Raw genomic sequence first — 57,671 nt, forward strand, 5'->3', positions numbered from 1 at the left:
GAGGCGTTGGCTTCTGCCGCACAAGACAACGAATTGGTCAAACTCGTGAACCGCATCATCGTAGATGCATACAACCAAAAAGCATCCGATATCCATATCGAACCCATGCCGGGCAAGTTGAAAACTGGCATCCGCTTTCGCATCGACGGTACTCTATTCCCGTACATTGAAGTTCCCTCTCATCTACGCCAAGCCATGGTTACACGGCTCAAAATCATGTGTGACTTGGATATTTCTGAGCGTCGTAAGCCCCAGGACGGCAAGATCAAGGTCAAGAAATATGGACCGTTGGACATCGAGTTGCGCGTAGCAACAATTCCCTCGGCAGGCGGATTGGAAGACGTGGTGATGCGGATTTTGGCTGCTGGTGAGCCCATTCCGTTGGAAAAGCTGGGCTTAACTCCTGTCAATAAGCAGCGCTTAGAGGCTACGGTGAGCAAGCCATATGGTTTGTTTTATGTGTGCGGCCCAACGGGTTCTGGTAAGACCACCACGCTGCACTCGATACTCAAATTTTTGAATACACCAGAAACCAAGATATGGACGGCAGAGGATCCGGTGGAAATTACCCAAAAGGGTTTGCGGCAGGTTCAAATTAATAAAAAAGCGGGCATCGATTTCGCTTTGGTCATGCGCGCTTTTTTGCGTGCTGACCCGGACATCATTATGGTGGGTGAATCCCGCGACAAAGAAACTGTGTCGATGGGCGTGGAGGCATCGCTGACTGGCCACTTGGTCTTTTCCACCTTGCACACCAACTCCGCACCAGAATCCATTACCCGCCTCATGGACATGGGGATGGATCCGTTTAACTTTGCCGATGCACTTCTAGGAATCTTGGCCCAGCGCTTGGCCAAGCGTTTGTGCGACTGCAAACAAGCCTACGTGCCCGATGCCGCAGAGCTACGTCTGTTTGCCATGGAATACAGCGAAGAATTGCGCCATTCGGCTGCTTGGCAGCGCGATGCAGGAGGTGAAATGCAAAAACTGCTCGAAACCTGGACGGATAGCTACGGCCAAGACGGGCATTTGCATTTCTACCGTGCAGTAGGATGCGACAAGTGCAACCACACCGGCTACAAAGGCCGCGTTGGCTTGCACGAATTATTGGTAGCAGACGATGCAGTCAAAAAACTCATTCAAGAGCGCGCCCGTGTAGCAGAACTTTTTGCCGCTTCTGTAGAGGGCGGAATGCGCACGCTCAAGATGGATGGCATGGAAAAAGTAATGATGGGGCTGACGGATTTGAAAATGGTTCGGCAGGTGTGTATTAAGTGACAAATTTGCGTGTTGAGACTGGCAGCAATGACAAAAATGGGCGCAGAAATAGGCGTTGCGTAGTTTTTTGCAACAGATCAAGGCCAAAACTGTAGCTGGCACAAAGTCTGCATAGAATGAAACCTTCCTTCACTACGTCTTTGGAGTATCAAATGAAACGTACCGTCCAACAGGGTTTCACCCTGATCGAATTGATGATCGTGGTTGCGATCATCGGCATCTTGGCTGCTGTGGCACTGCCTGCCTACCAAGACTACACCAACCGTGCAAAAGCTTCAGAAGTCATTTTGGCTGCTAGTGGCGCACGCACCTGCGTGACTGAAAGTGTATCTTCCAACGGTTTTGTATCACTTAATTCCTGCGCGAGCAGCTTCACATCTAATGCCCGCACCTTGGCAATGAATATTGTCAGTAATACGGGGGTTATTACGGTAACAGGTGCTATCGCCAATAGCACAAGTACTAGCGATTTCGTTGTGACACTAGCACCTGTATCTGCCGATACAAATAATATTAAGTCGTGGACGTGCACAACAAGTGTTACAAAATGGGCACCAGCATCTTGCCGCTAAGATAAATAACCCAACAAAAGGAGGCGAGGCCTCCTTTTTTTTTGTCTATGCCGTATATATTTTCTTTATTGTTAAGCATTACTTGGTTCATTCCAAATCATAGTCGGCCATGGACTTCATTCCATGCAGAATGGTGGAGTGCTGTGGTGTGTATTGTATGGGTGTTGTATAGGCTCACTAAAGGAATGTTCCTGCGGCGTGTGAACTTAATATTTATTTTTCCCGCTTTTTTGATAATATTGCATCAGCTATACCAGTATCTCTTTTCCCCAGAAAGATTTTCAACTCTCTTTTTTTTGTATGCACTAGGTTTCTTTTGCGCAATCTATGTGGGCGCATGCCAGACAGAAGATGGTTCCGATGATATTGACTTTTGGGGCAGATCTTTTTCATTTGCGAGTGCAGTTTCATGCATTATTCAGATTGTGCAAATGACAAGATTTAATGGTGCAATAGATTCGATGTGGATTAATTCGGTGCAGCCTGGAACAGTACGCTATGATGGAAATTTGGCACAAGCGAATAACTTGGCAACGTTGCATGCAATGGCAATTGTGTATTCCTTTGTTCATTTAAAAAAAACATTTTCATTTTCATTTCTGTTAATCGTTCTTTCATCACTTGGTCTTGGATTAACAGGTTCAAGGGCAGGGATGCTTTCAATTTTGGTTGCTGGCGCTCTTGTGAATTTAAATTCGGAATATAGAAAAAATAAATTAATAGCGCATCAGCTGTTGTTGGTAATATTAATTGTTGGATCAAGCTTTTTGCCTTCCCTGTTTTTGCAAGAGAACTCAATGCCCACGACACGAATCGTATCTGGTGCAGTAAGTGATCGAATTGAGATATGGAGCAGGGCGATAGAGGCAATAAGGTTAAAGTGGATAGTAGGTTATGGCTGGGATGGAGCGGTTGCAGCACTCTTTCATACAGCGCAGTCAAAACATTATTTGCAGTTATTTGGTTCGGCGCATAATATTTTTCTTGATATGTTTATTTATACTGGGGTTTTGTTTGGGGGGGGTGTTATATTTATTTTCTTGATGTCTTTTTTTGTTTGCTTGAGGAGTGGTCTGAAAAATGGAGGAGGTGTAGTATTTTTGTTAATTATTCCACTCTTTATACATTCTCAGTTTGAGTTCCCGTTGCATTATTTGTACTTTTTAATTCCATTTGGGTTTTTTCTGGGAAAGCTTTCGAGTGAGGTATCTATTGGAAAACTGTCTGCACAGAATTTTTACATTGGAACAATTCTGTGCATGTTGCTTGCTGCTGCATTGATAATTGGATATGATTATTTGAAGATTGAAAATTCATATTTTTATCTGCGATTGCGCAACGCTGAGCGCGCTATCGTTTTTGAACGCAGTGAGATGCACCCTGATTTGATTGTATTGAAAGGTTATGAGAGATTTTTTGATGCTAACGACATTGATGTCTCTCAGACGATTTTGATGGATTCTGATTATTTGGATGACAATCTGGTATTGAGGTATCCTAGTCAAAAGTTAATGTTTGCGCTAATAAAAAAACATGCCCTACTAGGCGATTTGATTTTGGCAAAAAAATGGATGATTTTTTATTGTAGTAGTTATGAGAGTAGTGTGAAGGATGCCAAATTTCTTTGGGATAGTGAGGCATTAGCGGCAAAGAGTGGTCTTTTGTGGAATTGTGACAATTAATTCTGAGTAATGTTATTTCATTTCACAATGCTTGCATTGTGGCGAATTGGTCTTGCTATTTCAATCCTTCTTTTTTAGAAAAATGTAATGCCTGTCAATTAGGATTGGGTCCCATTTTTCAACTTCAAATTTTTTTAGTTTTGCATTGGTGATGAAAACTTCTTTTTCCATAAGTATAAATTTAACATCATAGCGCTCCACAAATTCGTCTAACAGGGTGCTATTATTTAGTAGTGCTTGGTTAAACTCGGCGTAGTCAAAGCCATACGAGTCTACGCGACAATCAATGGAAGGCTTTAGTTTGGGGTAGGCTGTATAAACAAGCTCGCAGCCTGAAGAAATAGTGGTCAGGACGTTGCCTTTAACTTCTGGTGATAATAGTGTTTTTGTTAATTCATCGCTGTATTTTCCATAGGCGGGAGTCGTTGGGTTAGTGCCAAGCATATTTCCGTTAAAAATAAATAGAATAAATAGTAAAAATCCTAGCGCAGGATAAATGTATTTTTCAGTTATCCCTTTTATGAAAGGGGGCTGGGGTGTTGTTTTTGACAGAATTATTGGTATTATTGTTGATAGGTAGACGGGGAAGCGTATTGCCTTGATGGCTAAGAAGCTGAAGAATGCCAAAAGAAACCAGTATTCTGCGAGCATTTTTTTTCTATTAACTAATGCAAATATCCATGTGATGGTTAGTATCAGTAAGAGGTAGTACCAAAAAAAGCTATCTCGCCATCTCGTAGATAATGTTGGCATCCATTCTGTCACTCTATTTGCAAGGCGTGCGTCCGATGAGAATGACAGGGCAAATGTGTAAGCTTCAATGCCAAATGGATTTATCAGGCAACTTAAGAGTACAACAAAGAAGGCGAGCGTGGGAAATGTTATTTCTTTGAAGATGCTAGATGATCGATGTAGTTTCAATAATTCGGAAAATAGATAAATCCCTGCAATTATTGGTGCCAAAATAAAAGACCCGTGAATGTTTGTCCAGAGCGTTGAAAGTATGGCGATTGGAAAAAGAGATGAAATAGTTCTTTTTGAATATGCGTTTGCCATTCTTTCGATAAAAAAAGCCAGAAAAATTGTTGAAAATATTTCTGGTCTAATGGTGTGGCGATAATTTTCGAGTGTGATGCCGATAAGTGAAAGAATCAAAGCTGGAGATTTTTCAACTTGCATTCTGCGTAGCAGAGAATATATGGCGCAGAAAAGAACTATGCCAAATGCTGTTGCAATGAATGGGAGATTATTTTCTCCAAAAAATTTTATAAAAAAGTAGAATATTATAGAGGCGAGCCATTCATGAGCATTGAATTTTTCTGTTCTGATTTCTGTGAAGGGGAAACGTAAGTCAGGTGGAATTGATTTTTCGTTAATTATTATTTCACCGATCTTTGCCTGAAGCCAAAAGTCAACGCCGGCAATTTGAACTGTGGATATGTATATAACCGTCACTAAACATATCGTTAATAAAAAAAATTCAGCTTGTCGTGAATTGTGTTTGCTATTTAATTTTTTCATTTTGCTATTTTATAAAATTAGGAGTTTTTGCAATGGATAGGAGTATTATCTTATTCTTAATTTTATTCTGCCTTTCCGGATTAGATGCATATTCCATGCCCAGTGATTTCTCAGACGGCCTCGGTCTCTCTCCCGCCGCCGAACGCCGCATAGGCGATCAAATGGCGCGGTCTTTGTACCGCGATCTGGACTATCTGGATGATCCGATAGTGCAAGACTACGTCAACAGCATCATGGCGCCGCTGCTGGCTGCAGCGCGCGCGCGCGGTGAGATCCAACCCGAGATGGATGATGCCTATGCGTGGCATGTGCTGCTGGGAAAGAACAAAACCGTGAATGCGTTTGCCACGCCGGGCGGGTACTTTGGTTTGGAGTTGGGTTTACTGGCGGTGACAGTCAGTCGCGACGAACTGGCCGCTGTGCTGGCCCATGAACTCAGCCACGTCACCCAGCGCCACCTCGCACGCATGATGGCGCAGCAAGAGCAGCAAACTCCATGGCTGATAGGCGCCATGATTTTGGGCATTCTGGCTGCGGCCAAGGACGGTCAGAGCGGCAGTGCAGTGGTCGTGGGCGGCAGTGCCGCTGCAGCCCAAAGTCAGCTCAATTTCTCGCGTGATATGGAGCGTGAGGCTGACCGCATCGGTTTTGGCGTGGCCACCCAAGCGGGTTATGACCCAGAGGGCTTTGTGACCATGTTCGACAAGCTCTACAACGCCAATCGCCTCAACGACAGCGGCAACTTTCCTTACCTGCGCACCCACCCTTTGAGCACCGAGCGCATGGCCGACATGCAAGGGCGCTTGGGTGTGAAAGCCACGGCCACCAGCAAAACCAATGCGGCAGCAAGCGAAGACCCTATGTTGGAGCACACCTTGATGGCCGCGCGAGCCAAGGCCCTGTCCAGCAGCGGGGTGGATGCGCAGCAGCTTTTGGTGGCGCAAGCCAATATGAAAGCGACAACCAACAACACTAGTCAAGCAGCGGCAACGGCCTATGCCGCAGCGATGGGGGCTATGCAACTGCGCGATTGGCCCACAGCGCAGAAGCAATTGCTTCAGCTACAAAGCCTGGTGGCAGGTAAACCTCTGAGCCAGCGCCAATGGCGTTATCTGCAAGCGGAGTATTTGCTGGCAACGAACCAAGCGGCAGCAGCGTGGGACTTGCTTATGCTCGATGCCAACCACCGTGCCGGTATGTGGCTGCGCGGGCAAGCTGCCTTGGCCCTGCAGAACCAAGCACAGTTGCGCCAATGTCTGATCGAGCGCCGTAGCTGGTTGGTGGAGCATCCCAGTGACGCGCTGATGTGGCAGCAGCAAAGCAACATGGCAGTAGCCACTGGCTGGACTTTGGGGGCCATGCGGGCCGCAGCCGAGAGCAAGGCTGCAGAAATGGATATTGCGCAAGCCTTAGAACGCATGCGTGCAGCGCAAGCATGGGGAGCAAAGAATCCAGCCACTTCAGGCGATGATCAGATAGAGCTCAGCATCATCGACAGCCGGGTGCGGCAGTTGCAAAGCCAACTCAAAGACCTGCAAAGCAGCAAGATGTAAAAAGGGGAGCATATGCTCCCCACCAATGCCTATATGCAGGTGTTTAGGCTTGCTGCTGGTTGCGTTTTTTGTGCCACCAACCAGCTGCCAATACGCCAATGATGACAACACCTTCCACCGCCCAGCGTGCCATGATCTGGCCCTCAGTGGATTGCTTTGGGGTGCCAAAGAAATCTTTCAACCAAGGCTCCGCCACAATCATCTTGGCAGCAGTGAAGGCCAGCACCGCTGCGCCAACTTGGATGATGACGGGGTAGCGTTGCACCAGCTTGAGCACCACATTACTGCCAAACACCATAATGGGCACGCTCAGCAGCAAGCCCACAATCACCAGCGCAAAGTCGCCATGGGCGGCACCTGCAACCCCCAGCACATTGTCAATACCCATGAGTGCATCGGCCACTACGATGGTGCGCATAGCGCCCCAGAAGGTGGTTGCACCGGTTTCACCATGCTCCTCCTCGCCATTGTCGTGTAGCAGCTTGTAGGCTATCCATACCAAACCCATACCGCCCACCAGCATCAGACCGGGTATGTGCAGCAGCCACACCACACCCAAGGTCATGGCTGCACGCACGACAATAGCGCCCACAGTTCCCCATGCAATCGCTTTGGTACGCAGGTGGCTTGGGAGGTTGCGGGCGGCAAGGGCAATGACAATTGCGTTGTCGCCTGCCAGCACCAAGTCAATCAGCACAATAGCCAGCAGAGCCGACCACCATGCGGGTGTCAGAAATTCCATAATTCATCCTTTGATTGCAAAACCGTATTGCATGCAGTCTAGGTTTTGGTGCAACAAACCCAAGGGAATAAGGGGCATACGAGCGTGGCCGCCAGCTACCACATCACCGACATTGAATCTGCCATCAATTACTGGCGAGAGCAATGGCCGACTCCGTCGGGAGAGCCCTTGGCACCGCCACTGGCGGCTTTGGCCGAGGTGTATGCACGCATGGCAGTGCAGGGCCACCATGCCTGTGACACTTTGCCCCCTGCGGCACTGGATGCTTGGTTGGCGTGGTACGACACCACACCCGATACGCCCTGCATCGCCATTTGCTCCACCAGCCAGGGGGACGAGGTCTGCAAAGGCTGTGGCCGCACTTTCGAAGAGGTACAGCACTGGCCGGGCATGCAGCCGGTGGAAAAGCGCGACACGTGGCACCGCATCACCCTAGAGGGGGACGCGTGGCGCTTTACCAAATACGCTGAACGCGCACAGGAATAGGGCCCCGCACAGCCTGGTGCTTGTCTATTGCCAGCGCTGGGGTTCGATCTGCACTGTGTGCTGCCCATCGCTGAGCAAGAGTGCGCCTTCTTGGATGGTGGCTTGTAGCTGCATGCTGCGTTGTGCCAATGGCAGCAGCGCTTGGCTTTGCTCAGACGGAATGCGCCAGACTTGCAGCTTGTCCAAGCGGTTGAGCTTGCCTGCAATGCCCTTCCACCACACTTCGGCCGGGTGGCTGTAGGCGTAGAGCACCACCGCATCGGCCTTGTTGCAGGCTTTGCTGATGGGCTTGTCTTCCGGCTGCCCCACTTCAATCCACAGGCGCATGGCACCGGTGAAGTCGGTCAGGGATGCGTCGGGGTCTTCTGGATCAGACAGCCCGGCTCCAAACGCCAAGGTGCCATCGCCATTGCACAGGTCTTGTAACTGGTGGGCCTGCAGGGCTAGCGCGACCAAACGCACCATCATGCGCTCATCGGTTTCGCTGGGGTGGCGAGCCAGTGTGAGCGCATGGTCGGCGTAGTAGCCGTGGTCTATGTCAGCAATTTGCAGGTTGGCTTTGTAGATGGTTGCTTTGAGTGCCATGCCACTTACACCCGGCGCGCCAGCTCAGTGGCCTTGCCAATGTAGCTAGCGGGGGTCATGGCCAGCAGGCGGTCTTTGTCCGCTTGCGGAATTTCCAAGCTGTCGATCAGGGCGTGCAGCGCCTGGGCAGTCACGGTTTTGCCGCGGGTGACTTCCTTGAGTTTTTCGTAGGCACCTTGTACGCCATAGCGGCGCATCACGGTCTGGATGGGCTCGGCTAGCACTTCCCACGCAGCGTTCAGGTCGTCTGCCAAGGCTTCTTCGTTGATTTCCAGCTTGTTCAAACCGGTCATGAACGAGGTATAGGCCAAGAGCGAATAACCCAGTGCCACACCCATGTTGCGCAGCACGGTGCTGTCGGTCAGGTCGCGCTGCCAGCGGCTCACGGGCAGCTTCTCGCTCAGGTGGCGCAGCAAGGCGTTGGCCAAGCCAAGGTTGCCTTCGGCGTTTTCAAAGTCGATCGGGTTGACCTTGTGCGGCATGGTGGAGGAGCCAATCTCGCCTGCTTTGAGCCTTTGCTTGAAGTAGCCCAGCGACACATAGCCCCAAATATCGCGACTCAGGTCGATCAAGATGGTGTTGGTGCGGGCCACGGCGTCAAACAATTCGGCCATGTAGTCGTGCGGCTCGATTTGGATGCTGTAGGGCTGGAAGTTCAGACCCAAACCCAGTGGCTCAGGCGTCTCAATGACTTTCTTGCTAAAGGCTTCCCAGTCAAAGTCGGGCCAAGCGGACAGATGGGCGTTGTAGTTGCCCACGGCACCGTTCATCTTGGCCAGCAGCTTCACGCTGGCAATGCGGTCACAGGCCGCTTGCAGGCGCACCAACACGTTGGCGATTTCTTTGCCCACGGTGGTGGGGCTGGCGGTTTGGCCATGGGTGCGGCTGAGCATGGGCGTAGCCGCATAGGCGTGGGCCATGTCGCGCAGCTTGAGCATGATTTTGTCCAGCGCGGGCAGCAGCACCACATCGCGGGCCGAGCGCAGTTGCAGTGCGTGGCTGGTGTTGTTGATGTCTTCGCTGGTGCAGGCAAAGTGCACAAATTCGCTGGCGCGCTCCAGCTCAGGACGTGCTTCAAACTTGGACTTGATCCAGTACTCCACCGCTTTCACATCGTGGTTGGTGGTTTTCTCAATGGTTTTGATGGCCTGTGCATCGGCCTCGGAGAAATTCTTCACCAAACCCAGCAGGTAGGTGCGCGCACCGGGGCTCAGTGGTTTGAATTGCTCAAAACCCGCATCGGACAGGGCGATAAACCACGCCACTTCGACCTGCACGCGGCGGTGCATAAAGCCGAATTCGCTCATCAGCGGGCGCAGAGGGTCGAGTTTGGCGGCATAGCGGCCGTCCAGCGGAGAGAGGGCAGAGAGGGTGGAGAAAGTCATGTGGCAATTGTAGGCGGTGCGCATGACGGGCCATTAGGGCCTGTCGTGGGGCAGGCATGCGCGAAGCTCCAAGGGCATTGCGTGGCCTTATAGAATTAGGCGTCAACAAGAAAAAACAGCGATCCATGAAACTTATCGGCTCAACGGCCAGTCCTTTTGTGCGCAAAGTGCGCGTCGTGATGGCAGAAAAAAAACTGGACTACCAGTTTGTGTTGGAAGACGTTTGGTCGGACAAAACCCAGATCAATCAACATAACCCATTGGGCAAGGTGCCATGCCTAGTCATCGAGGGCGTGGAAGCCATGTACGACTCCCGCGTCATCGTCGACTACTTGGATACTTTGTCTCCTGTGGGCAAACTCATTCCCCCTGTGGGGCGCGAGCGTGCTGCGGTGAAAACACTGGAGGCTTTGGCCGATGGTTTGCTCGATGCCGCCATCTTGGCCCGTATGGAGGCCACTTGGGCTGGTCGCACCAAAGCCCAGCGCAGCCAAGCGTGGATAGAGCGCCAGATGGGCAAGGTCGATGAATCCCTCAAGGTGTTGGCCATGCACTTGGGTGAACAGCCCTACTTCACCGGCATCCACATGGGCTTGGCCGACATTGCAGTGGGCTGCGCGCTGGGGTGGTTGGAGTTTCGCTTCCCCGACCTGCAGTGGCGCGACCAACATCCCAATTTGGGTCGCTTGCTCGACAAGCTCATGCAGCGTCCCAGCTTCGCCGAGACCGTTCCGTTTGCCTGAGTCTGGGTTGGAACCTGCGCTTAGCGCAGGTTCATGGGCGCGCCCGTAGCGGTGAGCAGCAAGATGCGCTCCAGATTGATCTGCACCTTGATGTCACGGTGCGCAATACTGGCGGTGATACGAAAATCGTTGAACGCCGTGTCGCGCACGATGGGCTCGGCCGTGGGCATGCCAGCCTTGTTCACCAGTACCGCCACGCGTGGGGTGGTGGTGTTGGCACCGCGCTGAATCACCACGGCAATTTCACCTGTGGCCAAGCGCACCAAGGAACCGGGCTGGTAAATGCCGACTGCCTTGATGAGTGCGGCTCCCGCTTCGTCGACTTGCTTGTTCTCGTCGTAGTACGTGGCCTGCATGGCTTGTGCGGGCGGCAGCGGGTGGCGCGAAGCACGTGGGGCTAACCGGGCCCCAAACATGTCGGCGCGCTGGATCAGGCGTGCTACCCGGTTGGCGCGGCTGCGCTCGCTCAATTTACCCGGTGCTTGTTGGTGATGCAGGCGCACTGCTTCCAGCCAGTCGGCATCTGGCACGCCCATGCGCTCCAAGATGTCCGCACTCACCGTGGCGTGGGCGGCAATGGCGTTCTTTTGCACCGTGCTCAGTGGTTCAGTTTGCAGGGCCAAACGGTCTTGCAGGACTGTCATGCCCACGTTCATGGTCAAACCCACGCGCATGACCAGATTGCAGTCGTCCTCAGACCAGCCCAACACGTTGCGCGCAGCCAAGTGGCACATACACCCGACCAGCATGCCGTGGGTGGCGCTGTAGTACTCCAAGCCGGTAGAGCTCAGGTAAATGAGGGCAAACAGCGCGCCATCGGGGTTGCGGCGCAGGTGGCGCTGCAGAATTTGGTTCATCTGCTCAAGACGAGAGCGGAAAAATTCCGAATTGGACTCGCGCAGCGTGTTGTTGGCCATGACTTGCAGATCCAACCAACCCAGCTGTTCCAGTTTTTCCAGCGTGCGGTCATTGGCCTGCAGGCTTTCAATATGGGTTTGCGCAATTTCACCCAACGATTTGTCCTGCAGCAGCATCTTGTTGAGGTGCTCCAGGTAGGTGCGGTAGTGCGCAGCCGAATGAACGGTGTCGATGAACAAACCGCCGCCGCGTTCTGCTGTTTCTTCCAGCTCTTTGCGGCTTGGGATGACATAGCCTTTACGCGCCAGTAGCACGCCGGTCTTGTCCACCAGGGCGAACGGCAGCGGCTCCCCAACGGGGATGTGTTCAAACTGCACGGGTTCTATGTTCATGGTTGCGGGTGAATTGTAGGGGCAAGGCCGTACGGGCCTGCTAGCATCGGCCTATGCAGCATATCGACCAAGCCCCTGATTTTCTTGAAAAAATTGTCACCGATGATGCCTTGTTGGCGCGCTTGCAGCAGCTACCGCGCCCCTGGGTTTTCACCAACGGTGTGTTTGACGTGCTGCACCGCGGTCACGTGGTGTACCTGGCGCAAGCCCGTGCGCTGGGCGGCAGCCTGATTGTGGCGCTCAACACCGACGCTTCGGTCAAGCGTTTGGGCAAGGGGGATGACCGCCCGCTCAACGCCGAACTGGATCGCGCCATCCTCATGGCCAGCCAGCAGTCGGTAGATGCAGTCACGTGGTTCGATGAGGACACGCCGCAGCAAATCATCGCGCGCATCCGCCCGGATTTGATCGTCAAAGGTGGCGACTACGACATGGACAAGCTGCCCGAAACCGCCTTGGTGCGCAGTTGGGGGGGCGATGCCCGTGCGCTGCCTTTCGTGCCGGGTTATTCGACCACCGCCCTGCTGAAAAAAATCCGCGCCCATCAAGCGCAAAAATAAGCGCTAGAGCTTATGGGGTAAGCTGTGGCAGCTATAAAAAAGATAGCAAATTGCTGCTAACTCTGGGGCAACACATGGGCATACAAGGCCAAGCCCGGTGCTTGCAGGGCCTCGGCCTCGTTGCTGTCGAGCTGTCCCACCGATTCGTTGAGCCGCGCATGGTGCTGCTCTTGGCGCAGTAGACGGTAGGCTGCTGCAGCCGCGTCCCCCATGGGGGCGGGCAAGATGCCCAGCGTTTGCGCTTGCTGCAGCAGGGCAATATTGCCCGCGTTGGCGCACAGGGTGGGGTGCGCAGGGGCATGGGCCAGCACCAAAAACTGCACCACGAACTCGATATCGACCATGCCGCCGGGGCTGTATTTGATGTCAAACCGCCCCGCAGGCACACGCTGGCTCTGGCGCATGCGCTCGCGCATGGCCGTGATTTCTTGTCGCAAGCCATGGGTGTCACGTGCGGTGGTGAGCACCGCTTGGCGCACGCCATCAAAGCGCTGGCGCAGCGCTGGGGGGCCCAGCACGCAGCGCGCACGCGTCATGGCTTGGTGTTCCCATGTCCAGGCGGTGTTGGAGCCGCGTTGGGTTTGGTACTGCTCGTAGGCGGCCATGCTGGTCACCAGCAGGCCCGAGTTGCCGTTGGGGCGCAGCGCGGTGTCTATCTCGTACAAATCGCCTTCACCGGTTTTCACGGTCAGCCAGTTGATGAGCTTGCGTACCAGCGCGGCGTAGATTTCGCCAGCGTTCTCGTGGTCGTCGTCATAGACAAATACCAAGTCCAGATCGCTGCCGTAGCCCAGCTCTTTGCCGCCCAGCTTGCCGTAGCCAATGATGGCAAAGGCAGGTTCTTCGCGGTGGTGGTTTTTCAGCCGCTGCCAGCACCAGCGCGTGGCGATGCGCAGCACGCTGTCGGCCAGGGCGGACAAGTCATCGGCCACTTGCTCGACGCTGAGCAGACTCTCCAAGTCGCGTACCAAGATGCGGAACACCTCGGCGTGGTGGGCGCGGCGTAACAGGTTGAGCAGCGATTCCTCGTCGTCGTCGTTGGCGCGTTGCAGGGCGTCATGGCGGCGTTGCAGTTCGGTTTCAAACTGCTGCGGGTCAAAGCGCTCTTGCAAGATGTTGTTGCCCACCAGCTCGTCGATCACGCCGGGATGCTGCAGCAGGTAGCGCGCCGGCCAGCTTGCTGCGCCCAGTATGCGCAGCAAGCGTTGGTGCACGCTGGGGCGCTCCCACAGCAAGGCCAGATAGCTTTCGCGGCGCAGCAGGGGCTCTAGCCAGTCCAAGTGGCGCAGGCAAGCCGTGTCGCTCACTTCACCTTGGGCCAGCCACTGAAAGCTGCGTTCGAGCAGCTGCCCTAGGCGTTGCGCCGCTGAGTCTTTGAGCAAGGCCAAACGCGGCGCGCGCTGCCACTCTTGCAGGCGTGGGCGCAGGGAGTCGGGCAGTTGGGGAATGCGCTGTTCCAGCCAAGCCGCTAAGCTGGTCGGGGGCGCACTGCCTGCCGCGTTGCCATGGCATTTCTTGCAGCCGCTTTTGGGGCTGCTGGGGCTGGAGCCACCCAGCAGGGCGTCAAACTCTTGCGCCACCAGTTCGCGGTGGCTGTCTAGCGTGTGCATCAGGGCACAGACATCGGCCAGCCCTAGGCTGCGGGCAATCCAGTCCAAATCGGCCTCTTCGGTGGGCAGCACGTGCGTTTGCTGGTCGTCCAAGTACTGGATGCGGTGCTCTACCTGGCGCAAAAAGGTGTAGGCCTGTTGCAGTTGCTGGGCTGTAGAGGCGGGCATCAGGCCCGCTTGGGCCAGTCTGTCCAAAGCGCTGCAGGTGGGTCGTGTACGCAGTTCGGGGAACTGGCCGCCGCGCACCACTTGCAGCAGTTGCACGGTGAATTCGATCTCGCGGATACCGCCGCGCGAGAGTTTGACGTCGTTGAGCCGTTCGGGCCGCCCGGCGCTGCGGCGCTGGGCGTGTTCGCGGATTTGCTGGTGCAGGCCGCGCAGGGAATCGAACACGTTGTAGTCCAGATAGCGGCGAAACACAAAGGGCACCACGATGCTGCGCAACTGCTGCGCGCAGTCGCTGGCAATGGCGCTGCGCGGTGCAATCACGCGGCTTTTGAGCCAGGCAAAGCGCTCCCATTCGCGGCCTTGAACGTGGAAATACTCCTCCAGCGCCCCCAACGACACCGCCGATGGGCCTGAATTGCCATTGGGGCGTAGCGCCAAATCGACCCGGAAGACCTGCCCGTGCTCGGTGGTGTCGCCAATCAGGGTTTGCATGCCACGGATCAGGCGGGCGAAAAATTCTTGGTTGCTCAGCGCCCCCCGGCCTTCGCTGTTGCCGCTGGTTTGGCCGTCTTCGTCGTAGACATAAATGAGGTCAATGTCGCTGGAGACATTGAGTTCGCGCGCGCCCAGCTTGCCCATGCCGATGATGCACAGCGTCGCTTCACCACCATTGGCAGTGCGCGGGGTGCCATGCTGTTGGGCCAGTTGCTCCCAGCTGTGCTGGTAGGCCGCATCCAGCGTGATCTCGGCCAAATCGGTCATGGTGCGCGTCACTACATCCAGCGGCAGATGCTGCTGGCAGTCCAGTTGCTGCAGGCGGTAGAGGGTGAGTTGGCGTAGCAGGCGCAGGGCTACGCCCATGTCGTGAGCGCCGCCATGCGGGGTGAGCAGGTGCTGCAGTGTGGCTTGCAGTTCACGGCGTTCCAAGGTGCTGTGGGCCAGCAAAAACAACTGGTTTTCGTAGCGGCGCTCGATGCGCTGGGCCCACCGACTGGGGGGAAATGGGGTGCCGACTTCAGTCATGGGCTGCGTGCGGGTCATAATTCTTGTCCTGGTTGTCAACGTGCCATGAATTTTTTGTCCCTCTTTGCCTCTGCTGCGCGACTACGACTGTGGTGCTCCTTCACCACATGGTTGCTGCGCTTGCTGCTGCTGTTTTGGCTGCTGGTGGCAGCCGTGGGGGTGGCACTGCATTTCTGGATTGTGCCGCGTCTGCAAGATTGGCGTCCGTGGTTGGAGGAGAAAGCCACTACCAGTCTAGGGATTGGGGTGCACATTGGTCGTATCGAGGCTTTGAGCAACGGCATCATCCCCAGCGTGGGCTTTTTCGATGTACGCCTGCAGGATGCCCAAGGGCGTGACGCTTTGGTGCTGCCCAGCGTGCAGGTGGCGCTGTCGCCGCGCTCTTTGCTGCGTGGTGGCATTGAGCAGTTGCACATAGAAAACCCCCAAGCCGAACTGCGCCGTGCGCCCGATGGCAGCCTGTGGCTGGGTAGTTGGCATTTGGGGCAAAGCCAAAGTGACCCGCAAGCAGTGCTGGACTGGGTGTTCGCCCAGCCTGAGCTGGCTGTGCTGGGTGGCCGCTTGGTGTGGCACGACGAACAGCGCCAAGCGCCCCCGCTGGTGTTTAGCCAAGTACAGGTGGTGGTGCGCAATGGCCTGCGCAGTCACCAATTGCGCTTGGATGCCACGCCCGAGGTGCCATGGGCTTCTGCGCTGCAGCTAATGGGTAATTTCCGCCGTCCGCTGTGGGCTGTGCATGCCGGACGCTGGCAAGAATGGAACGGGCAGCTGTATGCTGCTTTGGATCGTCTGGATGCAGCGGCCTTGGAGCCGTATATCGATACTGGCGTCACGCGCACCCGCGGTGTGGGGGGCATGCGCGGCTGGCTGGACTGGCAAGACGGGCAGGTGCATGCCATCACGGCCGACGTCTCTTTGCACGACATCGATGTGCAGGCCGAGCAGGGTTTGCCGTCCTTGCAAGTGCGTACCGCGTCGGGGCGTTTGGGTGTCTTGCGCTTGGATGGTGGGCTGGAGTTGTTCAGCCAAGGCTTGCAGTTTGAAACCACCGATGGTTTGCACTGGCCTGGCGGCAATGTGCGGCTGCGCCACTGGCAAGCCCAGGCGGCCGCGCCGGGCCGCAGCCAGCAAGTGGCCCACGGCGAAGCACACGTGGAAGCCTTGGACTTGCGCACTTTGCGCGAACTGGCCGAGCGCCTGCCCTTGCCCGCCAAAGTCCATGAGGCCTTGCAGGCGTTGGCACCCAGTGGACGGGTCAACAACTTGCAAGCCCAGTGGCAGGGGGACGTGACGCAGGGCATAGCGCACCTGAGCCAATACCATGTGCAGGGCGATGTGCAGCAATTTGCCTTGATGGCCGGGCACGGCAACTCCGTTTGGCCGGGGGTGAAGGGCTTGAACGCCCATGTGCAACTTGATGAGCAAGGTGGCCAAGCCAGTCTGAGCATGGGCCGAGGTGGGGTGGTGGATATCCCATGGCTTGCGGAGCCGGCCATTGGGGTAGATGAACTCAAGGCCCAGCTGAGTTGGCACCGCAACAATGGCCGCTGGCAGGTCAAAGTGCAAGACATGACCGTAGCCAACGCCGATGCGCGTGGCACCTTGCAAGCCACGTGGGATGCGCCGCCTGCTGGGCAAAGCGGTTTGGGCAAGCTGGATTTGCGTGCCCATCTTAGCCAAGCCTTGGTGAGCAGCGTGTACCGCTATTTGCCCACGGCGTTGGACGCATCGGTGCGCGACTATTTGCGCGCCGCCTTGCTGGGTGGATCGTCCAATCAAGCGGATTTTGTGGTGGTGGGCGATTTGGATCGTTTCCCTTTCCGCAAGGCCGAAGATGGGGAATTCCACATCACCGCCAAGGGACAAGGTGTGGTGTTTGCCTTTGCCCCCGATCTGATACTGCCCAAAGGCAGCTTGCCATGGCCAGTGCTCAGCCAGTTGCAGGGGAGTTTTGAACTCAACCGGGACCAGATTCATGTGCAGGTCGAGCGGGGTCGGGTGCGCGACGTGGATGTCAGCATTGGTCGCTCGGAGGCACACCTGACCGACTTGTTCAACCATGCACAGCTCAGCGTGGCCGCTGATGCAGAGGGTGATTTGACCCAAACGATTGCGGCTTTGAACCATTCCCCCATCTTGGGATTGACCGACCATGCGCTGGAGCAAGCGCATGTGACTGGGCGCGGGTTTTACAAACTCAAGCTGGCATTCCCCTTGGACAAGGTGGAGCAGGCCACTGTCAATGGAACGGTGCTGTTGGCTGGCAACGACATCGCTTTGGGGATGGATATTCCGCCTTTGCAGCAGGTGCGTGGTGTGGTGCGCTATACCGAACAGGGTTTTGGTGTGAATGGCATTACAGCCCAAGCAGCGGGAGGGCCATTGCGGGTGGAGGGTGGTTTGCAGTTCAGCGGGCCAGCCACCAGTGGCGCGCAGCTACGCTTGCAAGGCATTGCCACGGCGGAGGGCTTGCGCCAACTCCCTGAGCTGGGGCCAGTGGCCTCGCTGGCACGCTTGGCCTCAGGGCAAACGAGCTACAACGCCACGGTGGCGTGGCGCGAAGGCCAGCCCGAGATCCGGGTGCAGACCGATTTGCAAGGCTTGGGTGTGGATGCGCCGGCCCCCTTGGGCAAGCGGCCCGAGCAAAGCCGCCAAGTTGCGGTGGAGCGCACCGTGCTGTTGCCTGCTGCGCGGCAGGATCGTTGGCAAGTGCGGCTGGGTTCATTGGGCACTGCACCAGCAGGCGCAGTGGCAGCAGGTGGGGTGAATGCGCCGGAGGTCTCGGCCGTGTATGTGCGTGACCTTGGCAGCAGTCCTGCCAAGGTTTTGCGTGGTGCGGTGAATGTTGGGGTGTCCGCTGCCGACGCCGTAGCCCTGCCCGATGCGGGCGTGGCTGCCGCTGTGCGCATGGAGGCGCTGGATGTGGGGGCTTGGCAAGCCGTGCTCGATCGCATGGACGGCACTGCGGCGACCAACAAAGCCGGTGCATCGGTGGCCGGCCCCGTGGCGGTGCCAGAGTCGATTGCTTACTGGCCCACGCAGATGAATGTGCGGGTGGACGATGTGGCGTTTTCTGGTCGGCATTGGAAACAAATGGCGGTGCGTGGCACGCGTGCAGGGCTGGAGTGGCGCGTGAATGTGGAGTCGTCCCAGTTCAATGGCTATGTGGAATACCGGTTGCCCGGAGGTGTGGGCCACCAAGAGGGGCGTTTGTATGCACGCTTGGCGCGCATGTCCGTGCCGCAGGGGGGGGATCAAGCGGTGGAGCAGGTGCTCGATCAGCAGCCTGCCAGCATCCCGTCTTTGGACATTGTGGTGCAAGACTTTGAGTTGGGTGGCAAACGTCTGGGCAAGCTGGAACTGGAGGCCTTGAACCAAGGCAGTGGTGCCAGCCGCGAATGGCGTTTGACCCGCTTTAATGTCCAAAACCCCGACGCCACCTTCACCGCCAGCGGTAGCTGGGCCGTGGTGCCGGGTGCCAGCAGCAATTTATCGGTGCAGCAGCGTCGGCGTACGCATTTGGACTTCAAGCTTGATGTGTTGGATGCAGGCGAGCTCTTGACCCGCTTTGGCATGCCTGGCGTGGTGCGCAGTGGTGAGGGGCGTTTAGAGGGACAAATCAGCTGGTTGGGTTCGGCGTTGGCACCGCACTACCCCAGCATGGCAGGCAATGTGCATGTGCAGGTTGAGAAAGGCCAATTCCTGAAGGCCGATCCCGGTGTTGCCAAGCTGTTGGGGGTGCTGAGTTTGCAGTCTTTGCCGCGCCGCTTGCTGCTTGATTTCCGTGATGTGTTTTCCCAAGGTTTTGCGTTTGATTTTGTGCGCGGCGATGTGGATGTGGATCAAGGCATTGCCAAGACCAATAACTTGCAGATGAAGGGCGTGGCGGCTGGTGTATTCATGGATGGGCAGGCCGACATTGCCAAGGAAACGCAAAACTTGCGGGTGGTGGTGGTGCCAGAAATCAATGCTGGTAGTGCTTCTTTGCTGTGGAGTACCGTGAACCCGATAGCGGGTTTGAGCACCTTCATTGCCCAACTGTTTTTGCGTGGTCCCATGGTCAATGCGGCGACGCAAGAGTTCACGATTGATGGCAGCTGGACGGAGCCGCGCATCACCCCCGTGGAGCACAAGTGATGCGGGTCGCTGCGGTGCAAATGGTCTCTGGTCCTGATGCTGCAACCAACTTGCAGCAAGCGGCCAACTTGGTCGCCCAAGCGGCGCAAGCAGGCGCTGAGTTGGTGGTGTTGCCCGAGTATTTTTGTCTCATAGGCCTGCGTGATACCGACAAGCTGCAGATACAGGAAGCACCCGGTGTCGGCCCTTTGCAAGAGGGGTTGGCGGCCTTGGCGCGGCAGTACCGTGTTTGGTTGGTGGGGGGCACACTGCCGGTGACGGCAGCGCAGGAGGGGGGGGCTTCAGCCCCTGAGCGGGTGTGCAATCGCAGTGTGGTCTTTAATCCCGATGGTCAGTCGGTCGCCCACTACGACAAGATGCACTTGTTCCGCTTTGACAATGGCCGCGAAGCCTACGACGAGTCGCGCTTGTTGCGCGCTGGGACGCAGCCTGTGCAGTTCATGCTGCCCTCCAGCGATGGGCATGTGTGGAATGTGGGCATGGCGGTGTGCTATGACCTGCGTTTTCCCGAGCTGTTTCGCCATTACACGGCGCATGGTGCGGACTTGCTCTTGGTGCCCAGTGCTTTTACCTACACCACGGGCCAAGCGCATTGGGAGCTGTTGTTGCGTGCGCGTGCCGTGGAAAACGTGAGTTATGTGGTGGCGGCTGCTCAAGGCGGGGTGCATGCCAGTGGACGCCAAACATGGGGACAGTCTATGGTGGTAGACCCGTGGGGCGATATGCTGGCCCAGCAAGCCCAAGGGCTGGGTGTGGTGCTGGCTGACATAGACGCCAGTCGTGTGCAACAGTGTCGCCAGCAGTTGCCTGCATTGCAGCACCGGGTATTGGACTAAAACCGAATGAATAAACCAACAAAACAAGCCAGGTCGTGGACTGGTGCTGGACTGGCGCTGGCACTGGTGTTGACGATGGCGGGCTGCGCAGTGCCTCTTTATCAAGACGCTTCGGCGCCTGCTGTGACCGCTACGGCACCGACGGCTACGCCGCGCAGCACAGTGCCAGGGGCTGTTACACAAGGTAAGAGCCGTTGGGTTCCTGTACCGTGGACGGAGTTGCCGGGCTGGGGGCAAGACGCTTTGCACGAGGCGTGGAATGCATGGCTCAAGAGTTGTGAACGTCCCCCTGCGGCATGGCAGCCGCTGTGCCCTCAGATTCGCCAGTTGAGCATTGCCAGCCCGCAAGAGCAGCGGGCTTGGATAGAGCAGCGCCTGCAGCCCTACCGCGTGGAAACCTTGCAGGGAGAGAGTCAAGGTTTGCTGACCAGCTACTTTGAGCCAACCTTGGATGGCAGTCGCCAGCAGACGGCTGCATTCACGGTGCCTTTGTATGCCCTGCCAGCCAGCTTGGGTCAACGCAAACCATGGTTCACGCGCCAAGAAATGGACACGCTGCCAGAGGCGCAAGCGCAATTGCAGGGGCGTGTGCTGGCTTATGTGGCGGATCCGGTGGATGCGCTGGTGCTGCAAATCCAAGGCTCGGGGCGTATTCGCATGGTGCAAGCGGACGGTTCGGTGCAATGGATGCGTGTGGCCTATGCAGGCACCAACGACCAGCCTTACCGCAGTGTGGGACGCTGGCTTATGGATCAAGGATTGAGCAAAGACGGCTCTTGGCCTGCCATCAAAGCATGGTTGGCACAAAACCCACAGCGCCAGCAAGAGTTGATGTGGGCCAATCCGCGCGTGACGTTTTTCAAGGAAGAAACGCTGTCTGAGCTGGAGGCGGCCTTTGGCCCCAAAGGCGGGCAAGGAGTGGCATTGACGCCAGGGCGTTCGATAGCCATCGATCCGCAAAGCATTCCTTATGGCACGCCAGTGTGGCTTGTCTCAAATGGCCCTCAAGCCCAATTGCAGAAATTGGTTCTGGCGCAAGATACGGGCACGGCGATCACTGGGGCGGTGCGGGCCGACTACTTCGCAGGTTGGGGTTCGCAGGCCGGTGATTTGGCTGGAAGAATGCGACAAACGTTACAAATGTGGATTTTCTGGCCTAAAGTTCCCGGATAAAGGTACGATGCACAGAGCTATTCATTAGGAGCACCCGTTATGGCTATCACCAAAGAAATGCGTGAAATTGAAGAGCGTACGAGTTTGGCTGCCAACAGCATGTTTGAGTTGCTGTTGTTCCGTTTGGGAGAGGCCCCCGATGGCAAACGCCGTGAACTCTTTGGCATCAACGTCTTCAAAGTGCGCGAAATTTTGGTGATGCCGGAAATCACCGCCATGGTCAATTCGCCACCAGCTGTTATGGGGGTGGCCAATATTCGTGGACAGATGATCACTGTGATCGATTTGCCCAAGGTGGTGGGATGTAATCCAACCAAAGGTTTGGGTATTTTGTTGGTGACCGAGTTCGCCCGCACTACGCAAGCGTTCGCGGTGGAAGAGGTCAATGAGATCGTGCGTTTGGAGTGGAAGCACGTGCTATCGGCTGAAAATTCAGGCGGCGGCTTGGTGACCAGCATCGCCCGTTTGGATGGTGCCGCAGAGAACACCCGCTTGGCCCAAGTGCTGGATGTGGAGCGCATATTGCGCGATGTGATGCCACCCACGGAAGACGATCAACCCAAAGAGCTCCCCGGTGGCAAGGTCAAGATCAAGCCCGGTCAGGTGATATTGGCTGCCGACGACTCCGCTGTGGCCCGCATGATGATAGAAAAAGGCTTCAAAGACATGGAGTTGCCTTTTGTCATGACCAAAACTGGCAAAGAGGCATGGGAGAGGCTGCAATCTATGCAGGCCCAAGCCCAGGCGGAAGGCAAGACCATTTATGACAAAGTGGCGGTGGTCTTGACGGATTTGGAGATGCCCGAGATGGATGGCTTTACGTTGACGCGTTACATCAAAGAAGACGCCAAATTGAGTCATTTGCCGGTAATCATCCACTCGTCCTTGACCGGTACGACCAATGAAGCCCATGTGCGCAGTGTGGGGGCTGATGCCTATATCGCCAAATTCGATGAGGCAGAATTGGCTGCCACCATCCGTGGCGTGCTGGGCGCGCACCACGGTTGATATAACCCCACTCCACTTGGGGCGGCGGGGGTAGTACTCCCGCCGTACAATGGACTGTTGCCCACGTTTTATGCAGTGGGCAAATGTTTCATCCTTGTCGTGGAGTTTTTTGTGTTTATTTCTACTGCTTACGCCCAAACCGCTGCCGCTACGGCAGACGCCCCTAGTACGTTGATGAGCATGTTGCCTTTGGTGCTCATGTTTGTGGTGCTGTATTTCGTCATGATCCGCCCCCAGATGAAGAAGCAAAAAGACCACAAGGCCATGATTGAAGCCTTGGCCAAAGGCGATGAAGTGGTGGTGGCTGGTGGCTTGTTGGGCAAGGTGAGTAAGTTGTCCGAAGGCATCGTCAGCGTGGAAATCGCTACCGGTGTCGAAGTGCAAGTCCAACGTGGCGCTGTGCTGCAAGTTCTGCCCAAGGGCACCATCAAGTAATCAGGCTGTAGCGCGATCATGAATCGTTATTCGTGGTGGAAGTACGCGATCATCGTGGTCGCGCTGGTGTTGGGCAGTTTGTATACATTGCCCAACGTGTTTGGTGAAGCACCTGCAGTGCAGGTGAGCAGTGCCAAAGCATCGCATCCTGTGGATGCAAGCACATTGGCGCAGGTGGAGTCTGTGTTGCAGCAGGCCCAAATACCTGTAGCAGGCATGGCGTTGGAAAACGGATCGGTACGCGTTCGTTTGGCCGATACGGATACGCAGTTGCATGCCAAGACGGCTTTGGAGAAAGCACTCAATCCAGATGCGGCAGAGCCTGGCTACATCGTGGCCTTGAATTTGCTGTCCCGCTCGCCCCAATGGCTTACTAGCTTGCATGCCAGCCCGATGTACTTGGGTTTGGATTTGCGCGGTGGCGTCCATTTCATGCTGCAAGTGGACATGCAAGCGGCGTTGAACAAGAAAGCAGAATCTTTTGCGGGTGATATCCGTACAGCTCTGCGTGACAAAACCATTCGCCACGGAGGTGTGAACCGCGTTGGGCAAAGTATTGAGATCAAAGCCAACGATGCCAACACGCTCGAAGCCGTGCGCCGTTTGCTCAAAGACCAATTTCCCGATCTGGAGTTGCAGCCCGATACCGAAGGGCGTGTGGTGGCGAGCATCAATGCCAAGGCCGCACGCTTGGTGCAAGACCAAGCGGTCAAGCAAAACATCACGACTTTGCACAACCGCATCAACGAGTTGGGCGTCGCAGAGCCTGTAATTCAGCAGCAAGGCCAAGATCGCATCGTGGTGCAGTTACCCGGTGTACAAGATACGGCCAAGGCCAAAGACATTCTGGGTCGTACTGCGACTTTGGAAGTGCGCATGGTTGATGAGTCCCAAGAGGCTCGCGCAGCAGAGTTGAGCAATGGTGTGGTGCCCTTTGGCTCGGAGCGCTATCTGGATCGTGGAGGCCGTCCTTTGGTGGTGAAAAAGCAGGTGGTGCTGACGGGTGATGAGCTCAACGATGCACAACCAGGTTTTGATAATCAGACCAACGAAGCCACTGTCAATCTGTCGTTGAACTCCAAGGGAGCACGGATTTTCAAAGACGTGACACGCGAAAACATCGGCAAACGCATGGCGATTTTGCTGTTTGAGAAGGGCAAGGGCGAAGTGGTGACAGCACCTGTAATTCGCTCTGAAATCGGTGGTGGTCGGGTGCAAATTTCTGGCGCAATGACCAGCGTGGAGGCCGCTGATACCGCATTGCTGTTGCGTGCGGGCTCTTTGGCAGCTCCGATGGACATCATTGAAGAGCGCACCATTGGCCCAAGCCTTGGGGCTGAAAACATCGCCAAAGGTTTCCATAGCGTGACATGGGGTTTTGTTGCGGTTGCCGCTTTCATGTGCGCTTACTACATGCTGTTTGGCATGATTTCTAGCATTGCGTTGGCGTTCAATTTGCTGTTGCTGGTGGCTATCTTGTCCATGTTGCAAGCGACTTTGACGTTGCCTGGTATGGCGGCGATGGCCTTGGTGCTGGGTATGGCGATTGATGCCAACGTGCTGATCAATGAGCGTGTGCGTGAAGAGTTGCGCAATGGTGTGGCACCGCAAGCCGCTATCCATGCCGGGTATGACCGTGCGTGGGCCACCATCATTGACTCGAACGTGACAACGCTGATTGCTGGCTTGGCTTTGTTGGCGTTTGGTTCGGGGCCAGTGCGTGGATTTGCGGTTGTGCATTGCTTGGGGATTCTCACCAGTATGTTCTCGGCCGTCTTTTTCTCGCGCGGTTTGGTCAACCTCTGGTATGGCCGTCGCAAGAAACTCAAATCGGTTTCTATTGGTACGGTATGGCGGCCTGAATCAGGCAGTGCAGTAGACAAGGCCTGATAAGGGAGAGTAATTCATGGAATTTTTCAAAATCCGTCGCGATATTCCCTTCATGCGGCATGCCTTGGTGTTCAACGTCATTTCGTTGCTGACCTTTGTGGCTGCGGTATTTTTCTTGTTCTCAAGAGGTCTGCACCTGTCGGTGGAATTCACTGGAGGTACCTTGCTGGAAGTGTCTTACACGCAAGCGGCAGATGTGAATCGCATCCGTAGCGTGATAGAGGGCTTGGGCGCCAAAGATGCACAAGTGCAAAATTTTGGATCTGCCCAAGATGTGCTGATACGCCTACCAGTGCAAAAAGGTGTCACATCGGCCCAGCAAAGCGAGCAAGTGCTGCAGGCGTTGAAAGCGGCCGATGCGTCAGCGACTTTGCGCCGCAATGAGTTTGTTGGCCCTCAGGTGGGCGATGAACTGGCAGCCGATGGTTTGAAAGCCTTGGCATTTGTCGTTGTCGGCATCATGATTTACTTGGCCATTCGCTTTGAGTGGAAGTTCGCTGTGGCTGCGATCGTGGCGAACTTGCATGATGTGATCATCATTTTGGGCTTTTTTGCTTTTTTTGGCTGGGAGTTTTCCTTACCAGTATTGGCTGCTGTGCTGGCTGTCTTGGGCTACTCGGTGAATGAATCGGTGGTGATCTTTGATCGTATTCGGGAAAATTTCCGTCGCTATCGAAAGATGACGACCGTGGAAATCATCAATAACGCGATTACCTCAACGATCAGTCGCACCATCATTACCCACGGCTCTACGCAGTTGATGGTGTTGTCGATGTTGCTATTTGGCGGCGCCACCTTGCACTACTTTGCATTGGCCCTCACCATTGGTATTCTGTTTGGTATCTACTCTTCTGTGTTTGTCGCAGCAGCCATCGCTATGTGGTTGGGCATCGAGCGCGAGGACTTGATCAAAGGCGGCGTTAAAAAATCTACCGATCCCAAAGATCCCAATGCGGGAGCCACTGTTTAAACTGGATTGACATGACTAGTGCAGGCCCCTCTCTTGGTACGCAACGCAGTACGCCCCAACAGTCCTTAGCGCGGGCTGTGCGTGAAGCGTTTCTCGTGGAGTTGGGGTTGATGGCGTCGGATATGTGCCAAAAGGTGGATGAATACTTCACGGGCTTGATCAGTGAAGCCGTGAACACCAAGGAGGCACAGGCAAGACGCGATGCTTGGGGACTGTTCAAGCAAAACCGCCAGAAATGGCTGGATTTAATGCGCTCTGCATGGCGTGAGTCTTTGCATCCACCCAAAGTAGCCGCCGTGGATGCGTTCAATATAGTCGGTCTGTCTTTGGTTTCCGAAGACGAGGTAGAAAACAAAATATTAGCGGCGCGCGTCGTTCAGGCCGTTAGCGATAAAGTGCAGTCGGAATATGATGATGTTCGTGTGCGAATCCGTGTATTGGAGTCACGCGAAGAACTCGCTGAGCACGATTTGTTTCGCCCAGAGGTTGTCATCAACAAACTGGTTGAGCAGTGGACAGAAGCGGGCATGTCTGCAGAGGGCTGGGCATATGCAGTTGCCATTGTCGAGCGGGTGTTAATTGTTGGCCTGTTCAAAGCCTACCAGCAAGCCAATCAGTCCTTGATAGACAAGGGCGTCATGGAGCGCATTGAATTGAAGGATCGGATGCGCAGTATCCGAATGACACCATCTGCGCGCAGTTCATCCATGGCTTCTCTTCAGTCTGACAGCACGTATGGGGCTGCAGGTGCTAGTTCGTCCATGGGGGCAATGGGCAGTGGTTTTGGACAAGTGGGGGCTACCAGTACAGGGGTGGGTCACCAAGATCCAAGTGCCCGCTACTTTGGGGCGCGTGCGCAAGCTATGGGTGCTGCGCCTGTAACCGCGCCTTCATCTCCTATGTCAATGGGGGATGATGTTGTAGCGACGGCACAGGCCACCATGTCACCCCTCGCCAAGGCTAGGGTAAGGGCGCAAGGCATAGTGGGACAAATAAGGCGTTTGCTGGTTTCCCATGTTGGTACGGAAGAAATTGTCTCAGCGGCTGCGCAAGCAGGCGGGCAGGCGGTGATTCCCTCCGTTGCATTGGCCGATGCCTTGACGCCGGGGCGACCTGGTAACTCGCGGTTTGCACCCGGCGGAACGCTCTACTTGGATTACAGCCCTGCCGGTGTACAGCGCGTCGCTGAAGATTTGCGCCAACGTTCGGAAGAACTCAAAGAAAAAGCAGAAACGAAAAGTGAGAAAGCGATTGTGGAAATCGTTGCGCTCATGTTCCAAGCCATTTTGGCAGAAGATCGCATCCCTCCAGGGGTTCGGGTGTGGTTTGCACGATTGCAAATGCCTGTATTGCGCACTGCTTTGACGGATGCTGACTTTTTGTCAACGACTGATCATCCCGCGCGTTTGCTCATTGATCGCATGGGCTCAGTGGTTATGGGATTCGATTCTGCCAGTGTTCAAGGCACTGCCCTTGAGGCAGAAATACGTCGCATTGTGCAAGTGGTCGAACAATATCCAGAAACGGGTAAAAAGGTTTACCAGATCGTATTTACCGAGTTTCAGAAGTTTTTGGAAAAATTTTTGACAGAAAAAGGCGAAGCCAAGAAAGTGATTGGCGTTGCACAACAGGTAGAGCAAAAAGAGACGCTGACGATTCAATACACCATTGAAATGCGCAATTTGCTCAAGGATCTGCCAGTGCGCGATGGATTGAGGGATTTCTTCTTCAAGGTGTGGGCGGAGGTTTTGGCTGTAGCGGCACTGCGCAAAGGCCCTCAACATGCAGACACAATCGTGCTCAAGAAGACAGCCGCCGATCTCGTTTGGGCAGCCAGTGCCAAACCCAGTCGCGCCGATCGGGCAAAAGTGATTCAAGAGTTGCCTAAATTGTTGCAGCGCTTGCGTTCGGGGATGACCTTGCTGGGCCTGCCTCCCTCTGAGCAAGAGCAGCAGATCAAATTAATCAATGAAACCTTGGCTGATGCATTCATGTCCAAGACCCAAACGATTGACCAAGCCCGCATTGATGCTATGGCGGCACGGTTGAGTAATTTGGAAGATTTCATTTCGGACGATGGCATGGGTGACTTGCCCTTGGATGCTGAGAGCATTGAAATGATGCTCGGTGTCGATGCAAGTGAAATTGAAGTGGTTACCGATGGTGGCACGAAGCCGACTGCAGCCATGCAGGCTTGGGCATTTGAATTGCAGTTAGGTACTTGGTTTACTTTGGATCACAACGGCCGAGTGACCCAAGTACAACTGGTATGGCGCAGTGCCAAAAAGCATTTGAATCTTTTTGCGGCGGTTAGTGGAAAGAGTTATCTGGTCCAAAACGGACGACTGGCGTCTTATTTGCAGGCAGGCTTGCTGTTGCCCCAGGAAGATGAAGCGCTCACCGTGCGTGCAACGCGTGATGCGCTCACCAAGTTGCAAGCTAACCCGGAACGTTTGCTGGCCTGAACCTGCTCCGGTGGTGCTACTGAAGAATGCGCACGCTTTGGCTGGGTGTGCACAACTCGTCCAACATCAAGGGGCTGGGTTGGGCAGAGCAACTCCAATATGCCAACAAAATGGTGAGTTTCAACTCGTCCAGATTGATGCGATGTTGGCTGTTTCCCATAATGCGATCCAGTGCCAACTCCCGAATGGCCATTGGCAAAGCGCCTGCGACATCCAGTGCGTGTAGCCACCCACTGCACAATGGCCCTAGTCGTGCCATTTCTTGCCGAGAAAAGACTCGAGTACTGGCTTTGCGCGGCAAGCGCAACCACATATTGGGCAGCATCGCTGCACTGTCGCAGCGAAAGTCTGAGGATGCTGCATTCAGATGTTGCAACCATTCCATTGCTTCCGAAATCTCATCGGCAGTGAAGCCAACCGCTCGCAGTTTGGGGGCAATCCGCGTGGGCTCGGGATACTCCTCAACAGGGCGGTAGTGGTTGTATACGTAGGCAAGAACGTCAAACATGGGAACAACTGTAGCCCATAAAAAAAGAGGGAAACAGACTGGGTCAAAACCCCCCCTTTTTCAATCGATTGATGGTTTTAGCGCTTCAATTTTTGCCTGATCGCAAATACATGCCACCCGGTAGGCGCTCCACCAAGCCGTCCAGCTCCATTTCTGTCAATGCGGCTTGCACATGGGATGCATTCATTCCACTGCGTGCAACCAATTCATCAATGGAGCTTGGCTCAAAACCCAAATGAACCAAAAAAGGAGGAGCGTCGTTGGATGGGGTGCATATTGTCGATCCCATACTGACAGACTGCTCAGCAAGTTCTTCCAAGACATCCTGTGCTGTCTCGACCAGTTTGGCCCCTTGTTTGATGAGCCAATGGCATCCTTTGGATTGTGGGGAATGGATGGATCCGGGGATGGCCAAAACGTCTTTGCCTTGCTCCAAAGCAAGCTGAGCAGTGATGAGCGAGCCCGACTGCACCGCAGCTTCCACGACCAAAGTGCTTTTTGTTAAGCCAGCAATGATGCGATTGCGCAGTGGGAAATTACTGCTGTGGGGAGGCGTGCCCAGTGGGAATTCACTGATCAATAAACCGTGCTCGGCTATCCGGTGTGCCAAGTTGTGGTGTGCTTTGGGGTAAACCCTGTCCAAGCCTGTACCAACCACAGCGATGGTAGCAATTGAGGGTGTATAGGCAAACAAGGCCCCCTCATGGGCTGCTCCATCAATACCCAATGCCAAGCCAGAAACAATACAGCATCCATGTTCAGCCAAAGACTGAGAGAAAGCCCGCGCAGTGGCACTGCCTTGGGGTGTAGGGTTGCGGCTACCAACAACGGCTATTCCGCGGGAGGAGCACAAATCCCACGCTGTGGGCAGTGCTTGAATCTGTCCCTGAACAAACAGCAACAAAGGCGGGTCTGCAATGCCCAACAAAGAGCTTGGATAAAGGGGATGGCCAAGAGGGATAGCGGCTCTTTGCAGTGGGTCTTCTTCTAGCCAATCCAGTGTTTTGGCATGCAGTGTCTCCAAGCCTTTTGGTATAGCAGACAAGGCCTGTGCTTGTGGGGCGCTGACAAACGATGACAACACGGCAGATGTCTGTGCAAAGACATCGGCAGGCATACCGAATTCCCGCAGCAAAAGCCGCGCTGTGACACGCCCGACAGTGGGCGTGGTTAGCAGGCGTAGCCAGTGCAGCAGCTCGGTGGAATCCACAGAGGTCAGCGTGGGCTGATCAAGCGGTCGCCGACACGCACAGTGTCAGAGATTTCTAGAATGAGGGCGTAGGAAACACGCTCGAATGTGCGGAATACCATGAGTAAACCATTGCGTTCATCAGGCAATTTCATGCGTGTTTTTTGCGCGTCTTCAGGATCTGCTTTGATCGCACCATCGCGCAAAACGGCCAAAACAGTACCGCGATCCAAGCCATCGGCTTTGCCCATGTTGATTGCCACGACCTGATTCTGACCCGCATTCACAATTGAACTACCATAAACCGACACAACGCGACCTTGTAACGGAGTGGTTGGAGCATGGGGCACATAGGTTGAGAACTCCCGATCCGGCTCGGGTAGTAACCTGTCTCCTACGTGAATTTCTTCTTTCGACAAAATCACGTCGATAGTAGCCGGTGTCACGATGGTGTTGCCGCTGGCATCGCGGGCATCGCCTTCGCTTTCACTGCGTACCAAAACCGCCTTGCCTGCAAATTGCGCCTCATAGCCCAATATCTCTCCGGTGCTGGGATCTTTGAGCGGGATGGCTTTGTGGAAAATGCGCAGCAGTTGCTCTTTGTTTTTGTCATCTACCAAAGGTGCGCCGCTAGGACCGCGGGCATAAACACGGTCACCGCGGGAAATCAGTACGCGATCCTCGCGTGGCGAGACAATGCGTGCTGCGTTTTGTAGTTCCGTGGCATTGACGATCAAAGGTTCAGCCAGAAACGCTTCAATGACCGATGGATTGATAGCAGGAATGGCCAAATCTGCTAGGCTTTCGCTGCGGGTACGCGGGCTGACGCGTACAACCCCATCTGGAGCGACTGTGGTTTGCCCATAAGCATCGGTGCCGGATACGCGCAGGGATGCTTTCCCATTGCTTTTAATGAGCACCAGATGCTGACCGGGGTAAATCCGATGTGGGTTGCGAATGTCGTCGAAATTCATACCCCACAACTCGGGCCAATGCCATGGTGAACGCAAGAAAACTTTGGATATGTCCCACAGGGTATCGCCGCGTTTGACGGTGTATTGATCTGGCGCCTCGGGTGCTAGTTCGCTCAGTGGAACCCCATTCTCTGCCACAGTTTGCGCGGTTTGGCGCTGCCCTTGGGTGATAGGGTATTGTTGTGCCCAAGCGCAAGCACCAACGCCGCACAAAGACACCGCAGCCAAGGCCACGCCGACCATGCGCAAAGAAACGAACGGATGTGGTTTCATACAGAGAGTAAGCCCAGAAAGCTGATAATTTACGCCCGATTTTGCGCTCAAGCCTTTGATTGGGCAATGTTTTTGACCGCTAGCTGAGAGTCAAAAAATAAAAATAGCGAAAATAACGACATTCCCTTCCTATTTCCCACTATGGCTTTACTCCCGATTTTGTGTTTCCCCGATCCTCGCCTGCATACCGTGGCAAAACCTGTGGCGCAGGTGGATGTACGCATCCAGCAGTTGGTGGCCGATATGTTGGAAACCATGTACCAAGCCCATGGCATTGGCTTGGCCGCTACCCAAGTCAATGTGCACGAGCGGGTGGTGGTCATGGATGTGTCTGAGGAGCGCAATCAGCCTTTGGTGTTGATCAACCCTGAATTGGTGTGGAAGAGTGAAGCAACCCATCTGAATGAAGAGGGGTGCTTATCGGTGCCGGGTATCTACGACGGTGTGGTGCGCCATGATGCGGTCAAAGTCCAAGCGTTGAACGAAAAAGGCGATGTCTACACGCTGGATGCCGAGGGTTTGCTGGCTATTTGCATCCAGCATGAAATGGATCATTTGCTCGGCAAAGTGTTTGTGGAGTATCTGTCGCCTTTGAAACGCAACCGCATCAAAACCAAGATGCTTAAAACCCAGCGCGAGGCGCGTCAGTGAGGCTTATTTTTGCGGGTACGCCCGAATTTGCCCGTGTGGCTTTGCAAGCCCTGCACGAGGCGGGGCACGAGATCGCATTGGTCCTGTGCCAGCCAGATCGCCCCGCTGGACGTGGCTTGAAGCTGCAAGCATGTCCGGTCAAGCAATATGCGCTTGACCACGGCATGCCGGTATGTCAACCGCACAGCTTGCGTTTGGATGGCAAATACCCTGATGAGGCGCGTAGCGCCCAAGAGACGATAGAGCATGCCCAAGCTGACGCTATGGTGGTGGCAGCGTATGGCCTGCTGTTACCGCAATGGGTACTGGATGCGATGGAGGCCCCCAAAACTGACGGTCACCGCCGCTGGGGTTGCCTCAATATCCATGGATCGCTGCTGCCACGCTGGCGCGGTGCTGCGCCCATACACCGTGCGATTGAGGCTGGTGATGCCCAGACCGGCATCACCATCATGCAAATGGATATAGGCTTGGATACCGGAGATATGCTGTTGGCTGAGTCTGTGCCCATTACGCCTGCAGACACCACGGCCAGCTTGCACGATACCTTGGCAACTTTGGGGGGGCGTATGGTGGTACAAGCATTGGCGCAACCACAAGCCCTACGCCGGATCGCCCAACCTGCAGATGGAGTGTGCTATGCCCACAAAATTGACAAGGCCGAGGCGCCTATTCGTTGGACAGATGGTGCCGATGCCATTGCCCGGCGTGTGCGCGCTTTCAATCCCTTTCCGGCTGCAACAGTGGTTTGCGCAGGCGAGACACTCAAAGTGTGGGCTGCATTCGCCAAAGCCGACACGGTGGATACGCCAGTCGGTACGGTGCTTTCTGTGAGCGATGCGGGGATAGAAGTGGCAGCTGGCAGTGGTCGGGTGGTCTTAACGGAGCTGCAGAGAGCAGGAGGCAAGCGTCTGTCGGTGGCCGACTTTTTGCGCGGTTTTGCCATCGAGGCAGGCGCTGTATTGCATTAGAAACTTGAAAGGACTGATATGAACGTATTGCGTTTTGCAGATTTGTGCGCCCAAGGCAAGGTGGCGGGCAAGCGGGTGTTTATCCGTGCGGATCTGAATGTGCCCCAAGACGATGCGGGCCGCATCACCGAAGACACGCGCATCCGCGCCAGCATCCCCGCCATCCGTATGGCCTTGGATGCGGGTGCTGCCGTCATGGTTACCTCGCATCTGGGGCGTCCTACCGAAGGCGAATTCAAACCCGAAGACTCGTTGGCCCCCGTGGCAACCCGCTTGGGTGAGTTGCTGGGTCGTGAAGTGCCTTTGCGTTCCGATTGGGTGGACGGTGTCGAAGTGGCTGCCGGCCAAGTGGTGTTGCTGGAAAATTGCCGCCTCAACAAAGGCGAAAAGAAAAACAACGAAGAACTGGCGCGCAAACTGGCTGCGCTGTGCGACATCTTTGTACATGACGCATTTGGTACTGCCCACCGTGCGGAGGCCACCACCTACGGCATTGCCCAGTTTGCTCCCATCGCTTGCGCTGGGCCTTTGTTGGCGGCAGAAATCGATGCCATCAGCAAGGCTTTGGCCAACCCCAAGCGCCCCTTGGCCGCTATCGTGGCGGGCTCCAAGGTGTCGACCAAACTGACTATCTTGCAAAGCTTGGCCAAGAACGTGGATCAGTTGATTGTGGGCGGCGGCATTGCCAACACATTCATGCTGGCTGCAGGGTTGAAGATCGGCAAAAGCTTGGCCGAGGCCGATTTGGTGGGGCAAGCCAAGGCGGTGATCGAGGCGATGAAGGCACGCGGGGCGGCCGTGCCTATTCCGGTGGACGTGGTGACTGCCAAGACGTTTGCTGCTGATGCCCCCGCCACTGTCAAAGCCGCAACGGATGTCGCCGACGATGATTTGATTCTGGATATTGGCCCACTAACCGCTGCGGCACTGGCCGCTCAGCTCAAAGCAGCGGGCACCATCGTGTGGAACGGGCCTGTGGGCGTGTTTGAGTTCGATGCTTTTGCCAATGGTACGCAAACCATTGCCCGCGCAATTGCTGACTCGAGTGCCTTTAGCATTGCTGGTGGTGGCGATACCTTGGCGGCTATTGCCAAATATGGCATTGAGGAACAAGTCGGTTACATCTCTACTGGAGGTGGTGCCTTCTTGGAAGTGCTGGAAGGCAAGACGCTGCCGGCCTTCGAGATCTTGTCCAAACGTGCTGCTGCTTAAGCATTTTGCTGTGCCTGGCGTGTAACCGCTGGTCTCCTGTGCGTGTGAGAATAGTTTGCACATACAAGGAGACTAGCCATGGCACGCCGTGCAACCAAAATTGTGGCCACACTGGGGCCAGCTTCCAGTGATCCAGTGATGCTGGAACAAATGATCCGAGCTGGGGTCAACGTGGTGCGTTTGAATTTCAGCCACGGAAAAGCCCAAGACCATATTGACCGCGCCCGCATGGTGCGCGAGGCAGCCCAGCGCGCCGGGCGCGAAGTGGCCATCATGGCCGACTTGCAAGGTCCCAAGATCCGTGTAGGAAAGTTCGCCGAGAACAAAATTTTTCTGGAGCCCGGTCAGCGTTTCGTTTTGGATGCAGCCCGTACCGAGTTGGGTGATATCCATGCTGTTGGATTGGATTACAAATCACTGCCGCAAGAAGTGAAGGCAGGCGATATTCTGTTGCTTAACGATGGTTTGATCGTTTTGACAGTGGATGAGGTAGCCGGCTCGCAAGTCATTACAACGGTCAAACTTGGCGGTGAGCTCTCCAATAACAAGGGCATCAACAAGCAAGGCGGTGGTTTGACGGCTCCTGCCTTGACGGCCAAGGACATGGAAGACATCCGTACGGCCATGAGTTTCCAAGCCGACTACGTGGCGGTGAGCTTCCCCAAAAATGCCACCGACATGGAAATGGCGCGACAGTTGTGCAATGTGGCTGCAGCGGAGTTCAACCACAAACCCGGCATGATTGCGAAGATCGAGCGTGCAGAAGCTATTCCCCGCTTGCAAGAAATCTTGTTGGCCAGTGACGGCATCATGGTGGCGCGCGGCGACTTGGCCGTGGAGGTGGGTAACGCCACTGTGCCGGCGCTGCAAAAACGCATGATTCGCATGGCGCGTGAGCACGACAAAGTGGTGATTACTGCTACGCAGATGATGGAATCCATGATCACTAACCCAGTGCCCACGCGGGCGGAGGTCAGCGACGTAGCCAACGCCGTGCTTGATGGAACCGATGCGGTGATGCTGTCTGCGGAAACGGCTTCGGGCAAATTCCCACTGGAAACGGTGATTGAAATGGCCAATATTTGCCGCGAAGCGGAGAGTAGCGAGCAGGTGCAACTGGATGCTGACTTCACGGGTAAAACCTTCGAGCGCATCGACCAATCTATCGCTATGGGTGCGCTGTTCACGGCCTTTCACATGGGGGCCAAGGCCATTGTGGCCTTGACCGACAGTGGATCGACCGCGCTGTGGATGAGTCGTCACCGTATCCATGTGCCGATTTACGCCCTCACGCCCAAGGTGGCAACGCAGCGCCGCATGGCTTTGTACCGCAATGTGCGCCCGCTGCTAATGAGCACCAGTTCGGATCGTGATACCGCGCTGGCTGATGCGGAAAACCATCTCAAAACCCGTGGCATTGTGCAGTCGGGGGACATCTATGCCATCACCTGCGGTGAACCCATGGGGGCACCGGGTGGCACCAATATGCTCAAGATCTGCAAAGTCAGCTAGGCCCTCTTCTTGCATACAGCCAGCAGGGCGGGGCGCTAGAATTGCGAGAGTTACAAGGCGGTTACATGCTCGCCTAGCTGGTTTTATCAACTTCAGGGGTTATTCATGGCATTAGTGTCGATGCGCGAGTTGCTGGATCACGCAGCACAAGAGGGATATGGCATCCCGGCATTCAACGTCAACAACTTAGAACAAGTGCAGGCCGTCATGTCGGCTGCGGCAGAGGTCAATGCTCCTGTCATCTTGCAGGCCTCTGCCGGTGCGCGCAAATACGCTGGTGAGAGCTTCATCAAGCATTTGGTGCAAGCAGCCGTAGAGGCTTACCCCCACATTCCCGTTGTGATGCACCAAGACCATGGCCAGTCTCCCGCTGTGTGCCAAGGCGCTATTGATTTGGGCTTCTCCTCCGTCATGATGGATGGCTCACTCAAGGAAGACGGCAAAACCCCTTCCAACTACGATTACAACGTGCAAGTCACCCGTACCGTGGTCGACATGGCCCACAAGCTGGGTATCACCGTCGAAGGGGAGTTGGGCTGCTTGGGTAATCTGGAAACGGGTGACGCGGGTGAGGAAGACGGCATTGGCGCCGAAGGCAAGCTGGACCATAGCCAGATGCTGACCGATCCCGAAGAGGCGGCCCAGTTTGTTAAAGCTACGCAGTTGGACGCACTGGCTATTGCCATTGGCACCAGCCACGGTGCTTATAAGTTCAGCCGCCCACCTACTGGCGATATTTTGGCTATCAGCCGCGTCAAGGAAATCCACGCGCGCATTCCCAACACCCATTTGGTGATGCACGGCTCCTCCTCGGTTCCGCAAGACCTGCTGGCGCTTATCAACCAGTACGGCGGCAAGATGAAGGAAACCTACGGTGTGCCCGTGGCGGAAATCCAAGAAGCCATCAAACACGGTGTGCGCAAAGTCAACATCGATACCGACATTCGCTTGGCCATGACGGCTGCTGTGCGCAAATTTTTGGTGGAGAACCCCGACAAGTTCGATGCCCGCGAATGGCTCAAGCCTGCCCGCGAAGCGGCCAAAGCAATTTGCAAGCAGCGTTATATTGAGTTTGGCTGTGAAGGCCAAGCAGGCAAGATAAAAGGCTACAGCTTGCAAGACATGGCTTTGCGTTACGCAGCAGGACAATTGCAGCAAGTCGTTAACTGACTGCTGAGATACGCGAGACAATGCGGGCATGAGTCCGCATTGGTTATATCTCGCCGCTGCCATAGCAGCCGAAGTGCTTGCAACATCCGCCCTGAAAGCAGCGCAGGGCTTCACCCAACTTTGGCCTTCCGTGATCGTCGTCGTCGGTTATGGCGTGGCCTTTTATTGCTTGTCGCATTCCTTGCAGGTAATTCCCATGGGCGTGGCCTATGCCATTTGGTCTGGCGTGGGGCTGGTGCTCATTGGCATCGTCGGTTGGTTGCTGTACGGCCAAATCCCTGACGCGGCCGCCTGCGCGGGCATGGCTTTGATTGCCGCAGGCGTTTTGGTCATCAACCTGTTTTCTGGCACAGGCCAGCATTGAGGGGCGGTCATGAATGCAGATTTGGTGGGCAAACTGCTGACCCACGAGCAAGAGCAGGCCACTTTGGGTACGTTGCAACTATTGGGTGCGGCCATCGCCAAACGCGATTGCAACACGGCAGCGCATAACTGCCGCGTAGCCTCCTACGCAGTGCGGTTGGCACGCCTAGCGGGCTTGACCACACCTACTATTCAAAGCTTGGTCAAGGGTGCGTTTTTGCACGACGTGGGCAAGATAGCGATTGCCGATGGCATTTTGTTCAAACCGGGAAAGTTGGATGCGGACGAGTACGCCGTCATGCAAACCCATGTGCAGCATGGGGTGGATATCTTGAGCAAAGTAGCCTGGTTGGACGACGCGGTAGAGGTGGTGCGTTGTCACCACGAGCGGTTTGATGGCAGTGGTTATCCGGCAGGTTTGCGGGGGGAGGCCATTTCGGCGAGTGCACGTGTATTGGCTATTGCCGACTCATTCGACGCCATAGTGTCACGCCGCCCTTACCAAGAGGGTTTGCCTTTGCAAGACAGTTTGCGCGTGTTGGCCGATGGGGATAGGCGCAGCAGTGCAGACGGGGTGCACCCCACGGGGGGACAGGGCAACTTTGACCCACATTTGTTGGCATTGTTTCTGCGCCACGCGCCTGCGTGGTATGCAGAGATCGCTGCGCAGTCCGATAGCGCGATCTTGGCAGGTATGCCCCAGCAGTTGGCGGATTTCTTGCCCGCAACCTAGTAGGCGTAACAGGCAACCCTCAACCCCTGTGGACTTAAGGGTTGAACGGTATTCAGGCCAGCACGCGCAGCGCACTCACCGGTAAATGCGCCCACAGTGTCTGCCCCACATCCAGCGCTAGCGTGTCGGCTTGGTTGAGCAAATCCACCACCAAAGCAGCCTCATCAGTGCTGTGGGGTGTGCTGTGTTGCCAATCCAGTTGCACGCGCAACAATGCGCCCAGCATTTGGGTGCTGCGCACGCGCACAGGCAGGTTGTTGCTCAAACCAGTGTCGCTGGGGTCTTGACTGTGCAGGCGCACGGCCTCAGGGCGAATGCCCAAGTCCACCGTGGTGGTGTTGGGGCTGCTGGCTGTGCTGGTGGCTTGTAGCACGTGGTCGCCAGAGCCGCTCACGGCAAAGTGTCCTTCTTGTCCAGCTACGCGTTGGGCACTGAGCAGGTTCATGCGGCCCAAGAAATTGGCCACAAAGCGCGTTTGCGGCTGGTTATAGAGCGTTGCGGGGCTGCCAATTTGCTCAATGCGACCGGCTTGCAGCACGGCAATGCGGTCAGACACCGCCATGGCCTCTTCTTGGTCGTGCGTCACGAACACGGTGGTCATGCCCAAGCGTTGTTGCAGGGCGCGAATTTCGTCACGCAGGCTCACACGGGTGTGGGCATCCAGCGCAGAGAGCGGCTCGTCCAGCAGCAGCACTTGCGGCTCCATGGCAATGGCCCGTGCCAAGGCGACGCGTTGCTGCTGGCCGCCCGAGAGTTGGGCGGGGTAGCGCTTGCCAAAGCGCTGCAGTTGCACCAGTTCCAGCATTTCTCCGACACGGCGTTGGATGAATTGGCTATCGCGCTTTTTCACGGTCAAGCCAAAGGCAATGTTTTGTTCCACCGTCATGTTGGGAAACAGTGCGTATTGCTGGAACACCATGCCCACATTGCGCAGGCGCGTGGGCAGGTGGGTGACTTCTTGTCCGTTGAAATGGATGCGCCCGCTGTCGGGTTGTTCAAAACCCGCCAGCATGCGCAGCACGGTGGTTTTTCCACAGCCCGATGGGCCCAGGAAAGTCATGAACTCGCCTTGGGCCACTTCCAGTGAAAAATCGGGCACAACGGTGTGCCCGGCAAACGATTTGGTGAGGTGATCGACGGTAATGCCAGCCATGGTGCTTAGTGGGTCTGTGAATCGGTATGACGGTTGCTTGCGCGGCGCTGCAGCGCGTGGGTAAGCCATTGGGCCAAGCCCATGCAGGCCCAAGTGATGGCAAAGGCCACGATGGTCAGGGCGGCCGGTTCGTAGGCTTTGTTGGCACCTACCAGCTGCAGGTAAGGGCCCAATGCCGGGCGATCCAGCAGGCTGGCAATGGTGAATTCGCCCATCACGATGGCAAAGGTCAGGAAGGAGCCCGACAGCAGCGCCGAGGCGATGTTGGGCAAAATCACCCGCCACAGGGTGAGCATGGGGCTGGCGCCTAGGGTTTGTGCAGCCTCGGTAAGCAAGCGCACATCCAGTGTGCGCATGCCGGTGTCCACTGCCCGGTACATGTAGGGCATGGACAGCGTGGCCATGCCCGCAGCCAGCAGCAAATTGGTACTCCAGTCGGCATCGGTCATGGGTAGCCACGAACTGCTGTTGTACAGGCGCAGGTAACCAAACACGATGACGATAGCGGGCACCACCAAAGGCAGTAAGGTGATGAATTCGACAATCGGTTTCATGGCTGGGGCTTTCACATGCACCCAGTACGCGGTGGTGGGAATGAGCAATAAGCCAATCAGCACGGCTGCCAAGGCCACCAGCGCCGAAAAGCCCATGGCCTGCGCAAACAAGGGGTCGCTGAGCACCGCCACATAAGCGTCAAAGCTGTATTCGCCCCGGCGCATACGCAGGCTAAATTCCACAGTGGCCACCAAAGGCACAACAAAAAACAGGGCCATCACGGCAAACACCAGCCACGCCATGGCACGTGCGGTGTTGAAGCGGCGAGTCGGGGAGTTCATCGTGTCCTCCTATCGGCGTGCATGCGCAGCAGCATGTAGCCTGCATTGGCAGCACCGGTAATGAACACCATACCCAGCGCCATGGCATAGCCCAGATGGGGGTTGTGCAGCACATCACCGCGAATCTGCGCATACAACAAGATAGGCATGATGTTGAGTGAACTACCAGTCAGGGCATAGGCTGTAGCAATGGCACCAAAGGCATTGGCAAACAACAGCAGGGTCGCGCCCAATATGCTGGGCCACAACACGGGGAGCGCGATGCGCCGCCAAAAATCCAACGCGGTGCCGCCCAGCGAGGTGCAGGCTTCGCGCCATTCGGTGCGCAAACCTTCTAGTGCCGGGCTGATGATGAGCACCATGAGCGAGATTTGAAAGTACGAATACGTCAACACCAAGCCCACAAAGCTGAGCAGATTGAAGCCCGAGCTGTAGAGATTGAAATCGAACCATGTGCGCAGCAGCACTGTGACCAAGCCCATGCGTCCCAAAGTCGACAAAAAGGCAAAAGCCAGTGGAACGCCTGCAAAGTTGGACGCTACCCCGCAGAAGGTCATGACAGCAGAGCGTAGACCAGTGGGCAAACCACCGTGTACCAGCGCCCATGCCAGCAGGGTGCCCAATATGGCCGAGGAAACGGCTGATGCAATGCTCACGCGCAAGCTGATGGCGTAGGCGTCCATCACGTTGCGCTCACCCAGCGCTGCGATATTGGCCAAAGTGAAATGACCCTGCTCATTGGTGAACGAACCTACCAACAGGTAGACCGTGGGCAGAAGCAGGAATAGCGCCGCAAATAGGAAAAAAGGGCCTCCGCGCCAGAGGCCCTCCCACACGGAGTGGGTTGGAATGCGTGGACGCATTTACTTGACAGATGCGCCTACAACTTGATCCCACTGCTTGGTGATCGTTTCTTTGGCCGCGCCTTGTTCATCCAATGTGGGGAACACGGCTTTGCTGTAAGCAGCTGCGGGGGGCAACTTGGCCAGAGACTCTTTGGTGAACTTGTTGCCCTTGACCATCTCGTCAAAGCGAATGGGGTGGCAGTAACCGTTGAGCAAGCCTTGCTGGCCTTCGTCTGAGTATAGGTATTCCAACCACAGTTTGGCGGCGTTGGGGTGGGGGGCGTAAGCACTGATGGCTTGGGCATACAGGCCTGCTACCACGCCGGATTTGGGTACTACCACTTCCACCTTGGGGTTGCCTTTGAGGGCATCGCGGTCAGCCAAGGCGTTGTAGTCCCAGCGGATGATGATGGGGGTGGTGCCTTGCGCCAAAGAGGCGGCCTTGCCAATCACGGGTACGAAGTTGCCCTTTTTATTCAGGTCGGAGAAGAACTTCAAACCAGCGGCAGCGGCTTTGCTGGCGTCGTTGGTGGTGGATAAGCCAGCGGCGTACACGCCTTGGATGGCTTGGTTGGCGCTGCGGGGGTCACCAGCCAATGCCACTGCATTGTTGTATTCGGGCTTGAGCAAGTCAGCCCAGTCTTGCGGCACTTTTTTCACCAAATCGGTATTCACTTCAAAAGCCAGCACGCCGTAGTAGTCACCAGTCCAGTAGCCTTCTGGGTCTTTGGCGCTAGCGGGGATGCTGTTCCAAGTAGCTACCTTGTACGGTTGGATCAGACCAGCCGCTTTGGCAGCCGGGCCGAAAGACAAGCCGACGTCGATGGTGTCAGGGGCTTGGGGGCCTTTGTTGTCTTTGTTGGCCTTGATAGCTTCCAGTTCATCGCCAGAACCAGCATCGGGGTTCAGTTCGTTGACCTTGATGCCGTACTTGGCCTTGAATGCGTCGATGATGGGGCCATAACCGCACCAGCTGCGGGCCAACGCGATGACGTTGAGTTGGCCTTCGGCTTTGGCAGCGTCAATCAGCTGCTTGGACTGTGCCCATGCATTCGAAGTCGTGGCCAAAACGGCGATGGCTACGGCGGAAAGTTGGGCAATTTGTCTCGGTGCGATAGTCATATTGGCTTCCTTTGCTAGAAAAAATGACAGTGTTCATGCCATCTGTGACATTGCAAAGTCTGTGCCATTACGCTTTCATGACACGCTAACGCTTACCCTGAGTGCGACGTGTCGCAATCAGGCAAGTGAGCCGAGAAACTTTGTTGTAGGAAACCTTGCCTTTAGGCTTGGGCACTGGCTATCACACCACCGCCCAAGCACACATCGCCGTCGTACAGCACGGCCGATTGGCCTGGCGTGACCGCCCATTGAGCTTGGGGAAACTGCAGTGCAAAGCCTGCAGTGCGCTGGCTATTTTCGACTGCTGCATTCTGGTGCGTATCGTGGACGGCCATGAGGCAGGGGGCATCGGCTTGGCGGTAGCGGGTCTTGGCCGCGATGCGCAACGGCGAGCCATCGGCTGCGGCAGGGGGGTCGCCTGCTATCCAGCTCGCGTCCAGCGCTTGTAGCTGGTGGCTTTGCAGCCAAGGGTGTTCGTGGCCTTGCACCACCCACAGGGTATTTTTTTCCACGTCTTTGCGCGCCACAAACCACGGCTGGTGCTCGCCGCCGCCACGCGCTGCGCCTTTGGGTTTGACGCCGCCTATGCCCAAGCCTTGGCGCTGGCCCAGCGTGTAAAAAGACAAGCCCACGTGCTGGCCAATCACGCGGCCGTGGGCTTTATCCCCTGCGGGGGGCGTCGCGTCACGGATGGGGCCAGGCTCCTTTTGGATGTAGCGATTGAGGAACTCGCGGAACGGGCGTTCGCCAATGAAGCAAATGCCAGTGCTGTCTTTCTTCTTGGCGTTGGGCAGGCCAATCTCGGCGGCAATGCGGCGTACCTCGGTCTTGTGCAGCTCGCCCACAGGGAACAGCGTTTTGCTTAGCTGCGCTTGGTTGAGGCGGTGCAAGAAGTAGCTCTGGTCTTTGCTTGGGTCTAGGCCTTTGAGCAATTCGTGTTTGCCGGTTGGCGCGTTGAATCGCACGCGGGCATAGTGGCCGGTGGCTATCTTCTCTGCGCCCAGTCGCATGGCGTGATCCAAGAAGGCTTTGAACTTGATCTCGGCGTTGCACAGGATGTCTGGGTTGGGCGTGCGCCCGGCTTGGTACTCGCGCAAAAACTCGGCAAACACGCGGTCTTTGTACTCGGCTGCGAAGTTGACGTGCTCAATCTCGATGCCCAGTACATCGGCCACGCTGGCCGCGTCCAGAAAATCCTGACGGCTGGAGCAAAACTCGCTGTTGTCATCGTCTTCCCAGTTTTTCATGAAAATGCCCACCACATCGTGGCCTTGTTGCTTGAGCAAATGGGCGGTCACGGCGGAATCCACCCCGCCACTGAGTCCGACGACGATACGCTGTTTGGTCATAAACTTATTTTACTGGGCAAAATGGCCTGCGCAGCCCATGCAGCAAGCTGTGGTAGCTATAAAATTGATAGCACTGAATCCAGCGGCAAGCGGCGTCCTGCCAGGTAGTCTTGGATGCCACGCAGCACCAAGGGTGAGCGCAGGCGGTGGGTGTTAGCGTGTATGTCGACCAAACTCAGCCAGTGGATCGCCACGATACCGATGTCCAGACCCAAGTGCGGATTGGGGGCGCCGACGCTGCCGCAGTAAGTCAGCCGCAGGTAGGTGATGTCTACCGACTTGCACCACAAATAAATACCCACTAAGGCTGTTGGCGTGAAGGGATGGGCGGTCTCTTCCATCACCTCGCGCTGACAGGCCGCAAGCGGCGTTTCGCCATACTCTAGATGGCCTGCTGGATTGTTTAAGCGCAAGCCCTCGCTGGTGTGCTCTTCCACCAGCAAAAAGCGGCCCTCCCGCTCAATGATGGCAGCTACGGTGACATGGGGTTTCCAGCGTTCGGTCATGGGGTTGATTATGAAAGGCCTTGCCTTGGGGTAAGCTGCGCCGATGCAAACAAACACTATTGGCATCGTCAGCGCCATGGCCGAGGAATTGGCCGCCTTGCAAGCGCAGTTGGAGCATTCGCACACCGTCACCCTGGCCGGGCGGCAGTTCCACTGGGGCCAACTGGGGGGGCAGTCGGTCTGCTTGGTGCTGTGCGGTATCGGCAAGGTGGCAGCAGCCAGTACCGCCACGCTGCTGCTGGGCCACTTTGGTGTCGCGGGCATCGTCTTTACCGGTGTGGCAGGTGGTTTGGCCGAGCAGGTCAACATTGGCGATGTGGTGGTGGCCAACGCACTGCTGCAACACGACATGAACGCCGAGCCGCTGTTCCCGCGCTGGGAGATTCCACTCACTGGCATCGGCCGTTTTGTGGCCGATGCCCATTGGCACCAAGCCCTGTGGGCGGCCACCACGCATGTGCTGGCCGAGCAGCCCGTGCGCACCTTGGCAGGCCGCAGCCTGTCGGCTCGCGCCTATGCGGGTTTGGTTATCAGTGGGGATCAGTTTGTGGCGTCCGCCCACGCGTCAAGCGCCTTGCGATGCGATTTGCCCGATGCTTTGGCGGTGGAAATGGAAGGGGCTGCCTTGGCCCAGGTTTGCCATGACTGGGGCAAGCCCTGCGCGGTGCTGCGCACCATTTCGGATCGGGCCGATGACGATGCGGCCGTGGATTTTCCGCTGTTCCTGCGTGAAGTGGCAGCGGTGTATGCCCGCGACATCGTGCTGCGCTTCCTCTGGAGAGAGGCCCCTAAATTGGTAGGCAATCAGGGTTAACGCACATGGGGCCGTCAGTTGGGTACAAGACAATGGGCAGCGAGTTACTGCGAATAACTGGAGACAAGCAATGACAGAGAAGGCATGGTTGAAGAGCTACCCACCGGGGGTGCCCACTACCATCGATATGGGCCGCTACAAGTCTGTGGTGGATGCGCTGGAGCAAGGGTTTGCGCAGTTTGGTGGACGCGCGGCCTACAACTTCATGGGCAAGGAACTGACCTATGCCCAAGTGGACAGCCAGAGCCAAGTGTTCGCTGCTTATTTGCAGGGACTTGGTTTGACCAAGGGTGACCGTATAGCGGTAATGATGCCCAACTGTCTGCAGTACCCAGTGGCCGTGTCGGCCATTTTGCGCGCCGGTTTTGTGGTGGTGAATGTCAACCCACTCTATACCGCACGCGAGTTGGAGCACCAACTCAAAGACGCGGGTGCCAAAGCCATTGTCATCATGGAAAACTTCGCCCAGACGCTGGAGAAGTGCATTGCCGCCACGCCTGTACAGCACGTGGTGTTGTGCGCCATGGGCGACCAACTGGGCTTGCTCAAAGGCGCCTTGGTCAACTACGTGGTTCGCCATGTCAAAAAGCTCGTGCCCGAGTTCAGCTTGCCCAAAGCGGTGCGTTTTAACCAAGCTTTGTCTGCGGGGGCTGGTAAGGCGTTCCAAAAGCCCACGCTCAAAATGGACGATGTGGCGGTGCTGCAGTACACCGGCGGCACCACGGGCGTGCCCAAAGGCGCTGTGCTGCTGCACAGCAACCTGATTGCCAATTTGCTGCAAATGGATGCGTGGATTCACCCCACGCTGGGTGAGCTGGAAACACGCCAGCAAACCACCATGGTGTGCGCACTGCCGCTCTACCATATCTTTGCTTTCACGGTGTGCTTCTTGCGCTCGGTGCAAGCCGGGAGCAAGGTGCTACTCATTCCCAATCCCCGCGATTTACCTGCCGTGCTCAAGGAATTGAGCAAGCACCCAGTGCATATCTTCCCAGCGGTCAACACGCTGTTCAATGCCTTGGCCAACCACCCAGACTTCCACACCGTGGATTGGTCCAAGTTGGTGCTGTCTTTTGGTGGCGGCACAGCGGTGCAAAGTGCCGTGGCCAAGCTCTGGCTGGAGAAAACGGGCTCGCACATTTTGGAAGGGTATGGCTTGAGCGAAACCTCGCCGGTGGCCAGCGCCAACCCCGTGACGGCAGAAATTCACATGGGTGGCATTGGTTTGCCTGTACCCGGCACCGACTTCAAGCTGTTGGACGATGAAGGCCACGAAGTGGCACCGGGCCAGAGTGGCGAGATCGCCATCAAAGGGCCACAGGTTATGGCGGGCTACTGGCAGCGTCCCGATGAAACAGCCAAGGTCATGACGCCCGATGGCTACTTCAAGAGTGGCGACATTGGGGTCATGGACGAGTTGGGTTTCTTCAAAATCGTTGACCGCAAAAAGGACATGATTTTGGTCAGCGGCTTCAACGTCTATCCCAACGAGTTGGAAGACGTGGTGGGGCGTATGCCGGGTGTGATGGAGTGCGCTTGCGTGGGCGTACCCGATGCCAAGTCCGGCGAAGCGGTGAAGTTGGTGATCGTGAAAAAAGACCCCAACCTCAGCGAAGAGCTGGTGCGCACCTACTGCAAGGAAAACCTCACGGGCTACAAACAACCCAAGGTGGTGGAGTTCCGCACCGAACTGCCCAAAACCCCTGTGGGCAAGGTGTTGCGCCGCGAGTTGCGCGAAAAGTAATCGCGCACCGTCCCATCAGCGTAGCCAGCCGCGCTTGTAGAAGTACCACATCGGTACCAGCGCGCTGGCCACCATCATGGCCACCGTGTAGGGGTAGCTCCAGCCGCCCAAAAATTCCAACTCGGGAAACTTCAGGTTCATGCCATACACGCTGGCCACCAGCGTCGGCGGCAGCAGGGCCACGCTGGCCACCGAGAAAATCTTGATGATCTTGTTCTGGTTGATATTGATGAAGCCCACGGTGGCATCCATCAAGAAATTGATCTTGTCGAACAAGAACGCGGTGTGCGAGTCCAGCGAGTCGATGTCACGCAGAATTTGGCGGGCTTCTTCAAACTGCTCAGTGCTGAGCATTTTGGAGCGCATCATGAAGCTCACTGCACGGCGTGTGTCCATCACGTTGCGGCGGATGCGGCCACTCATGTCTTCATGGCGGGCAATGGCCGCGAGCGCTTCGCCCGCAATCGCGTCGGTCACGTTGCCCGAGAGCACTTTCTTGCTCACCTTGTCCAAATCATCGTAAATGCCTTCCAAGGTGTCGGCCGAATATTCGGCATCGGCATCGAACAGCTTGAGCAGCACGTCCTTGGCATCTTCCAGCAAGCCCGGTGCGCGGCGTGCGCGCATGCGCAGCAGGCGAAATACCGGCACATCCTCGTCGTGGATGGAGAACAGCACCCCCTTGCTGCGCAGGTTGGGGTTGGTCATGTTCAGAATAAAGGCCACGCGCACGGTGTGCGGCTCATCGTTGTCGGCAATCAAAAAGTCGCCACGGATGTGCACATCGCCGTTGTCCTCGGCGTAAAAGCGGGCCGATTCCTCAATGTCCTCGTCCATCACATCGTCGGGAATGGACAGGCCGTAATACTGCTTAACCCAGCGTTTTTCTTCGGGTGTGGGGGACTCCAAGTCCACCCAGATTGGGCTGAAACGGGACAAGTCTTCCAAGGATTCGATTTCCTCTTGGAAGAGACGGCCGTTGGCCAATGTAAAGATGTTGAGCATGGCTCACTCCTGAATCATGGTGTCTGCAAAGCGGCGAGTGGGGTTGGGGCTGCTTTCAACCCCAGGCAGACCAGGAGCTGAAAGCTACCGACTAGGGTAGGTTTCCAAGGAGCTTTCTCCAGTTACATCGAAGCCGCCATTATTGCACTTGGAGCGATGTGCAAAGGCGTTTCATCTGGTGGATTTGCACTCTCTCTGCGATTAACCAGAGATGTTGCAGTGCCATACAAAAAATCGTTGCCCGGCGGCCCAAAACGGGTGCATAGTGGGGCTGCAGGCAATGGCTTGCACCGTAGTTAAACGAGCGTTTTTGGAGGTATGTATGAACCTGACAATCAGCGGACACCACCTGGAAGTAACTCCTGCACTGCGCAGCTATGTCACTTCCAAACTGGACCGCATCATTCGCCATTTCGACCAAGTGGTGGATGTCAAGGTACTGCTTACAGTAGAGAAACAAAAGGAGAAGGAGAAACGCCAACGCGCTGAGTGCACTATTCACGTCAAAGGCAGTGACGTGTTTGCCGAGAGCGCACACGAGGACTTGTATGCCGCCATCGATGAGCTGGTGGATAAGCTGGACCGCCAAATCGTGCGCCACAAGGACAAGTTGCAAGACCATCACCATGCTGCGCCCAAGCGCATGATTGCTTGATCACAGCCGCTTATCGTGCTGCTACGACCGCCCTTAGCAGGGCGGTTTTTTTCTGTGCATAATCGCGCCCACACCATGAACCGCCTAGCTTCCATCCTTTCCGACACCCAGGTACTCGCACAGGTTGACGTGACGAGTAAAAAGCGCGCTTTTGAGGAAGTGGGCTTGCTGTTTGAAAACCTCCACGGCTTGAGCCGTGCGTTGGTGACGGACAGCTTGTTCTCCCGGGAGCGATTGGGCTCTACCGGCTTGGGCCACGGAGTGGCTATTCCCCACGGTCGAATCAAAGGGTTGAAGTCGCCCATGGCGGCTGTGTTCCAGTTGGCCAGCCCGATAGGCTTTGATGCGCCCGATGATGCCCCCGTGCGGTTGATGATTTTTTTGCTGGTGCCAGAGGCCGCTACGCAAAAGCACCTAGAAATTTTGTCGGAAATTGCCGAATTGCTCAGCGACGGTCAGTTGCGTGAGCAACTTATCAACAGCAACGATTCAGCAAACCTCTACGAACAAATTTGCGCTTGGCAACCCGCCCAAGCGCGTGTCTGACACAGAGCTACCGCCTCCATGAAAGCCGCCGTAGTCAGCGCAGATGCCCTGTTTGAAGAGTTTCGGGGCTATTTGCGCTGGGAATGGATTGCGGGTTTGGGGGCCTCAGAGCGCCGGTTTGATGAAGTAGCCATCAAGGCTGCTCGCTCCAGTGCGGATTTGGTGGGGTATCTCAATTACATCCACCCCTACCGTGTGCAAGTGCTGGGCGAACGTGAAATTGCTTACCTAGGCAATGCCACAGCAGAAGACGCCGCACGGCGCATCTCCCGCATTGTCACCTTGGAACCGCCAGCTATTGTTTTGGCAGATGGCCAGCCAGCGCCAGAAGCCTTGGTGTCCATGTGCGAACGGGCGCAAATCCCCATGTTCGCAACCAAAGAGTCCTCGGCTTTTGTCATCGACATCTTGCGTGCCTATTTGTCCAAGCACTTTGCCGATCGCATTTCCATGCACGGCGTGTTCATGGATATTTTGGGCTTGGGTGTACTCATCACCGGTGAATCGGGCTTGGGCAAGAGCGAGCTAGGCTTGGAGTTGATTTCACGCGGTAACGGCTTGGTGGCTGACGACGCAGTGGACTTGTTTCGCATCAATCAAACCACTATTGAGGGCCGCTGCCCAGAGCTCTTGCAGAATCTGCTGGAAGTGCGTGGCATTGGTTTGCTCGATATTCGAGCCATTTTTGGCGAAACCGCGGTACGCCGCAAAATGCGCCTCAAACTCATCGTCCATTTGGTGCGCAAAGAGACCTTGGAGCGTGAATACGAGCGCTTGCCCTACGAGCCGCTGACCCAAGACATTTTGGGTGTTCCTGTGCGCAAGGTGGTGATCCAAGTGGTTGCAGGCCGCAACATTGCGGTGCTGGTAGAGGCGGCGGTGCGCAACACCATTTTGCAGTTGCGCGGCATCGATACCTACCAAGAATTTGTCGAGCGCCACCGCCGCGCTATGGAAAAAGGCCTCTGACGAGGCCTTTTTTGTGGGGGCGTTTATTCGTTGCTTTTGTTGCGGTGCTCGCACTTGCCGCCGCGCGTACAGTGGGCGTACAGGCTCAATGCGTGATCGGCAATGGCAAAACCACGCGTTTTGGCGACGGCTTGCTGGCGTTTTTCAATCTCGGCGTCGTAGAACTCTTCCACTCGGCCACAGTCTAAGCAGACCAAGTGGTCGTGGTGCTGGCCTTCGTTGAGCTCGTACACCGCCTTACCACTCTCGAAGTGGTTGCGACTCAGAATACCTGCTTGTTCAAATTGCATCAGCACCCGGTACACCGTGGCCAAGCCAATATCCGAGCGCTCGTCGAGCAAGACGCGAAAAACATCTTCGGCCGTCATGTGGCGTTGTGAACCACGCTGAAAAACCTCCAGTATTTTCAGGCGGGGGACGGTGGCTTTGAGGCCGGTGCTTTTGAGTTCTTGAATGCTCATGGTAATTCTTTGCTGGCTAAGGGCTTGGGGGCTGCTCGGTACAATGGAACAATCATATCCTCTGGATTTCAGACATGCAGCTTCTTCGCAATGCTTCACTCGTGGCCTGTGCCGTGGCACTGGTGGCCTGCGCCTCGGTAAAAGACCAAGCCCTAGACCTGAGCAAACGCGTGGAGCCCTACCGCATCGACGTGGTGCAGGGCAATGTGGTCACGCGTGAACAACTCGCCGCTGTGCAAGTGGGCATGACCCGCAACAACGTGCAAGACATTCTGGGCAGTCCTTTGCTCACCAGCGTATTCCACGGTAATCGCTGGGACTATGTGTTTACCTTTCGCCGCCAAGGTGCACCTGAGCAATCGCGCCGTGTAACGGTGTGGTTCAAGGGGGACAAAGTAGACAGCATCGATGCCGACGCCTTGCCCAGCGAAAACGACTTTGTAGCCACTCTCAAGTCGCTGCAGGTCAAAGGGCCACTGCCTGAGCTCACAGCGCCATCGGACAAGCTGCCAGCTCGCAATACCGAGCCAAGCAACACCACTAGCACCAGCAGTACCGACACTGTTGCCGCCCCCAGCAAGGCCTATCCGCCGCTGGAACCTGTTTCCCAATAAAGGAGTTTTTTCATGACCCACCGCATCGCTATTGCCGGTGCGTCCGGCCGCATGGGCCGTATGCTGATTGAGGCTGTCATGGCCACCGATGATTGCAGTTTGGCTGGCGCTTTGGGCTTGCCTGGTTCGTCTGAAATTGGCCAAGACGCTTCCGCCTTTACGGGCCAAGCCAGTGGTGTGTTGGTTCAGTCAGATGTGCGTGCAGGTCTGCAAGGCGCGCAAGCCTTGATCGACTTCACCCGTCCTGAAGGCACGCTGGCGCACTTGGAGGTGTGCCGTGCGCTGGGTGTAGCCGTGGTCATTGGCACCACTGGCTTCACCCCCGAGCAAAAGGCGCAGATCGAAGAATACGCCAAGCACATCCCCATCATGATGGCTCCCAACATGAGCGTGGGCGTGAACGTCACGCTCAAGCTGTTGCAAATGGCTGCCAAGGCGCTGTCCACAGGCTACGACATCGAAATCATTGAAGCGCACCACCGCCACAAGGTGGATGCGCCATCGGGCACTGCGCTCAAAATGGGTGAAGTGATAGCCGAGGCCATTGGCCGCGACCTGAAAGAGTGCGCCGTCTACGCCCGCGAAGGCGTGACGGGTGAGCGCGATCCATCGTCCATCGGTTTTGCCACCATCCGTGGTGGTGACATCGTGGGCGACCACACCGTGCTCTTTGCCGGTACCGGTGAGCGCATCGAGATCAGCCACAAATCAAGCAGCCGCGCCACCTACGCCCAAGGCAGCTTGCGCGCCGTGCGTTTCTTGGCCGACAAGAAAAGCGGGCTGTACGACATGTTCGACGTACTGGGCTTGCCCAAAAACTAAAGGCCCGCACCATGCCCACCTCCTTGCTGCACGGCGACGCCCTGAGCTGGGTGGTGGCTTTGCTGCTGTTGCTGGCCTCCATTTCCAGCTGGTTCCTGATTGTCTGGAAGGCATGGACGCTGTGGCAGGTAGAGCGCGGTCTGCGCCGCAGTACAGCCGCGTTTTGGCTGGCCGCCGATTGGGCCAGCGCTGAGCGCGCCGCTCAGTTGTGGGATGGCGAGCTGGTATTCACACCATTGCTACAGGCCCTGCAGTTGGGCCATGTCCAGCAGCTCGGTGGACAAGCCGATGCCACTGTGCAGCGCACGCGCCAGTTGCGCAATGCCTTGACAGCGGTGCAGCAGCGCCTGCGCTGGGGGCAAACGTGGTTGGCCACTGTGGCCACCACCGCGCCCTTTGTTGGCTTGCTGGGCACCGTCTGGGGCATCTACCACGCGCTGCTGGGCTTGTCCGGCGGGCAGGTGCAGGGCATTGGCCAAGTGGCAGGCCCGGTGGGCGAGGCACTCATCATGACGGCGTTTGGCTTGCTGGTGGCCATTCCTGCTGCACTGGGCTACAACTTGCTGGGCCGTTGGGTGGCGCAGCTAGAGAGCACCCTTGATGGCTTGGCCCATGACCTGTTGGCTTGGGCACCATCTGCCAACATGGCACAAACAACGCAAACACCACAAACGGCAACAGATACTGCCGTGGACAAGGCATAAGCCATGGCTTTGGGGCGTTTTAGTAGCCAAGCCAAAGAGGGGGCTGCTCCCCCTGCGCTGAGCGACATCAACATGACGCCCTTGATTGACGTGATGTTGGTGTTATTGGTGATATTTTTGGTCACAGCGCCCCTCATGCTCAGCAGCTTGCGGCTGCAGTTGCCCCGCACCGATGCGGTGGCATCGACGGCCAGCAACCCGGTGCTGCGCGTGGAGTTGGACGCGCAAGGTCGCCTGTGGCTGAACCAGCGCGCCACTACTTTGGCCGATTTGCAGCAGGCCATGCAAGCCGCTGCGGGCAGCGATGCCAACACCGAAGTGCAATTGCACGCCGATGCCAGCGTGGCCTATGGCCGCGTGGCCGAAGTGATGGGCTTGGCCAATAAGTCGGGTTTGAGCCGCATCGGATTCGTCGCGGTACGCAAGCCCTGAGCCAATAGCGCAAAACGCGCTTGCAAATACTGGCTCAACTGCGGATGCTGGCTAAACGCCACATTGAAGCGGATGTGCCGATCAAACGCATGGCTGCTGGAAAAAGCCGATCCTTTGGCCAGCACGATGTGGTTGCTGTAAGCGTCTTGCAGCAGCACATCCATGTCCACCCCGTCGGGCACCCGTCCCCACAAAAAAATGCCCCCAGCGCCCGGGTGGTCTAGGGCAATGCCTGCCTCTTGCAGCAGCCGGGTGCTGTGCACACGGGCTTTGTGTATGCGTGTCTGCAAGCGTGCCAAGTGTTTGCGCCAGCGTCCGGCGGCCAGCACTTCCAGCATCACGTATTCGTTCAGCGCCCCGCATGTCATGACCGAGCAGATTTTTTCCCGCAGCAGGGCTTTGAGTAGCGCAGGCTCTGCGGCCAGATAGCCCAAACGCACGCTGGGGCTGAGCGCCTTGCAAAAGCTCGAGTAGTAGATCACCCCTTCCAAACCCGCCAAACTGGCTAGGCGCGGCGTGTGCCCGGCATAAAAATGCCCATGCACGTCGTCCTCTGCCAGCAGCAGTTGGTGTTGGCGTGCCAGTACCAGCAGTTGGTGCAAGTTGGCTGCGCTGCTGCTCCAGCCAGTTGGGTTGTGCAGTGCGGTTTGCACAAACAGCAGGCGCGGGCGGTGCTCTATACAGGCCGCTTGCAGTTGTTCCACATCCAGTCCGTCGGGCGTGCGGCGGATGGGGATGGGGCGCAGGCCTTGCTGGCGCAGCCGCTCCAGCATCAAAAAATAACCGGGGTCTTCCACCAGCACCGCATCACCCGCTTGGGCAAAGGTGCGGCAGATCAGGTCGATGGAGTGGGTAGCGCCATAGGTGGTCATGATGCGGCCAGCGTCCACGGGCACACCTGTGTCGCGCAGCAGGCTGGCAATGTGCTCTCGCAGCTCCAGCAGGCCCTGCGGTGGGCAGCGCGAGGCCATGCCGGCAGGGCTTCTGGCCAGTGCACGCTGCACGGTGGTGGCTGGTATGGCATCGGCCAACCACGCAGGCGGGAGCACCCCACTGCTGGCCAGCAGCATGCCCGGGCGCAGGTCATTGGCTTGTTGGGCCAGCCACACGCCGTCTTGCATGTCGCCGGCTTCCAGCACGCTGGCATCGCCATCGTGTGGGGGCTGCTGCGCACGCACAAAATACCCTGCCGTGCCACGCGATTCGATCAAACCCAGCGCCATCAGGCGGTCGTAGGCCAGCACCACGGTGTTGGGGCTCACGGCCAACTGCCCTGCCAATTGGCGAATGGAAGGCAAGCGGCTCGCTGCGGGCAACAGCCCGCCCTGCACCAACTGGCGCAAACGCTGCTCTATCTGGTCACTGAGCGGCGTGGTGGATTGGCGGTCTATGGCAATCATGGGGCCAGCTTAGCGCATTGCTTTCACCACCAAAAGCCTATGGCCAACCACACCAGCAAGGCGGCCATAAGCGCATTGAACCAGCGTTGCTTGCGCGGCTCTTGCAGTTGTTGGCGCAGCAAGGTACCAAACAAGGCCCAGACCGATGTACAAGGAAAGCCAACCGCAAAACCCAAGCTGCTTAGCAGCAAGGTGGCTGGTAGCAGCCCCATGTCACTGGGAGTGAATACGGTAGCAACTGTGACCGCGCGCACCCAGCTCTTGGGGTTGATGGCCTGAAAGCCCAAGCCCTGCCAAAACGACAAGGGTTGCACCGCCCGGCCTGCCTGCAGCGTAGCCCGGCTTAATTGGTAGGCCAAATAGAGCAAATACAGCGTGCCACCCACGCGCAGCCCCGTTTGCAGCCAGGGGTAGAGCACAAAAAGCTGCCCCAGCCCCAAGCAGCACAGCAGGGTGAGCAAGGCCACCCCTGTGCAGTTGCCCAGTATTTGGGGCACGGCACGGCGATAGCCAAATTGCGCCCCGGTGTTGGTCAGTAGCACATTGTTGGGGCCGGGCGTGATGGACATGACCATGCAGTACGTGAGAAAAGGCAGCAGGGCCGAGGCCGTGACAAGGGTGCTAGACAGGGGCGGGAGTGTGGGCATGATAGTGTTCCAAGCAGGGGAAAAGGACACGATCCCTACCTTAAAACCGCAGGCCGCCAGTACCAAGATGCACGCAAGCGCTGTCTGCACTGCACTGTATCAGCGTGCTTGCAGGTACAACGGCGGGCGGCACAGAGGCCGCACCCCCTAAAATCGCGGGATGCAAGACAAATACCAGCACACCGACGTCGAAAAAGCAGCCCACGCGCACTGGGCACAGCCTTTGTGGAATGGTCGCAGCGCCTACCGCGTGACCGAAGACCAGAGCAAGAACAAGTTCTACGCCTGCTCCATGCTGCCCTACCCCTCGGGCAAGCTGCACATGGGCCACGTGCGCAACTACACCATCAACGACATGCTCACGCGCTACCTGCGCATGAAGGGCTACAACGTTCTCATGCCCATGGGCTGGGACGCGTTTGGTCTGCCTGCTGAAAACGCCGCACTCAAGAACAAAGTACCGCCAGCGAAGTGGACGTACGAGAACATCGCCTACATGAAAGGCCAGATGCAGGCCATGGGCTTGGCCATCGACTGGAGCCGCGAAGTCGCGACCTGCCAGCCCGAGTACTACAAGTGGAACCAGTGGTTGTTCCTCAAGATGCTGGAAAAAGGCATTGCCTACCGCAAGACCCAGGTGGTGAACTGGGACCCGGTGGACCAAACCGTGCTGGCCAACGAGCAGGTGATCGATGGCCGCGGCTGGCGCACCGGCGCGCTGGTGGAAAAGCGCGAGATTCCCGGCTACTACCTCAAGATCACCGACTACGCGCAAGAACTGCTCGACCACGTGCAAGTGGGCAACGACAAAGCCACCCTCCACGGCTGGCCTGAGCGCGTGCGCCTGATGCAAGAAAACTGGATCGGCAAGAGCGAAGGCGTGCGCTTTGCGTTCAAGCACGACATCCAAGGTGCCGATGGCGAGTTGATTCAGGGCGGCAAGCTCTATGTGTTCACCACCCGTGCCGACACCATCATGGGCGTGACCTTCTGCGCCGTAGCGCCCGAGCACCCGCTGGCTGCCCACGCGGCTGCCAGCAACCCTGCGCTGGCAGCCTTCATCGACGAATGCAAGACCGGCGGCACCACCGAGGCCGAGCTGGCCACGCAAGAGAAGAAGGGCCAACCCACGGGCTTGTACGTCACCCATCCGCTGACAGGCGGCAAGGTGCAGGTGTGGGTGGGCAACTACGTGCTCATGGGCTATGGCGACGGCGCAGTGATGGGCGTGCCCGCGCATGACGAGCGCGACTTTGCGTTTGCGCTGAAGTACGGTATTGAGATCAAGCAGGTCGTCGCAGTGGAAGGCGAAACCTTCTCGTTGCAAGGCTGGGCTGATTGGTATGGCGACAAGCAGCGCGCGGTGACAGTGAACTCCGGCAAATACGATGGTTTGGCCTACAAGGATGCGGTCGATGCCGTAGCAGCCGACTTGGCCGCCCAAGGCCTAGGCGAGAAGAAAACCACCTGGCGCTTGCGCGACTGGGGCATTAGCCGCCAGCGCTACTGGGGCACGCCTATCCCCATCATCCACTGCGAGGAGCACGGCGCCGTGCCGGTGCCTGAGAAAGACCTGCCCGTGGTGCTGCCCGAGGACTGCGTGCCCGATGGCAGCGGCAACCCGCTGGTCAAGCACGAAGGCTTCCACGCCGGTGTGGTTTGCCCCGTGTGCGGCAAACCTGCGCGCCGCGAGACCGACACCATGGACACGTTTGTGGACTCTAGCTGGTACTACATGCGCTACTGCGACCCGACCAACGCGGACGCGATGGTGGCCGATGGTGCCCAGTACTGGATGCCCATGGACCAGTACATCGGCGGGATTGAGCACGCCATCCTGCACTTGCTGTACGCCCGTTTCTGGACCAAGGTGATGCGCGACTTGGGGCTGGTGAAGGTGGACGAGCCGTTCCAGAAGTTGCTCACCCAGGGCATGGTGCTCAACCACATCTACAGCCGCCGCACCGCCAAGGGCGGCAAGGAATACTTCTGGCCGCACGACGTGGAGCATGTGCTGGACGCTGGCGGCAAGATTGTCGGTGCCAAGCTCAAGAACGCGGTGGACAGTGCCGATGGTCTGCTGCCCGTGGGCACGGCCATCGACTACGAGGGCGTAGGCACCATGTCCAAGTCCAAGAACAACGGCGTCGATCCGCAGGTGCTGATCGAGCAGTACGGTGCCGACACCGCGCGCCTGTACACCATGTTCGCCGCACCGCCCGAGGCTACGCTGGAGTGGAACGATGCCGCCGTGGAAGGCAGCTACCGTTTCCTGCGCCGTGTATGGAACTTTGGCCACAAACTGTCTGCTATGGATTTTGTAGCGGCTCAAGCAAGCGTGGCGGGCGCTACAAGCCTGAATGATGTGCAGTTTGGCCAAGAGGCCAAGGCCTTGCGTTTCGAGGTGCACAGCATCTTGAAGCAGATCGACTTTGACTACCAGCGCATGCAATACAACACCGTGGTGTCCGGTGCCATGAAGCTGCTCAACGCGCTCGAAGGCTTCAAGGCCACCGACAGTGCGGGTGCTGAAGTAGTGCTGATCGAGGGCTTTGGCATCCTGTTGCGCTGCCTCTACCCCGCCACCCCGCACCTGAGCCACGCACTGTGGTCGGAGCTGGGCTACGCCGGTTCGTTGGGCGACATTCTGGATGCCGCTTGGCCACAAGTGGATGCGCAAGCCCTGGTGCAAGACGAGATCGAGTTGGTGCTGCAAATCAACGGCAAGCTGCGCGGCGCTGTGCGCGTGAGCGCCGATGCCGATAAGGCCACCATCGAAGCCGCTGCCTTGGCCCACGCCAGTGTGGTGGCGCAGGCCAACGGCGCTGCCCCCAAGAAGGTGGTGGTGGTGCCGGGTCGCTTGGTCAACGTGGTGCTGTGAGCATGAAGGCCGTGCAGCACCCCGCTCCCGATGCGACCCGCCAGCATCCCTCTGGTTCAGGCCGCGTGCGCCGTGCGTGGGTCACACGCCTGTGCATGCTGGTGGCAGTGCCCGTGGTGCTGCAACTGGCAGGCTGCGGTTTTGCACTGCGCAAAGAGCAGACCTATGCGTTTGACACAGTGGGTCTCAACCCTGCTAGCAGTGCTTTGGCGCAAGAACTGGCTGTGTACCTCAAGTCACGGGTGCGGCCCGTTGTGGCCGGGGCCGACAAGCCGCAGGCCACCATCGATATCCTGACCGAGGATCAAAACCAAACCGTGGTGGGAACCACTTCGACGGGGTTGGTGCGCGAGTATTTGCTGCAGCTCGATGTGCGTTTTCAGCTGCGCAACGACAAAGGGCAGGTGGTGCTTGGCCCACTCAAGCTCTGGCAGCAGCGCTACATGAGCTATTCGGAAACCACTGCCGGGGCCAAGGGGGAAGAGGCCAACTTGCTGTTCAAAGAAATGCGGCAAGACATAGCGCAACAAATTCTCTA

At 56.6% G+C, this 57,671-nt stretch carries 52 protein-coding genes (2 of these 52 running past the window's edge); 33 read left to right on the forward strand and 19 right to left on the reverse strand.

Annotation, left to right across the window (positions count from 1 at the left end):
• From KIK84_RS08750 to KIK84_RS08760, 3 genes are all read left to right on the forward strand, one after another.
• Positions 1–1,278 carry the 3' portion of a GspE/PulE family protein gene (locus KIK84_RS08750; protein WP_349815920.1) on the forward strand. It extends 1,140 nt beyond the left edge of the window, so only the last 1,278 of its 2,418 coding nucleotides appear in the window; its start codon lies beyond the left edge, outside the window; its stop codon occupies positions 1,276–1,278.
• A 152-nt stretch (positions 1,279–1,430) separates the two neighbouring features.
• On the forward strand, positions 1,431–1,850 hold the full coding sequence (locus tag KIK84_RS08755) for a pilin (protein WP_214122679.1): 420 nt from the start codon (positions 1,431–1,433) through the stop codon (positions 1,848–1,850).
• Between the two features lie 200 nt (positions 1,851–2,050).
• Entirely contained in the window at positions 2,051–3,532 is a 1,482-nt protein-coding gene (locus KIK84_RS08760) for a PglL family O-oligosaccharyltransferase (protein ID WP_214122680.1), read from the forward strand.
• 60 nt (positions 3,533–3,592) lie between these two features.
• Here the strand turns inward: KIK84_RS08760 and KIK84_RS08765 are convergent, their stop codons facing one another.
• Entirely contained in the window at positions 3,593–4,987 is a 1,395-nt protein-coding gene (locus KIK84_RS08765) for a hypothetical protein (protein WP_214122681.1), read from the reverse strand.
• Positions 4,988–5,148: 161 nt separating this feature from the next.
• Here KIK84_RS08765 and KIK84_RS08770 point away from each other — a divergent pair, with 161 nt between their 5' ends.
• Positions 5,149–6,606 carry a M48 family metalloprotease gene (locus tag KIK84_RS08770; protein ID WP_214122682.1) on the forward strand — a complete coding sequence of 486 codons (1,458 nt, stop codon included), beginning with the start codon at positions 5,149–5,151 and terminating at the stop codon, positions 6,604–6,606.
• Positions 6,607–6,649: 43 nt separating this feature from the next.
• Here the strand turns inward: KIK84_RS08770 and KIK84_RS08775 are convergent, their stop codons facing one another.
• Positions 6,650–7,348, reverse strand: a complete 699-nt coding sequence (locus tag KIK84_RS08775) for a TerC family protein (RefSeq protein WP_214122683.1) — start codon at positions 7,346–7,348, stop codon at positions 6,650–6,652.
• A gap of 48 nt (positions 7,349–7,396) precedes the next feature.
• Here KIK84_RS08775 and KIK84_RS08780 point away from each other — a divergent pair, with 48 nt between their 5' ends.
• Entirely contained in the window at positions 7,397–7,834 is a 438-nt protein-coding gene (locus KIK84_RS08780; RefSeq protein WP_349815921.1) for a DUF3717 domain-containing protein, read from the forward strand.
• A gap of 24 nt (positions 7,835–7,858) precedes the next feature.
• Here the strand turns inward: KIK84_RS08780 and KIK84_RS08785 are convergent, their stop codons facing one another.
• Both KIK84_RS08785 and purB read right to left on the reverse strand, forming a co-directional pair.
• Entirely contained in the window at positions 7,859–8,419 is a 561-nt protein-coding gene (locus tag KIK84_RS08785; RefSeq protein WP_214122684.1) for a YaeQ family protein, read from the reverse strand.
• A gap of 5 nt (positions 8,420–8,424) precedes the next feature.
• A complete protein-coding gene (gene purB, locus KIK84_RS08790; RefSeq protein ID WP_214122893.1) occupies positions 8,425–9,804 on the reverse strand; it encodes an adenylosuccinate lyase in 1,380 nt (459 codons plus the stop codon).
• Between the two features lie 125 nt (positions 9,805–9,929).
• Between purB and KIK84_RS08795 the strand changes: the two genes are divergently transcribed.
• Positions 9,930–10,547, forward strand: coding sequence for a glutathione S-transferase N-terminal domain-containing protein (locus KIK84_RS08795; protein ID WP_214122685.1), 618 nt, complete (start codon positions 9,930–9,932; stop codon positions 10,545–10,547).
• A 20-nt stretch (positions 10,548–10,567) separates the two neighbouring features.
• Here KIK84_RS08795 and KIK84_RS08800 read toward each other — a convergent pair whose 3' ends face one another.
• Positions 10,568–11,797, reverse strand: a complete 1,230-nt coding sequence (locus KIK84_RS08800; protein ID WP_214122686.1) for an HD-GYP domain-containing protein — start codon at positions 11,795–11,797, stop codon at positions 10,568–10,570.
• Between the two features lie 53 nt (positions 11,798–11,850).
• Between KIK84_RS08800 and KIK84_RS08805 the strand changes: the two genes are divergently transcribed.
• Positions 11,851–12,357, forward strand: coding sequence for an adenylyltransferase/cytidyltransferase family protein (locus KIK84_RS08805; protein WP_214122687.1), 507 nt, complete (start codon positions 11,851–11,853; stop codon positions 12,355–12,357).
• A 56-nt stretch (positions 12,358–12,413) separates the two neighbouring features.
• On the opposite strand, the gene glnE is transcribed toward KIK84_RS08805, so the two are convergent.
• On the reverse strand, positions 12,414–15,176 hold the full coding sequence (gene glnE, locus KIK84_RS08810; protein WP_214122688.1) for a bifunctional [glutamate--ammonia ligase]-adenylyl-L-tyrosine phosphorylase/[glutamate--ammonia-ligase] adenylyltransferase: 2,763 nt from the start codon (positions 15,174–15,176) through the stop codon (positions 12,414–12,416).
• A gap of 27 nt (positions 15,177–15,203) precedes the next feature.
• Here glnE and KIK84_RS08815 point away from each other — a divergent pair, with 27 nt between their 5' ends.
• From KIK84_RS08815 to KIK84_RS08850, 8 genes are all read left to right on the forward strand, one after another.
• Entirely contained in the window at positions 15,204–19,295 is a 4,092-nt protein-coding gene (locus tag KIK84_RS08815) for a YhdP family protein (protein WP_214122689.1), read from the forward strand.
• Positions 19,295–20,131: a carbon-nitrogen hydrolase family protein gene (locus KIK84_RS08820; protein WP_214122690.1), complete on the forward strand. Its 837-nt coding sequence runs from the start codon at positions 19,295–19,297 to the stop codon at positions 20,129–20,131. The genes KIK84_RS08815 and KIK84_RS08820 overlap by 1 nt, the downstream gene beginning before the upstream one ends.
• A 6-nt stretch (positions 20,132–20,137) precedes the next feature.
• Positions 20,138–21,304, forward strand: a complete 1,167-nt coding sequence (gene mltA, locus KIK84_RS08825; RefSeq protein WP_214122691.1) for a murein transglycosylase A — start codon at positions 20,138–20,140, stop codon at positions 21,302–21,304.
• A 39-nt stretch (positions 21,305–21,343) separates the two neighbouring features.
• Positions 21,344–22,312 (forward strand): chemotaxis protein, encoded by a 969-nt coding sequence (locus KIK84_RS08830; protein WP_214122692.1) that lies wholly within the window; start codon positions 21,344–21,346, stop codon positions 22,310–22,312.
• Between the two features lie 111 nt (positions 22,313–22,423).
• Complete coding sequence (yajC, locus tag KIK84_RS08835) at positions 22,424–22,747, forward strand: preprotein translocase subunit YajC (protein WP_214122693.1); 324 nt, start codon at positions 22,424–22,426, stop codon at positions 22,745–22,747.
• Between the two features lie 18 nt (positions 22,748–22,765).
• Entirely contained in the window at positions 22,766–24,637 is a 1,872-nt protein-coding gene (gene secD, locus KIK84_RS08840) for a protein translocase subunit SecD (protein ID WP_214122694.1), read from the forward strand.
• A gap of 16 nt (positions 24,638–24,653) precedes the next feature.
• The gene (gene secF / locus KIK84_RS08845; RefSeq protein ID WP_214122695.1) at positions 24,654–25,607 is read left to right on the forward strand and encodes a protein translocase subunit SecF; all 954 of its coding nucleotides are present in this window, start codon (positions 24,654–24,656) and stop codon (positions 25,605–25,607) included.
• An 11-nt stretch (positions 25,608–25,618) separates the two neighbouring features.
• Entirely contained in the window at positions 25,619–28,072 is a 2,454-nt protein-coding gene (locus KIK84_RS08850) for a DUF1631 family protein (RefSeq protein ID WP_214122696.1), read from the forward strand.
• A gap of 16 nt (positions 28,073–28,088) precedes the next feature.
• On the opposite strand, the gene KIK84_RS08855 is transcribed toward KIK84_RS08850, so the two are convergent.
• The 3 genes from KIK84_RS08855 to KIK84_RS08865 form a co-directional block, all read right to left on the reverse strand.
• On the reverse strand, positions 28,089–28,580 hold the full coding sequence (locus tag KIK84_RS08855) for a Smg family protein (RefSeq protein WP_214122697.1): 492 nt from the start codon (positions 28,578–28,580) through the stop codon (positions 28,089–28,091).
• Between the two features lie 85 nt (positions 28,581–28,665).
• A complete protein-coding gene (dprA, locus tag KIK84_RS08860) occupies positions 28,666–29,790 on the reverse strand; it encodes a DNA-processing protein DprA (protein WP_214122698.1) in 1,125 nt (374 codons plus the stop codon).
• Positions 29,791–29,795: 5 nt separating this feature from the next.
• Positions 29,796–31,016, reverse strand: a complete 1,221-nt coding sequence (locus KIK84_RS08865) for a LysM peptidoglycan-binding domain-containing protein (RefSeq protein ID WP_214122699.1) — start codon at positions 31,014–31,016, stop codon at positions 29,796–29,798.
• Between the two features lie 141 nt (positions 31,017–31,157).
• On the opposite strand from KIK84_RS08865, the gene def reads away from it, so the two are divergent.
• The 7 genes from def (at position 31,158) to KIK84_RS08900 (ending at position 37,628) form a co-directional block, all read left to right on the forward strand.
• A complete protein-coding gene (def, locus tag KIK84_RS08870; protein ID WP_214122700.1) occupies positions 31,158–31,667 on the forward strand; it encodes a peptide deformylase in 510 nt (169 codons plus the stop codon).
• Positions 31,664–32,638 carry a methionyl-tRNA formyltransferase gene (gene fmt / locus KIK84_RS08875; protein WP_214122701.1) on the forward strand — a complete coding sequence of 325 codons (975 nt, stop codon included), beginning with the start codon at positions 31,664–31,666 and terminating at the stop codon, positions 32,636–32,638. The genes def and fmt overlap by 4 nt, the downstream gene beginning before the upstream one ends.
• An 18-nt stretch (positions 32,639–32,656) precedes the next feature.
• Entirely contained in the window at positions 32,657–33,850 is a 1,194-nt protein-coding gene (locus KIK84_RS08880; protein ID WP_214122702.1) for a phosphoglycerate kinase, read from the forward strand.
• A gap of 78 nt (positions 33,851–33,928) precedes the next feature.
• A complete protein-coding gene (gene pyk, locus KIK84_RS08885) occupies positions 33,929–35,362 on the forward strand; it encodes a pyruvate kinase (protein ID WP_214122703.1) in 1,434 nt (477 codons plus the stop codon).
• A 105-nt stretch (positions 35,363–35,467) separates the two neighbouring features.
• Positions 35,468–36,532: a class II fructose-bisphosphate aldolase gene (gene fba, locus KIK84_RS08890; protein ID WP_214122704.1), complete on the forward strand. Its 1,065-nt coding sequence runs from the start codon at positions 35,468–35,470 to the stop codon at positions 36,530–36,532.
• Between the two features lie 28 nt (positions 36,533–36,560).
• Positions 36,561–36,896 (forward strand): DMT family transporter, encoded by a 336-nt coding sequence (locus KIK84_RS08895; RefSeq protein ID WP_214122705.1) that lies wholly within the window; start codon positions 36,561–36,563, stop codon positions 36,894–36,896.
• A 9-nt stretch (positions 36,897–36,905) separates the two neighbouring features.
• Positions 36,906–37,628, forward strand: a complete 723-nt coding sequence (locus tag KIK84_RS08900) for an HD-GYP domain-containing protein (RefSeq protein WP_214122706.1) — start codon at positions 36,906–36,908, stop codon at positions 37,626–37,628.
• Positions 37,629–37,680: 52 nt separating this feature from the next.
• Here the strand turns inward: KIK84_RS08900 and KIK84_RS08905 are convergent, their stop codons facing one another.
• From KIK84_RS08905 to KIK84_RS08930, 6 genes are all read right to left on the reverse strand, one after another.
• Positions 37,681–38,781, reverse strand: a complete 1,101-nt coding sequence (locus KIK84_RS08905) for an ABC transporter ATP-binding protein (RefSeq protein WP_214122707.1) — start codon at positions 38,779–38,781, stop codon at positions 37,681–37,683.
• 5 nt (positions 38,782–38,786) lie between these two features.
• Positions 38,787–39,617: an ABC transporter permease gene (locus KIK84_RS08910; RefSeq protein WP_250207865.1), complete on the reverse strand. Its 831-nt coding sequence runs from the start codon at positions 39,615–39,617 to the stop codon at positions 38,787–38,789.
• Positions 39,614–40,480, reverse strand: coding sequence for an ABC transporter permease (locus tag KIK84_RS08915; RefSeq protein ID WP_214122708.1), 867 nt, complete (start codon positions 40,478–40,480; stop codon positions 39,614–39,616). Before KIK84_RS08915 ends, KIK84_RS08910 begins: the two co-directional genes overlap by 4 nt.
• Positions 40,481–41,584, reverse strand: a complete 1,104-nt coding sequence (locus tag KIK84_RS08920) for an ABC transporter substrate-binding protein (protein WP_214122709.1) — start codon at positions 41,582–41,584, stop codon at positions 40,481–40,483. It abuts the gene before it with no gap.
• A gap of 161 nt (positions 41,585–41,745) precedes the next feature.
• Positions 41,746–42,933 (reverse strand): tRNA 2-thiouridine(34) synthase MnmA, encoded by a 1,188-nt coding sequence (gene mnmA, locus KIK84_RS08925; protein WP_214122710.1) that lies wholly within the window; start codon positions 42,931–42,933, stop codon positions 41,746–41,748.
• 56 nt (positions 42,934–42,989) lie between these two features.
• Complete coding sequence (locus KIK84_RS08930; RefSeq protein ID WP_214122711.1) at positions 42,990–43,439, reverse strand: NUDIX hydrolase; 450 nt, start codon at positions 43,437–43,439, stop codon at positions 42,990–42,992.
• A gap of 43 nt (positions 43,440–43,482) precedes the next feature.
• Between KIK84_RS08930 and KIK84_RS08935 the strand changes: the two genes are divergently transcribed.
• Both KIK84_RS08935 and KIK84_RS08940 read left to right on the forward strand, forming a co-directional pair.
• Positions 43,483–44,253: a 5'-methylthioadenosine/adenosylhomocysteine nucleosidase gene (locus KIK84_RS08935; RefSeq protein ID WP_214122712.1), complete on the forward strand. Its 771-nt coding sequence runs from the start codon at positions 43,483–43,485 to the stop codon at positions 44,251–44,253.
• Positions 44,254–44,323: 70 nt separating this feature from the next.
• Entirely contained in the window at positions 44,324–45,997 is a 1,674-nt protein-coding gene (locus KIK84_RS08940; RefSeq protein ID WP_214122713.1) for a long-chain-fatty-acid--CoA ligase, read from the forward strand.
• 15 nt (positions 45,998–46,012) lie between these two features.
• On the opposite strand, the gene KIK84_RS08945 is transcribed toward KIK84_RS08940, so the two are convergent.
• Positions 46,013–47,002, reverse strand: a complete 990-nt coding sequence (locus tag KIK84_RS08945) for a magnesium and cobalt transport protein CorA (protein ID WP_214122714.1) — start codon at positions 47,000–47,002, stop codon at positions 46,013–46,015.
• Between the two features lie 322 nt (positions 47,003–47,324).
• Here KIK84_RS08945 and hpf point away from each other — a divergent pair, with 322 nt between their 5' ends.
• From hpf to hprK, 3 genes are all read left to right on the forward strand, one after another.
• Complete coding sequence (gene hpf, locus KIK84_RS08950; protein ID WP_214122715.1) at positions 47,325–47,657, forward strand: ribosome hibernation-promoting factor, HPF/YfiA family; 333 nt, start codon at positions 47,325–47,327, stop codon at positions 47,655–47,657.
• Positions 47,658–47,732: 75 nt separating this feature from the next.
• Positions 47,733–48,203, forward strand: coding sequence for a PTS sugar transporter subunit IIA (locus KIK84_RS08955; RefSeq protein ID WP_214122716.1), 471 nt, complete (start codon positions 47,733–47,735; stop codon positions 48,201–48,203).
• Between the two features lie 18 nt (positions 48,204–48,221).
• Entirely contained in the window at positions 48,222–49,172 is a 951-nt protein-coding gene (gene hprK / locus KIK84_RS08960; protein ID WP_214122717.1) for an HPr(Ser) kinase/phosphatase, read from the forward strand.
• Positions 49,173–49,195: 23 nt separating this feature from the next.
• On the opposite strand, the gene fur is transcribed toward hprK, so the two are convergent.
• Positions 49,196–49,633, reverse strand: a complete 438-nt coding sequence (gene fur, locus KIK84_RS08965; RefSeq protein ID WP_214122718.1) for a ferric iron uptake transcriptional regulator — start codon at positions 49,631–49,633, stop codon at positions 49,196–49,198.
• Positions 49,634–49,707: 74 nt separating this feature from the next.
• Here fur and KIK84_RS08970 point away from each other — a divergent pair, with 74 nt between their 5' ends.
• The 4 genes from KIK84_RS08970 to KIK84_RS08985 are packed head-to-tail and all read left to right on the forward strand — an operon-like array spanning position 49,708 to position 52,205.
• Complete coding sequence (locus tag KIK84_RS08970; RefSeq protein WP_214122719.1) at positions 49,708–50,247, forward strand: outer membrane protein assembly factor BamE; 540 nt, start codon at positions 49,708–49,710, stop codon at positions 50,245–50,247.
• A 12-nt stretch (positions 50,248–50,259) separates the two neighbouring features.
• Positions 50,260–51,069, forward strand: coding sequence for a 4-hydroxy-tetrahydrodipicolinate reductase (gene dapB / locus KIK84_RS08975; protein ID WP_214122720.1), 810 nt, complete (start codon positions 50,260–50,262; stop codon positions 51,067–51,069).
• An 11-nt stretch (positions 51,070–51,080) separates the two neighbouring features.
• Positions 51,081–51,773 carry a MotA/TolQ/ExbB proton channel family protein gene (locus KIK84_RS08980; RefSeq protein ID WP_214122721.1) on the forward strand — a complete coding sequence of 231 codons (693 nt, stop codon included), beginning with the start codon at positions 51,081–51,083 and terminating at the stop codon, positions 51,771–51,773.
• A 3-nt stretch (positions 51,774–51,776) separates the two neighbouring features.
• Entirely contained in the window at positions 51,777–52,205 is a 429-nt protein-coding gene (locus KIK84_RS08985) for an ExbD/TolR family protein (protein ID WP_214122722.1), read from the forward strand.
• Here KIK84_RS08985 and KIK84_RS08990 read toward each other — a convergent pair.
• Together KIK84_RS08990 and KIK84_RS08995 are read right to left on the reverse strand one after the other, a co-directional pair.
• Positions 52,121–53,605 (reverse strand): aminotransferase-like domain-containing protein, encoded by a 1,485-nt coding sequence (locus KIK84_RS08990; RefSeq protein WP_214122723.1) that lies wholly within the window; start codon positions 53,603–53,605, stop codon positions 52,121–52,123. The two genes, KIK84_RS08985 and KIK84_RS08990, sit on opposite strands and share 85 nt — an antisense overlap.
• Before the next feature lie 23 nt (positions 53,606–53,628).
• Positions 53,629–54,252, reverse strand: a complete 624-nt coding sequence (locus KIK84_RS08995; protein WP_214122724.1) for a LysE family translocator — start codon at positions 54,250–54,252, stop codon at positions 53,629–53,631.
• Positions 54,253–54,412: 160 nt separating this feature from the next.
• Between KIK84_RS08995 and leuS the strand changes: the two genes are divergently transcribed.
• Entirely contained in the window at positions 54,413–57,133 is a 2,721-nt protein-coding gene (gene leuS, locus KIK84_RS09000) for a leucine--tRNA ligase (protein ID WP_214122725.1), read from the forward strand.
• A 2-nt stretch (positions 57,134–57,135) separates the two neighbouring features.
• A protein-coding gene (locus tag KIK84_RS09005; protein WP_214122726.1) for an LPS-assembly lipoprotein LptE crosses the window boundary here: on the forward strand, positions 57,136–57,671 show its 5' portion. 46 nt of this gene lie beyond the right edge of the window; 536 of the gene's 582 nt are visible here — the first part of the coding sequence; the start codon lies at positions 57,136–57,138; its stop codon lies off the right edge, out of view.

It is taken from the genome of Curvibacter sp. CHRR-16, assembly GCF_018474005.1.
Taxonomy (GTDB): domain Bacteria; phylum Pseudomonadota; class Gammaproteobacteria; order Burkholderiales; family Burkholderiaceae_C; genus Allorhodoferax.

Excerpts from the sequence above, each read along its gene's own strand:
- KIK84_RS08755 (WP_214122679.1), top strand. The coding sequence starts at position 1,431 with ATGAAACGTACCGTCCAACAGGGTTTCACCCTGATCGAATTGATGATC.
- KIK84_RS08770 (WP_214122682.1), top strand. The coding sequence starts at position 5,149 with ATGCCCAGTGATTTCTCAGACGGCCTCGGTCTCTCTCCCGCCGCCGAA.
- KIK84_RS08775 (WP_214122683.1), bottom strand. The coding sequence starts at position 7,348 with ATGGAATTTCTGACACCCGCATGGTGGTCGGCTCTGCTGGCTATTGTG.
- KIK84_RS08785 (WP_214122684.1), bottom strand. The coding sequence starts at position 8,419 with ATGGCACTCAAAGCAACCATCTACAAAGCCAACCTGCAAATTGCTGAC.
- purB (WP_214122893.1), bottom strand. The coding sequence starts at position 9,804 with ATGACTTTCTCCACCCTCTCTGCCCTCTCTCCGCTGGACGGCCGCTAT.
- KIK84_RS08795 (WP_214122685.1), top strand. The coding sequence starts at position 9,930 with ATGAAACTTATCGGCTCAACGGCCAGTCCTTTTGTGCGCAAAGTGCGC.
- KIK84_RS08800 (WP_214122686.1), bottom strand. The coding sequence starts at position 11,797 with ATGAACATAGAACCCGTGCAGTTTGAACACATCCCCGTTGGGGAGCCG.
- KIK84_RS08805 (WP_214122687.1), top strand. The coding sequence starts at position 11,851 with ATGCAGCATATCGACCAAGCCCCTGATTTTCTTGAAAAAATTGTCACC.
- glnE (WP_214122688.1), bottom strand. The coding sequence starts at position 15,176 with ATGACCCGCACGCAGCCCATGACTGAAGTCGGCACCCCATTTCCCCCC.
- KIK84_RS08815 (WP_214122689.1), top strand. The coding sequence starts at position 15,204 with ATGAATTTTTTGTCCCTCTTTGCCTCTGCTGCGCGACTACGACTGTGG.
- KIK84_RS08820 (WP_214122690.1), top strand. The coding sequence starts at position 19,295 with ATGCGGGTCGCTGCGGTGCAAATGGTCTCTGGTCCTGATGCTGCAACC.
- mltA (WP_214122691.1), top strand. The coding sequence starts at position 20,138 with ATGAATAAACCAACAAAACAAGCCAGGTCGTGGACTGGTGCTGGACTG.
- KIK84_RS08830 (WP_214122692.1), top strand. The coding sequence starts at position 21,344 with ATGGCTATCACCAAAGAAATGCGTGAAATTGAAGAGCGTACGAGTTTG.
- secD (WP_214122694.1), top strand. The coding sequence starts at position 22,766 with ATGAATCGTTATTCGTGGTGGAAGTACGCGATCATCGTGGTCGCGCTG.
- secF (WP_214122695.1), top strand. The coding sequence starts at position 24,654 with ATGGAATTTTTCAAAATCCGTCGCGATATTCCCTTCATGCGGCATGCC.
- KIK84_RS08850 (WP_214122696.1), top strand. The coding sequence starts at position 25,619 with ATGACTAGTGCAGGCCCCTCTCTTGGTACGCAACGCAGTACGCCCCAA.
- KIK84_RS08855 (WP_214122697.1), bottom strand. The coding sequence starts at position 28,580 with ATGTTTGACGTTCTTGCCTACGTATACAACCACTACCGCCCTGTTGAG.
- KIK84_RS08865 (WP_214122699.1), bottom strand. The coding sequence starts at position 31,016 with ATGAAACCACATCCGTTCGTTTCTTTGCGCATGGTCGGCGTGGCCTTG.
- def (WP_214122700.1), top strand. The coding sequence starts at position 31,158 with ATGGCTTTACTCCCGATTTTGTGTTTCCCCGATCCTCGCCTGCATACC.
- KIK84_RS08880 (WP_214122702.1), top strand. The coding sequence starts at position 32,657 with ATGAACGTATTGCGTTTTGCAGATTTGTGCGCCCAAGGCAAGGTGGCG.
- pyk (WP_214122703.1), top strand. The coding sequence starts at position 33,929 with ATGGCACGCCGTGCAACCAAAATTGTGGCCACACTGGGGCCAGCTTCC.
- fba (WP_214122704.1), top strand. The coding sequence starts at position 35,468 with ATGGCATTAGTGTCGATGCGCGAGTTGCTGGATCACGCAGCACAAGAG.
- KIK84_RS08895 (WP_214122705.1), top strand. The coding sequence starts at position 36,561 with ATGAGTCCGCATTGGTTATATCTCGCCGCTGCCATAGCAGCCGAAGTG.
- KIK84_RS08900 (WP_214122706.1), top strand. The coding sequence starts at position 36,906 with ATGAATGCAGATTTGGTGGGCAAACTGCTGACCCACGAGCAAGAGCAG.
- KIK84_RS08905 (WP_214122707.1), bottom strand. The coding sequence starts at position 38,781 with ATGGCTGGCATTACCGTCGATCACCTCACCAAATCGTTTGCCGGGCAC.
- KIK84_RS08910 (WP_250207865.1), bottom strand. The coding sequence starts at position 39,617 with ATGAACTCCCCGACTCGCCGCTTCAACACCGCACGTGCCATGGCGTGG.
- KIK84_RS08915 (WP_214122708.1), bottom strand. The coding sequence starts at position 40,480 with ATGCGTCCACGCATTCCAACCCACTCCGTGTGGGAGGGCCTCTGGCGC.
- KIK84_RS08920 (WP_214122709.1), bottom strand. The coding sequence starts at position 41,584 with ATGACTATCGCACCGAGACAAATTGCCCAACTTTCCGCCGTAGCCATC.
- mnmA (WP_214122710.1), bottom strand. The coding sequence starts at position 42,933 with ATGACCAAACAGCGTATCGTCGTCGGACTCAGTGGCGGGGTGGATTCC.
- KIK84_RS08930 (WP_214122711.1), bottom strand. The coding sequence starts at position 43,439 with ATGACCGAACGCTGGAAACCCCATGTCACCGTAGCTGCCATCATTGAG.
- KIK84_RS08935 (WP_214122712.1), top strand. The coding sequence starts at position 43,483 with ATGCAAACAAACACTATTGGCATCGTCAGCGCCATGGCCGAGGAATTG.
- KIK84_RS08940 (WP_214122713.1), top strand. The coding sequence starts at position 44,324 with ATGACAGAGAAGGCATGGTTGAAGAGCTACCCACCGGGGGTGCCCACT.
- KIK84_RS08945 (WP_214122714.1), bottom strand. The coding sequence starts at position 47,002 with ATGCTCAACATCTTTACATTGGCCAACGGCCGTCTCTTCCAAGAGGAA.
- hpf (WP_214122715.1), top strand. The coding sequence starts at position 47,325 with ATGAACCTGACAATCAGCGGACACCACCTGGAAGTAACTCCTGCACTG.
- KIK84_RS08955 (WP_214122716.1), top strand. The coding sequence starts at position 47,733 with ATGAACCGCCTAGCTTCCATCCTTTCCGACACCCAGGTACTCGCACAG.
- hprK (WP_214122717.1), top strand. The coding sequence starts at position 48,222 with ATGAAAGCCGCCGTAGTCAGCGCAGATGCCCTGTTTGAAGAGTTTCGG.
- fur (WP_214122718.1), bottom strand. The coding sequence starts at position 49,633 with ATGAGCATTCAAGAACTCAAAAGCACCGGCCTCAAAGCCACCGTCCCC.
- KIK84_RS08970 (WP_214122719.1), top strand. The coding sequence starts at position 49,708 with ATGCAGCTTCTTCGCAATGCTTCACTCGTGGCCTGTGCCGTGGCACTG.
- dapB (WP_214122720.1), top strand. The coding sequence starts at position 50,260 with ATGACCCACCGCATCGCTATTGCCGGTGCGTCCGGCCGCATGGGCCGT.
- KIK84_RS08980 (WP_214122721.1), top strand. The coding sequence starts at position 51,081 with ATGCCCACCTCCTTGCTGCACGGCGACGCCCTGAGCTGGGTGGTGGCT.
- KIK84_RS08985 (WP_214122722.1), top strand. The coding sequence starts at position 51,777 with ATGGCTTTGGGGCGTTTTAGTAGCCAAGCCAAAGAGGGGGCTGCTCCC.
- KIK84_RS08990 (WP_214122723.1), bottom strand. The coding sequence starts at position 53,605 with ATGATTGCCATAGACCGCCAATCCACCACGCCGCTCAGTGACCAGATA.
- KIK84_RS08995 (WP_214122724.1), bottom strand. The coding sequence starts at position 54,252 with ATGCCCACACTCCCGCCCCTGTCTAGCACCCTTGTCACGGCCTCGGCC.
- leuS (WP_214122725.1), top strand. The coding sequence starts at position 54,413 with ATGCAAGACAAATACCAGCACACCGACGTCGAAAAAGCAGCCCACGCG.